Below are 57,671 nucleotides of genomic sequence, written 5' to 3'. Positions count from 1 at the left end.
GAGGAGGGGGCCGACGGCGGCGAGGCTTTCGCATCGTCCGTCCTGTCCTGGCTCACGGTCATCCTTTTAGTGGTGACGGTCCTTGCCGAAATTTTTGCGCCGCTCCTCGTCCTTGCCATGGCGCCGGGCTTTGCGGGCGATGAAGCGGGCGACCTCACGGTCGTCTTCACGCGCATCTGCTTTCCCTATCTGGCCGCCATGTCGCTGGTGGCCTTCCTGTCCGGCATTCTCAACACGCTGGACCGGTTTGCCGTTGCCGCCTTTGCGCCGGTGCTCCTCAACATCGTGTTGATTTCGGCGCTGATGGCAGCATTCTGGCTGGCGCTGCCGGCCGAAGATGCGGGGTTCGTGCTCTCCATCGGCGTGTGTGCCGCGGGCGTGGTTCAGGCCGTGCTTCTGGCCGTTGCGGTGCGCCGCGCCGGTGTGCGCCTCCGCCTGCCGCGCCCGCGCGGGTCGCCCAGGCTGAAGCGGCTCCTCCGGCTCGGCATTCCCGGCATTGCGGCAGGCGGCATCACGCAGATCAACATTGTGGTCGGCACCATCATCGCCTCGTTCTGGCCGGGCGCCGTCTCCCACCTTTATTATGCCGATCGCCTCTACCAGCTGCCGCTCGGCATGGTGGGCGTTGCCATTGGCGTTGCGCTGCTGCCGGACCTCTCGCGCCGCCTGCGCGCGGGGGACGAGGGCGGCGCGCTGTGGACCCAGAACCGCGCGCTCGAATTCTCGCTGATGCTCACGCTGCCGGCGGCCGCCGCGCTCATCGTCGTCCCGCTCGAAATCGTCACCACCCTCTTCGAGCGCGGCGCCTTCGATCGCCAAGACGCCGCCATGACCGCAGCTGCCCTGTCGGCCTACGGTTTCGGCCTCCCCGCGTTCGTCCTCATCAAGGTCTTTTCCCCGGCCTACTTTGCGCGGGAGGACACGCGCACGCCCATGTTGTTTGCGGGCGTTTCGATGGTGGTCAATGTCGCCGGATCAGCGGTGTTCGCCTGGTTTCTGGCGGCCGATGGCCTGGCCCATGTGGGGATTGCGGCGGCCACGTCGCTGGCGGGGTGGGTCAACGCCGGCCTTCTGTTTGCCGGCCTCGTCAAGCGCAAGGACTTCCGGGCCGATCCGACCCTGTGGACCCGGCTCATCGGCTTTGCCGCCGCCTCGCTGGCGCTGGCCATTGCCGCAACTTTGATTGCCCGCCAGCTCTCCGGCTGGTTCTTCGACACCGGCCTGTGGGCGTCCATCGCGGCGCTCCTTTTGATGGTGGCCGGTGCCAGCGCGGTGTTCATTGCCGTCTGTCAGCTCTCCGGCGCCTTCCGCCTTCGCGACCTGACCAGGGCCATCCGCGGCAAGTAGAGCGTCAGCCCGCGCGGCGGGCCGCGAAGTGCGCGCTGACCATCCGTGCCGTTGCCGCCCAAAGCTCCGGCGAGGCGCCTTCGATGGGCGGGCCGCAGCGCGCCATCACCTGCTCTTCGGTCACGGCGAAGTCGTCCCACGTACCGCCGTCGGTCATCAGGTTCAGGAGCACGGGCTGCAACCGGTCGAGGCCCTTGGCAAAGCGCGCCTCCGGGGTTCGGGCCGCCTCGAACTCATCCCACAGGGCCCGGAGCCGCTGGCCTTCGCCCTCCGGCAGCAGGCCGAAAAGCCGGCTTGCGGCTGTTTCTTCTGCGGCGGCAATCTTCGCAAGGTCCTTGCCTTCCTGGTGGTACGGCACGTCGCCGGCGTCGATCTCCACGATGTCGTGGACGAGCAGCATCTCGATCACCCGGCCCGTGTCCACGTTTGCCGCATGGGGGGCAAGCACCATCGCGAACATCGCAAGGTGCCAGGAATGCTCTGCCGTGTTTTCTCGCCGGCTGCCGTCCACGAGGCGGGACTGGCGCATCACGGACTTCAGCTTTTCAAGCTCGGCCAGGAAGGCGAGGCGGCGCGTAAGCGCTTCTGACGGTGCGGTCATGGGGCGGATCCGGGTCAAGGGGGCGCGCGGTACGGCGCAGAGGGTACCCGGTCTCTTAGTGCGGCGGCGCGGCGGGGGCGAGCCTGAACGGCAGCAGGAAGGCAGTGCACCACCGGCATGGCAGGGATGCGCCGCCACCGCATTTCGTTTGTGCCGCTGCCGGCCCATCGCCTATCACCACCATCGTGTCACACACGCAATCCATTCAGACTTCCGGCCTCGCGGCGGCGTTCCAGGTGCCGGCGCTGCTGGCGGCGGTGCTTCTTGTGGGCGCCAACGCCTTCGTCCTCAGCCCCATCCTGACGGAGGTGGCGCTGGGGCTTGCCACTCGGCCGTCCCGCGTTGCGCTGGCGATATCGGCCTTCGGCGCCGCAACCGCCGTATCTGCGCTCTTCTTGTCGGCGTTCATCGACCGGCGGCCGGCTGGGCACGTTCTCGGCGCTGCGGCGCTCCTGCTGGCGCTGGCACAGGCCTCCAGCATGCTGAGCCAGAACTGGCAGTGGCTGTGCCTGTCGCAGGCCGTGGCCGGGGTTGCCGTCGGCGTGCTTCTGCCCGGCACCTATGCGACCGCCGCGGCAACGGCGCCAAAGGGGCGGGCGCCGGCGCGGATCGGGATGGTCCTCACGGGGTGGGCGCTGTCGCTGGTCCTGGTGGTGCCGGTGGCGGCCTATGTGGCCGAGCACCTCGGCTGGCGCGCTGTCTATGCGCTGCTCGCAGGCCTCTCCGCCCTTGTTGCGGCCTGCCTCCTGGCGACCCTGCGGCGGGTGCGAAGCGGACAGGCGCTGCGCTCGTCGCCGATCATCGCACTGAAGCTGCCGGGGGTGGCCAGCCTTCTCATGGTCATGTTCGCGTTCATGACGGCGTTTTATGGCAGCTTCGCCTTTTTCGGCGAAGGGGTCCGCGCTGCGTTCAGCCTCACCGCCCATGGCACGGGCATGTTCGTTCTCGCCTATGGCATGGGGTTCGGGCTGGCGGGGGTCGGCCTCAGCCTCGCCGCACCGCGCATGTCGCGGGGCTACATCGTGGGCGTGCTCCTCACGGTGGCCGCGGTCTACATCGCATTCCGGCCGGCACTCGCAACCAGCCCGGCGGCGCTGACGGTGACGTTCGTGTGGGGCGTCTTCAACCAGCTCGCCCTCAACGCGTTCGTCGTGTCCCTCAACCAGCGCGCGGCCGAAGCCCGCGGCGCGGTGATGGGCCTCTCCAGTGCCGTCACCTACGCCGCAGTCTTCGCCGGCCCGGTGGTGATGAGCCCCCTTTATGCCGCCTTCGGCTTTGCCGCGGTGGCCACCCTTGCTGCGGCCTTCGTGCTGGCAGGCGCGCTCATCAGCTGGCGCGCGCCCTAGGCCGCTGAGCTTCCCACGCCCCTGATGCGGCGCTACCATCCGCCGCAATAAAGACGGCGTATGGCCGCGAGGGAGGGAACCCATGTTTCTGTATTCAGCATTGAAGGCGCGGGCAGCGGAAGGGCGGCCCGTGCGCGTCTGCCTCATCGGGGCAGGCAAGTTCGGCTCGATGTTCCTGTCGCAGGTGCCAACCACAGTGGGCCTTGAAGTGACCGTCATCGCGGACCTCCGGGTCGACGCGGCGAAGGCGGCCTGCCGCAGCGTCGGCTGGACTGCCGATCGGATTGCCGCCACCCGCTTCATGGAAGACGGCGCCAGCGCTCTCGCATCGGATGATGTGGATGTGGTGGTGGAGGCGACCGGCCACCCGCGCGCCGGTGTCGCGCACGCCAGAGCCGCGTTTGCCGCCGGCAAGCACATCGTGATGGTCAACGTCGAGGCCGACGTTCTGGCTGGCGTGGCGCTGGCCCGTGAGGCGAAGGCGGCCGGCACCGTGTACACCATGGCCTATGGCGACCAGCCGGCGCTGGTCTCCGAGATGGTGGAGTGGGCGCGCTGCTGCGGCTTTGAAGTGGCGGCCGCCGGCAAGGGCACCAAGCACATGCCCCACTACCACCAGTCGACGCCGGACAATGTGTGGGAGCAGTTCGGCATCACACCCGAAGCTGCGAAGGCCGCGGGCATGAACCCGAAGATGTTCAACTCGTTCGTGGACGGCACCAAGTCGGGCATCGAGATGGCGGCCATCGCGAATGCGTGCGATCTCGGCGTCCCGTCGGACGGGCTCCTGTTCCCGCCCGCAGGCGTTCACGACCTGGCGCACATCCTGCGGCCCCGCGCCGTTGGCGGCGTTCTGGAGCGTGAGGGGATCACCGAGTGCGTGACGTCCATGGAGCTCGATGGCCGGGTGACCGCGGATCACCTCCGCTGGGGCGTCTACGTGATCCTGAAGGCACCGAACGACTATGCCGCCGCCTGCTTCAAGCAATACGGCATGGCGCCCGATTCCACCGGACAGTACGCGGCGATGTACCGGCCGTTCCACCTCATCGGGCTGGAGCTGAACATGTCGATCCTTCTGGCGGCGCTGGACGGGCGGGCCACCGGCGCGCCGCGCGCCTTCACCGGCGATGCCGTGGCCTGCGCGAAAAAGGATCTGCCCGCCGGTCACACGCTGGACGGCGAGGGCGGCTATTCGGTCTGGGGCAAGCTCGTGCCGGCCGCGCGATCACTGGCGGACGGGGCGCTGCCGCTGGGTCTCGCGCAGGACCTCACGCTCAAGCGTCCGGTCAGCCAGGGGCAGGTGGTGAGCTGGGCCGACGTGGACCTCCCGGCAGACGACTGGCTGGTCGCCTACCGCCGCCAGATGGAGGACGCCGAGCGGCCTAGCCGCGCGGCGTGACGGGCAGGGGACACCCCGCTCTGCGCGCCGGCGTCCGCTTGGCCGATTGCGCGTCAGTGCTGGGTCGGCAGGGGCGCGTCGGTTTCCGACGCGGGCCCGGTGCGTGGCAGGGAAACGCCATCGGCGCGGAAGAGATGCCCGTCGTTCGGATCGAATGCGATGCCGACGTTCTCGCCCTCCTTCACCCGCGCGTCACCCGTGGCGCGCACCACAATCCGGTCGCCGTGGGGCACGATCACGTGGACGAGGTGGCTCTCGCCCAGCTCTTCCACCACGTCCACCGTCCCGCTGAAATCGGCGGTGTTCGCATCGGCAAGCCTCAGATGCTCCGGCCGCATGCCAAGCCGGACCGGGGTGCCGGGCGTCATGCCCTGCACGCTGGCCGCAACGCTGACGTCGCCGGTGTCCGGCAGCATCACGCGGGCGCTCTGGTCGGTGGCCTCGCCGAGTGTGGCGTCGAGGATGTTCATTGTGGGTGAGCCGAGGAAGGTCGCGACAAACTGGTTTTCAGGCCGGTGGTAGAGGTCCAGCGGGGTGCCGAACTGCTCCACATTGCCGGCGTTCAGGACCACAATCCGGTCGGCCAGCGTCATCGCCTCCACCTGGTCGTGGGTCACGTAGATCATGGTGGCGTCCATCCGGCGGTGCAGCTTGGCGATTTCCAGGCGGGTCTGGACGCGCAGCGCCGCATCGAGGTTGGACAGGGGTTCGTCGAACAGGAACACCTTGGGGTCGCGCACGATGGCGCGGCCGATGGCAACGCGCTGGCGCTGCCCGCCGGAGAGGTTCTTGGGCAGCCGGTCGAGGAGCGGCTCGAGCTCCAGGATGCGCGCGGCCTCCTTCACCTGCTTTTCGACGTCGGCGTTGCTGGCGCCGCCGCGGCGGAGGCCAAAGGCCATGTTCTCGTAGACGCTCATGTGCGGGTAGAGCGCATAGGACTGGAACACCATGGCAATGCCGCGCTTGGCGGGCGGCAACGCATTCACCCGGTTGCCGTCGATCATCAGGTCGCCCGAGGTGATGTCCTCCAGCCCCGCAACCAGGCGCAGGAGAGTGGACTTGCCGCAACCCGACGGGCCAACGAACACCACGAACTCGCGATCCTGAATGTCGAGGTTCACGCCATGGATGGTCTCCACGCTGCCGAAGGACTTGCGCACCTCATCAAGGACGACCGTTGCCATACTTTCCTCCCGCCTTTTTCATGATTTGACCGCGATCGCCGCGCCGAGCGGGTCGAACGCAAGTGTGCTGCCGTCGAGCGTGGCGCCTTCCATGCCCGGCACGTCGAGCAATCGGAGCGCAAAGGGTGCGGTCCATTGCGCCGTCGCCTGCGAAATGTTGAAGGCGCACACCAGCACCGTGCCGTCCGCATCCGTCCGGGTGAACGCGATCACCGGGTCCGCTTCGTCCAGAAAGGCGATGCTGCCCGTGGTGAGCGCCGTCTGCGCCCGGCGCCAGCCGACGAAGGCGCGTGTGCGGTTGAGATCGGAGACCGGGTCCTGCTCCTGCCGGTCCACCGCGCGGGCGGCATGCTCGCCGGCGACGGGCAGCCAGGGGTCCCCGGTGCTGAAGCCGGCATGCTCGGATCCGCCGCGCCAGGGCATCGGCGTCCGGCACCCGTCCCGGCCCTTGATCTCGGGCCAGAAGCGGCGGCCGTAGGGGTCCTGGATGAGTTCGAACGGCACGTCCGCCTCGGTCAGCCCCAGCTCGTCGCCCTGATACATGGTGGGCGTGCCGTGAAGGCACATCATCAGCTGCAAAAGCATCGGCCCGGAGCGCTCGCCCAGCGCCGCCCGGCTCACCACGCGCACGACGTCGTGGTTGGAAAACGGCCAGGACGTCCACGACGCGCCCAGCGTTTCTGCCCGCTCAGCCGCCGTGCGCACGGCCGGCGCGGTGATCGGCGCATGCAGAAGGTCAAAGCTGTAGGCCATGTGGAGACGGCCGGGCGCGGTGTACTGGCCCAGCTCCGGCCCGTCGGCCATCCGGTTGCCGATCTCGCCCACCGTGGTCGTGCCGGGGTACTCGTCCAGCAACGCCCGCAGCCGCTCCACGAAGGCAAGGTTTTCCGGCCGGTTGATGGAATATATCGGCTGCTGCATTGCGATGGGGTTGCTCTGGTCCACCGTCGCGCTCATCCCCGGCGCCATGGGCGGGTTGTCGCGCAATTCCTTGTCGTGGACGTATTTGTTCACCGTATCGAGGCGAAAACCGTCGACACCGCGGTCGAGCCAGAAACGCGCGACATCCAGGATCGCGTCCTGCACGGCCTCGTTGTGGTAGTTGAGGTCCGGCTGGCTCGTCAGGAAATTGTGCATATAATACTGGCGGCGGGTCGAGTCCCATTCCCAGGCCGGGCCGCCGAACATCGCCAGCCAGTTGGTGGGCGGCGTCCCGTCCGCCTTCGGGTCGGCCCACACGTACCAGTCGGCCCGCGGGTTATCGCGGCTCTTGCGGCTTTGCGCGAACCAGGGGTGCCGGTCGGACGTGTGCGACAGCACCAGGTCGATCAGGATCCGCAGGCCCCTTTTGTGTGCGGCTGCAAGCATCTCGTCAAAATCGCGGAGCGTGCCGAACATCGGGTCGATGTCGCGGTAGTCGGCAACGTCGTAGCCGAAATCGTCCATGGGCGAGACGAAGAAGGGCGAGAGCCAGATGGCATCCACGTTGAGGCTCGCCACATAGTCGAGCTTCTGGGTGACGCCCTTGAGGTCGCCGATCCCGTCGCCGTTGGTGTCGAGGAAGGAGCGCGGGTAGATCTGGTAGATCACCCCGCCGCGCCACCAGTCCGGGTCGCCGGCCAGCTGCCGCGGTGCAGCGGGCGCGGCATTCGCATCAAGGTTCACTCAGCTCACCCTTTCACTGCGCCAGCGGTCAGCCCGCCGATGATCTTGCGCTGGAAGATCAGCACCAGAATGATCAGCGGCACCGTGACGATCACCGATGCGGCCATGATGTTGCCCCATGGCAGCTCGTACTGGCTGCCGCCGGTGATGAGCGCAATGGCGACCGGAACGGTTCGCATCTCGTTGGAGAGGGTGAACGTGAGCGCGAACAGAAACTCGTTCCACGCGGCAATGAAGGCGAGCAGCCCCGTCGTGACCAGCGCCGGCCAGAGCACAGGCAGGAATACCTTGGTGACGATTTCCAGCGGCGTCGCACCGTCCACGTAGGCGGCTTCCTCCAGCTCCTTGGGAAGCTGACGCATGAACGTGGTCAGCACCCACACCGTGAACGGCAGCGTTAAAATGAGATTGGCGAGCATCAGCCCGCCCAGCGAGTTGTAGAGCCCCAGCCCGCGGATCAGCTCGAACATGCCCGAAAGCACGGCCACCTGCGGAAACATCGAGACCGACAGGACGGTGAGGAGCAACAGCCCCCGCCCGCGAAAATTGACCCGCGCCAGCGCGAACGAGGCCGTCACCGCCAGACACAGCGAGATGGCCACCACAACAGTTGCCACGATGATGGAGTTGAGAATGTTGCGAGCAAAGGGCTGCTCACGGAAGACTGCGAAATAGTTCTCGAAGTTCCAGGATGGGAGGAGGTCCACCGTGAAGAGCTCCGCGCCCGATTTGAAGCTCGAAACGATGGCATAATAGAACGGAAACAGCGCAAAGACGGCGATGGCCAGCAGCAGGACATAAAAGCCGATCTTGGAGGGGAGGGACCAATGGGTCATGACTTCTCTCCGGACAGGTCCACCTTGCCGGCGATGATGTAGACCACCGTGAGCAATGCGATGATGAGGAAAAGCGCCGTGGATGCCGCCGAGCCGTAGCCCACATCCTGGAAATCCACGAGCTGCTGGCGCGCATAGACGGACATCGACATAGTGTCCGCGGAATTGGACGTCAGCACATAGATGAGATCGAAGATCCGCAGCGCATCGAGCGCGCGGAAGATCACGGCCACCGCAATGGCCGGGTAGACCAGCGGCAGTGTCACGCGGAAGAAGACCTTCCATGGCGCAATGCCGTCCACGCGGGCCGATTCGTAGCAGTCCGACGGCAGCATCTGGAGGCCGGCCAGGATGAGCAGCGCCATGAACGGCGTTGTCTTCCACACGTCCACCATCACCACGGCGAGCATGGCGGTGTCGGGGTTGGCGGTCCATGCAATGGGCTGGGAGATGATGCCGATCCCCAGGAGCATAGCGTTGATGACGCCGAACTGGTCATGCAGCATCCAGCCCCACATCTGCGCCGACACGATTGTGGGAATGGCCCAGGGGATCAGCACGGCTGCCCGCACGATGCCCCGGCCCGGAAAGCGCATGTTGAGCGCCAGCGCCACGATCAGCCCCAGCACGGTTTCGAGCGTGACCGAGATGGTCGCGAACCAGATCGTGTTCCAGACCGCGTTCCACCATTGCGGGTCCTTCAGGAGCCCGCCCCACTCGGAATTGTAGAAATTGTCGAAGCCGATGAATTCGTAGTTGTTGATGTCGTTCAGCGTCGCGTTGGTGAACGCGAAATAGATTGTCCGCCCCAGCGGCCAGCCGGCCACAAGCGCCAACACGATCATCATCGGCAGGAGGAACAGGACGGCGGAGCGGATCTTGGCGCGCGTCAGCTCGCTGCCGCCGCTGCGACGTGTTGCGGCGGCCTTGGGGGGGCGGCCTGCCCCGGCCTGTCCTGCGGGAACCGGCGGGCGCTTCACGCCGGTCGATGCAACATCGCCCTGGGCCATGGTCGGACCCTCCAGCGCCTGTGCCGGGATCGGGATGCCGCCCGCAAGGGACGTGCCGCCGGGCTCGCGCTCAATGAGGTTGAACGGAGGCCGGCGGGTGGCGCCGGCCTGCTTTTCAGCTTCGGGGCGGTGTTACCAGCCGCGGCGCTTGACGCTCTTCAGCTGATTTTCCAGGTCGGCCAGCGCGTCGGTGGCCGACTGCTTGCCCGAGAGCACCGCGTGCGACGCGTTCCAGAATGCGCTGGAAACGCGGTTATACTTGTCGCCGGTGGGTCGCGACGGGCGGGCGACCGCGTTGACGAACGTGTCGTAGAGCGAGCCGAAGAACGGGTTGGCGGCGAGCACTTCCTCGTCCTCGTAAAGCGCCTTGATGGTGGGGTTGTAGGAGGCTTCGATGGCGCGCCGCTTCTGCTCCTTCTCGGAGGTGAGGTAGCGCACCAGATCCGCCGCCGCGTCTTGGTTGTCCGAATATTTGGCGACGGCCAGCTGCCAGCCGCCCAGCGTGCCGGTGGACTTGCCGTCCGCGCCGCCCTTGGGCAGCGCCACCACGCCGACCTTGTCCTTCACGGGGCTGTCCGCCGAATTGGCCAGCGCCCAGGCGTAGGGCCAGTTGCGCATGAACACCGCATTGCCGGACTGGAAGACGCCGCGCGCCTCTTCCTCGGCATAATTGAGGACGCCTTCCGGCACGATCTCGTTCATCCACGAGCCGGCCTCGTCGAGCGCCGCAATCGCCTGCGGGTTGTTGATGGTGATCTCGCCGTTCGCGTCGATGATTTCGCCGCCGCCGTAGCTGTCGACCCACTCCAGCGCGTTGCAGGTCAGCCCCTCATAGGCACGGCCCTGGAAGACGTAGCCGTACATCCGGTCGTTGCCTTCGTCCCGTTCTGCCTTCTGGATCTTTGCCCCGGCGTCGGCCATGTCCGACCATGTGGTCGGCGGCGCCATGCCGTGTTTTTCCAGGAGATCCTTGCGGTAGTACAGAACGCCGGCATCGGTGAACCAAGGCATCGCCTTCAGCTCACCGTCGATGGTGTTGTTTTCGACGATGGCGGGGAAATGCGCGTCCTGGGCACCGTCGGTGTAGGGCGCAAGATCGATGAAGTGGCTGCCGAGGATGCCGGGCCAGATCACGTCGATTTGATAGACGTCGATGTCCGAACCGCCGGCGGACAGGATCTGCTGGTAGAGCGCCAGCCGCTCAGTGGATGAGTTCGGCGTCGAGACGATCACCACCTCGTTGCCGGTGTCCTTGGCCCAGGCTTCGGCGCCGGTGCGGCAAAGCTCCAGCTCCTGCCCCACTGCACCGCAGGAAATGGACACTGTCGCAGCTTGCGACGGCGTCACGGCGAACGCAGAGAAGACGGTGAATGTGGCACCCGCGAAAACAGCGCCAAGGTAGCGGTCGATCCGCCTCATAAAACTCTCCCCCAATATGCTTTTGATCCCGCAGATTGTGCAGGTCGGCTGCTCTGTGGCAGTCTCATGGGGAGACATTAGGGGACTGCCTTACTTCGTCAATACTGAAATTCTCTAGGCGTTATTTGTATCAGGCGCAAAATAAGTGCAGGCCGCGCCGCCTGATGGCGACGCGGTGGCGTGAAATCCTTCACGGTCGGTCAGAAACGGTGCGGTTCAGCCGTTCGTGCTGTCGTCCTGCGGTGCAGGCTGCTGCGGGCCGCGCGGGCCGCCCTTGCCGAACCTGCGGCCGCGGTCGTCACGGCCGATCTTGCCATCGCCGTTGCGGTCCATCTTCTCGACCACAGTGCCGAACTGGTCATCGATCTCCACGGCGGTGATCGTCGCGTCGCCGTCCTTGTCGAGATGCTGGAAGCTGCGGACCATCGCCTGGCGGGTGAGGTCGAGCCAGATCGTCTCGAATTCGCCGAGGGTGACGCTGCCATCGCCGTTTGCGTCGCCAAGCTCGACCTTCACGTTGATGAAGGCGTCGATCTCGTCCTGGGTGAGCGAGCGGTCACCGTCGGTGTCGGCCGCTTTCATCAGCGCCGGCATGTCGACCACCGCCATCACCGGGCCGAAGGGGCCGCGTGCACCGTGGCGACCGCCCGGACCGCGCCGGCCGTGCCGCATGCCGTGGCGCTTGCCATGCCGCTCGCCGCGTTCACCGCGCTTGCCGTGGCGCTTGCCGTGATCGCGGTCGCCGCCATCCATATGCACGAGGCTGACGCCGTTTTCGGCCCCGCCTGGCATCATCGCTGCCGGTGTCAGCTGCGCTGCGCCCGCAAGGGCCGCGCCAGCCACGGTGAGCCCGGCTGTGACGATCACCACTTTGCTCGGAAAGTTCATGTCTGACATCCTTGTCTGGTTTCGGGCGGTGTTGCCCGCCGAGACCTGAGATACGAACGTCCGCGCCCGAATGTGTGTCGGCGTGAGGCGAGATTGTCGCCGTCTGTCGCAACCTGCCAATCTGCGACAGATTGCGACAAATTCCCTGCATTCACCGCCAGATTTCCCGCTATCGCTGAAACATGACCGAACCGCACATCCTCATCGTCGACGACGCGCGCGACATCCGCGAGCCGCTGGGCGCCTACCTGAAGGCGCAGGGCCACCGCGTCAGCCTTGCCGCGGACGCAGCCGCCGGCCGTGCCGCCGTGCAGGACGGTGCCATCGACCTCGTCGTGCTCGACGTGATGATGCCCGGCGAAAACGGCCTCTCGCTTTGCCGCTGGCTGACGGCGCGCGGCGGTCCGCCGGTCATCCTCCTCACCGCGATGGCCGACGAGGCCGACCGTATTGTCGGCCTTGAGCTTGGCGCCGACGACTATGTGGTAAAGCCCTTCAACCCGCGCGAGCTTCTGGCCCGGATCCGCGCGGTGCTGCGCCGGGTGCCCGGCCAGCCCGCCGCATCCGGGGACGGTCCGGTGATCTTCGCCGGCTGGCGCTACGACCCCGCGGCCCGCACCGTTTCCCGCCATGGCGCGGAACCCATCAGCCTCACCACTGCCGAGGTGCGGCTTCTCTCGGCGCTGGTGGAGCGCCCCGGCCAGATCCTCACCCGCGACCAGCTCCTCGACATCACGCAGGGGCGCGAGGCAAAGGCCTACGACCGCGCCATCGACAATCAGGTCAGCCGGCTGCGCCGCAAGCTGGAGGACGACCCCAAGCAGCCCGCCATCATCGTCACCGAATGGGGCGGCGGCTATCGCCTCGCGCCAACGGTGACACCGGACGAAACGCCGTGAGGCTTGCGCGGCCCCAAAGTCTTGCCGGCCAGCTGATCCTCATTCTGGCGCTGGCGCTGGTTGCGGCCAACGTCGTCGCGCTGGCGATCCTCAATTTCGAACAGAGCCGGTTTGCCCGCGAGGCGCGCCGCGGCTTGCAGGTGGAGCGGATCGTGTCGCTGCTGCCGATCCTCACCAACGTCCAGCCGGACATGCGCCGCGAGATTGCGCGCGCCGCATCCAGCCCGTTCAGCCGCCTCACGGTGGACCCGAGGCCGCTCCTCGCCCGAAGCGACACGAACGCGCGCACCACCGCCCTCCTTCAAACCCTGCGCGACGCTCTGGGTGACAGTGCGGCTGACGCGCGGATCGCCGTCAGTGATGGTCCGGAGCCACGGCGCGACCGCGGCCGGTCCCACCGCCATGGCCGCGAACGCGATGACGGCGATCGGCGGCCCCGGCGCGGCGGCCCGCGCGATCGGCGCGGCCCGCCGCTGCGCCTCACCCGGGTCGAGGCATCGGTGCCGCTGGGCGATGGCACATGGCTCAACGTGATCCAGCGCCGTCCGGACTGGGCGCCGCCCGTTGTCAGCGGGGCGGTGGTGTTTGCGCTCGCCCTGTCGCTGGTGGCGGTGCTGATCGTCGGCCTTGGCTTCATCCGCCGCATCACGCGCCCGCTCAACCAGTTGGCGCGTGCTGCGGCGAGGGCAGGGGCGGGGGACCGTGCCGCCCGCGTTGCCGAAGCGGGCCCGCGGGAAGTCCGCAGCGCCGCCGCGGCCTTCAACGCCATGCAAACCCGCATTGCGGCGTTCGATGCCGAACGCGCCCGCACCATCGCCGCCGTCGGCCACGACTTGCGCACACCCATCACATCACTGCGCATCCGCGCCGAAATGCTGGACGACGCCACCCGCGACGCCATGGTCCGCACGCTGGAAGAAATGCGCGTTATGGCCGACGGCCTGCTCGAATGGGGCCGCAACGAAGCCGAGAGCGAACCTGCCGCCACGGTGGACATCGCAACCATATTGCAGGGTCTGTGCGCCGACGTGCCGGACCACACCTACGAAGGGCCGCAGACCTTTACCGTCCCCGGCCGTCCGGTATCGCTGTCGCGTGCCTTCGCCAACATTCTGGGCAACGCGCAGCGCTATGCCGGCGGCGCCACCGTGCGCATTGTAGCTGCCGGAGACACCGCCGAAATCACCGTGACCGACAAGGGCTCCGGCATCCCGCCGGAGCAGCTGGACGCGGTGTTCGAGCCTTTCACCCGGCTGGAGGAAAGCCGGAGCCTTGAAAGCGGCGGCGCCGGCCTCGGCCTCTCCATCGCCCGCACGATCCTGCGCGCCCATGGCGGAACGGTCACGCTCGCCAACGGCGCGGAGGGCGGCCTTGTGGCCACCATCCGCTTGCCGCTCGCAGCGTCATCGCCAGGGCGCGAACGCTAGCCTTTGCGTGAGCGGCGCGTGCAGCCGGGACCGCGTGCCGTCAGCGCGGGGCCATCCGGATGGCCCCGTCGAGGCGGATGGTTTCCCCGTTGAGGAGGCCGTTGTCGATGATTGCCATTGCCAGCGCGGCGTACTCGTCCGGTCGGCCGAGGCGCTGCGGGAAGGGCACCTGGGTGCCGAGCGAGTTCACCACCTTCTCGCCAAGGCCGATCAGCATTGGCGTTTCGAAAATGCCGGGCGCGATGGTCATGACCCGGATGCCGAACTGCGACAGGTCGCGCGCCAGCGGCAGGGTCAGCGCTGCAACACCGCCCTTGGATGCCGCATAGGCCGCCTGCCCGATCTGCCCGTCGAACGAGGCGACGGAGGCGGTGTTGATGATGACGCCGCGGGTGCCGTCGTCGTCAACGGTCTCGGTGGTGGACATGCCGAGCGCCGACAGGGCTGCTGCCCGAAACGTGCCGACGAGGTTCACGTCGATGACCTTGGCGAACATGTCGAACGGGTGCGCCGCGCCGCGCGACACGGTCTTTGCCACCGGCGCGATGCCGGCGCAGTTGACCAGAATGCGTTCCTGCCCATGGGCGGCGCGCGCAGCCTCGAAGCCGGCCTTCAGGCTGTCTTCGCTGGTCACGTCCACCTTCACGAACACGCCGCCGATTTCCTCGGCAATGGCCTTTCCGGCGTCCTCGGTCATGTCGAAGAGGGCGACCTTTGCGCCCGTGGCGGCAATGGCCCGTGCGGTGGCCGCGCCAAGGCCCGATGCACCGCCGGTGACGACGGCCGCAACCGATTGGTCAAGCTTCATGTCTGCGCTCCTGTTGTGGGTCCGGGTGTAGCGCAGGCGTCGCCCGGCGCAAATGGCGACGGACGGCGATGGACGGGCGCGCAAACCCGGCTACCATCGGCGCCATGAACCAGTCCCGCATGCCGCATCGCCGCCCGTCCGCTCCGTCCGCCATTTTGCCGGCGGGCGCGTGCGACGCGCACTTTCACATGTTCGGCGACCCCGCCGAATTTCCGTTGTGGGAGGGGCGCAGCGAAAGCCCCGCCCCCGGCACGCTGGACGACTGGGTCGAGCGGGTGAAAACCCACCTCGAAACGCTGGGTTTTGCACGCGGCGTGCTGATCCAGTCGCTCATGTATGGCAACGACAACAGCGTCACCACCGCCGCGCTGAAGCGGCTTGGCCGCAAGAATTTCCGCGCCGTCGGGCTCGTTCCTGCCGATGCGGATGGTGCCACCCTCGATGCCCTCAAGGCGGAAGGCTACGCCGGTATCCGGCTCAACTACGACCGCTGGGGCATTTTTGCGTTCGACGCTGTGGCGGGGCTGGCGGACAGGCTTGCCGAACGGGACATGCACATCCAGATGCTGCTCCAGGCGCCGCAACACATGGCGGCGGCGGGCCAACTGATCCGCAGGCTGCCGGTGCCGGTGGTGATCGACCACATCGCCCAGCCCGACATCGCCGCAGGCATCGACGCACCGGGCTTCGCGCTGCTGCGCCAGCTGGTGGCTGAAGGGCTGGTCCACGTGAAGCTGTCAGCCCTCTTCCGCAGTGCAGAATCCCCCTACACTGACGCGGACCCGTTTGTCGCCGCACTGGTGGCGGCCAACCCCGAGCGTTGCCTCTGGGGCAGCGACTGGCCGCACATCATGCTGGGTGAGCGGCCGATGCCGGATGCCGGGCACTTGCTGGACGCCTTCCTGCGCGTGGTGCCGGACCCGCCGGCCCGCCAGCAGATCCTCGTCGCCAACCCTGCCCGGCTCTACGGCTTTGCCTGAGCCATCGCGTCTCGGGCCGAGCCCGGGGCGACCGCTTCGGCGAGAAGGCAGGCAGTATCCCCGTCGACGATGATGCCGCGCGCGACACCGCTGGCCAGAATTGCCCGCGTTGCGTCGATTTTTTCTGCGCCGGCCGCCAGCACGACCGTGGTGGCCCTGCGCAGATCCTCGAACCCGACGGCGATGGTGCGGTGGTTGAGCTCGTGCGGCACCGGCCATCCCTTCGCATCGAAGAAGATCCCGTTGGTGTCGCCCACAGCGCCCGCGTCGCGCAGTGCGGTCAGCTCCTGTTGGCTGATCATGTCCTGCCGGCGCAGCAGCGAGGTTTCGGTGAGTTCGCCGACGGAAATCATCGCAATGTCGGTGTAGCGGGCAAGCTCCAGCGCCTTTGCGACGGTTTGCTGGGCAAGCAGCGTATCGCGGTCCTGCGGCGTGTCGGCAATGAAGGGGACGGGCAGGAAGAAGCCGTCACCCCCCGTCGCCTGCGCCAGCGACTGGACCACCTCGAACGGGTTGAAGGCGGAATTGGCGGTGAGCGATCCCATCAGGCTCACGAACCGTGCCTTGGGGGCGCTGATCCCCGCCATCTGCTTGCTCATCTGCGCCAGCGTCCGGCCCCATCCGGTGCCGACCACGGCATCCGGCCTGGCGTTCAGCGTCTCGCGCAGATAACGCGCGGCGGCAGCCCCCACCGCCCGGATCGGCAAGGCGCCCAGCTGCGGGTTTGAGGCGCGCTCCACATCGCTGAGCCCGTAGGCCGGGGTCGCGATGCAGAAGTCCAGACCGAACGCCGCGCGGATCGCCTCCTCCACCGGCAGGAGGCCGATATCGTTGGCGTTGATGGTGATGGAGACCAGCCCGCTTTCCCGCGCCTGTTGCAGGAGGCGGTTCACCCGCGCGCGTGACAGGCCCATTCGCCCGGCGGCAGCCTCCTGATTGAGGCCGGCCACATAATAGAGCCAGGCGGCTCGGGTCATCAGCTGAATATCGGAAAGTTCGGACATAACAATCTCTTAGCGCACGGGTTCGGACGCGCAATGATTTTTGTCCTGAGCAGATGTAATTGAGATTGACAATTGTTCGCGCTGATGTAGCATCAATGCACGGTCAGAGAGCCGTGGCGATAACAATGAAACCGTCCGGGAGGACATTGATGAACAAGCTCACCCTCACAGCGGTGCTGGCTACGGCCGTCACCATGACGGCCACCGGTGCCTCCGCGTTCGACGTGGCCTGGGTCCATTCCAACGCAGCGGCCCAGTCCGAGCAGCGCGTGAAGGCCGGCTTCCAGGAATGGCTGGACGAGAGCGGCAAGGACTGGAACGTGTCGTTCCTCGACTCCGGCGGCTCCGGCGAAGCGACCGCCTCCAACCTGCAGGATGCAGCGTCCCGCGGCGTGGACGCCATCATCATCACCATGTCGGATCTGCGCGCCTCCCGCGCTGCGATCCAGGTCGCGCTCGACGCCGGCATCCCGATCTTCTCGGTCGACAGCGGCTTCATCGACGGTGTGATGGTCGACATCACCACCAACAACTGGGCCATGTCCGCCGACGTGTCCCCCTACCTGCTCGACGAGATGGGCGGCGAGGGCAACCTCATCTTCCTGCGCATGGCCGAGCACCACGGCACCCGCAAGCGCGGCGACGTGATGGCCGACGTGCTGAAGGAGTACCAGGGCGTCAACGTGCTGGCCGAGCACAACATCGACTACACGGCCTTCTTCGAAGACACGACCCGCACCATGCAGGACTATGTCGCCCGCTTCGGTCAGGACATCACCGCCGTATGGGCGCCGTGGGACGAGCCTGCACAGGCTGCCATCAACGTCATGAAGGCATCGGGCCTGTCGGACGTGAAGGTCATCGGCATTGACGGTCATCCCCAGGCCGTCGCCGAAGTCTGCAAGCCTGATTCCATGATGATCGCCACGGTCAGCCAGCCGTTCGAAGGCATGGGCGAGCAGGTCGGCGAATGGATCACCGCCATTGTGGAGGACGGCAAGGCGAAGGAAGACGTCATCCCGTCGAACACCGTCTACATGGACGCGCCGCTGGTCACCAAGACCAACTGCGCAGAGTTTCAGTAACACTCCCCGAGTGAACTTACGGGTCCGGCCTGGCCGGGCCCGTATTCTTCTTTCATCAATCGAACGATTGGACGGGCCATGAGCGTGCGCCTGAACGAGATCGTCATGGAATTTCCCGGCAGCCGTGCGCTCGACCGGGTGAGCGTCGACTTCAGGTCGGGCGAGGTCCATGGGCTGATCGGCGAGAACGGGGCGGGCAAGTCCACCCTGATGAGCATTCTGGCAGGAACCCGTCACCCCACCGACGGTACCGTCGAGATTGAAGGGAAACCCGTCCGCTTCGATTCTCCGCGCGCTGCGCTGGGCCTCGGTATTGCCCTTGTGAGCCAGGAGGGCAGCCTCGTCCCCTCGCTCACCGGCGCGCAGAACATCCTGCTTGGCGACGAGCCCCGTATCGCAGGCACCATCATCCGCCAGGGCGCAGTCCTGAAGCGCGCAAGAACGCTGCTCGCCGACTGGTTTCCCGGCATCGATATCGACCTTTCGGTGCCCGTCGAGACGCTGGACGTCGCCGAGCGCAAGGTGATCGAGATCGTCCGCGCGCTCCGTTCGGACGTGAAGTTTCTCATTCTGGACGAACCGACCGCGACGCTCCAGAGCCGCGAGAAGAAGATCCTCTGGGAGATCATCAGGAGCCTGCCCGGGCGCGGCATCGGCGTGATCCTCATCAGCCACTTTCTGTCCGAGGTGCTGGCGCTGTCGGACCGGATCACGGTTTTGCGCGACGGCGCGCTCGTCGGCACCCATCCGGCGTCCGAGATGACCGAGACGCGGATGGTCGATCTGATGCTGCGCCGCACCGGCGACAGCGCCGGCAAGGCGGCCAACCGCCAGTCCGCCGCCCGGACCGGCAACCCCGTTCTGACGGTGAAGGACTGGAAGGTCGGGACGGTCAACGTTGCGCATTTCGATCTGCATCCGGGCGAAATCGTCGGCCTCATCGGTCTGACTGGCGCCGGCCATTTCGGCTTTGCCCGCTCGCTCTACCAGCGGCTCGGCGTGACATCGGGCGAGATCGCCATTGGCGGCGAGGCTGTGGCGCGCCCGAGCCCCCGCGCCATGGAGCGCCGCGGCGTCGCCTTCGTGCCCGACCACCGGATGGAAAATGCTCTGGTGGCCGACGGCACCATCACCGAAAACCTCTCGATGGTGCATCCCGAAACCTGCGCCACCGCCGGCGTTCTCTTCGGCGGTCGCGAGACGCGCGAGGCGCGCCGGATCATCGACCTTCTCAACGTGCGCACCACCGGGCCGGGGCAGACCATCAAGACGCTGTCGGGCGGCAACAAGCAGAAGGTCTCGCTCGGCAAGTGGCTCTACGGCGCCGAGGACCGTTACCGCGTGATGATCTTCATCGAGCCGACCGAGGGCGTCGACGTTGGCGCCAAGCAGGAAATCTACCACCACATCCGCGCGCTGGCGGACAAGGGCGCCGCGATCCTGATCGCATCGTCCGACCTTCTCGAGATCGAGGACGTCACCGAGCGAGTCGTGCCGTTCGTTGCCGGCCGCGCCGGCGCCGACATTCTGGCCGCCGACTTTTCCGAAGCGACCTTCATCAAAGCCATGGCAGGAGACGCCGCGTGAGCGACACCATCGCACCCACCAGCGAGCAGCGCCAAAGCCGGATCAACAAGGACTGGCTGCTGCGCTATTCGACGCTGATCGTCCTCATCTTGATGTTCATCGGCTTCTCGCTGTTCGTCGACCGCTTCATGTCGGTCTTCAACCTCACCAACATCCTGCAGCAGATCTCCATCCTCACCATCGTCGGCGCCGGCCTCACCTTCGGCTTCGCCGCCAAGGAGATCGACCTTTCGGTCGGCTACACCGTCGGCCTTGCCGGCATCCTGACGCCGCTCCTGCTGGTCTCCGGCTACTCGCTCCCCGTGGCGTTCGGCGCCTCGCTGGGCGCGGGCATCCTCGTCGGCCTCGTCAACGCACTGCTGGTGACGAAGATCGGCATTCCCTCGCTGATCGCAACGCTTGCCACCGGCTCCATTCTCTTCGGCATCAATTTTCTGCTGACCGAAGGACGCGCGATCTACGGCGGTCTGCCGGATGCGTACATGGTTCTGGGGCAGGGGCGGATGTGGGGCATCCCCAACCTCACCTTCTTCATGATCGGCGCCGTCGCCATCGCCTGGTTCGCCATGGAGCGCACCACCTTCGGCCGCTACATCTATGCCGTCGGCGGCAACGCCAAGGCGGCGGAACTTTCGGGCGTGCGCGTCACCTTCTACCGGATGATGTCGCTGGTGCTGGTCGCGCTGTTTGCCGCCTGCGCCGGTGCGCTGCTGGCCGCCCGCCTCGGCTCCGGCCAGCCCAATGTCGGCGAGCGCTACCTGCTCGACGGGCTCGCCACGGTCTTCATCGGGATGACCATGTTCCGCCCTGGCACCGCCACCGTCATCGGCACCCTGTGCGGTGCGCTCTTCATCGGCGTCATCAACAACGGGCTCAACCTTGTCGGGATGGACACCTACGTCCAGAACATCATGAAGGGCCTCATCATCATCGTCGCGGTCGCGATCGTGTCGCGGTCCACCAAGCTCAGCATCCTGTGAGGCATTCATGACCATGTCCGTGGCCGGGAAGGCCCCGGAGGCCGGATCGAACTCCGATCTCATCGGCCTCTACACCCAGATGCGCCGGGTGCGCACGTTCGAGGAGCGGGTCGGCGAACTGTTCGTCCGCGGCCAGAGCGCCGGCTCCATGCTCCACCTGTCCATCGGCGAGGAGTCGGCCGCCGTCGGCGTCTCGTCCGCCATGAAGGACGGCGACACCTTCACCACCCACCACCGCGGGCACGGCATCTTTCTCGCAAGAGGCGCCGACCCCAAGCGGATGATGGCCGAGATTGGCGGCAAGGAGACCGGTTACTGCCACGGCAAGGGCGGCTCCATGCACATTGCGGACATGAGCCTTGGCCACCTCGGCGCCAACGCCATTGTCGGCGGCGGCATTCCGGCCGTGGTCGGCGCGGGGCTCGTTGCCAAGCGCCGCAACACGGGCGCCGTCTCCATCGCGTTCTTCGGCGATGGCGCGATGCAGCAGGGCATCCTTTACGAGAGCATGAACATGGCGGCCCTCTGGGATCTGCCGGTGGTGTTCGTGTGCATCAACAACCAGTGGGGCATGGGCACAAGGATCGACCAGGCGACCCGTTCCACCGAGCTTCACAAGCGCGCCGAAGCCTTCGGCCTTGCCGCCGAAACCGTCGACGGCATCGACGTTGAGGCCGTGCAGGAGGCCGGTCAGCGGATCGTCGATGGCGCCCGCGCGGGCAAGCCCGGGTTCCTGGCGATCAACGTCTACCGCCACTTCGGCCACGCGCGGAAGGACAAGAGCCCCTACCGCACGCCGGAGGAAGAAGATGCCGGCCGCGCGCTCGACCCGGTCAAGCGCGCCCGCGAGCAGCTTCTGGAGGCCGGCCGCTCCGAGGAGGAGCTTGCCGCCATCGACGACGCGGCGGCCACCGAAATGGACGCCACCATCGACTTTGCGGTCGAGTCCGACGAACCGGCGCTCGACAGCATGTTCCGCGACGTGTTCGCCCCCGGCGAGGCGGAGCCGGAACCCGTGCGCACCCGCATCGACCGCATTCTGGCAAGGGACTGACCGATGCCCGAGATGACCTACCGCGACGCGCTGCGCCAGGCGCTGATCGATTCCATGCGCGAGGACGACAACGTCTTCGTGATCGGCGAGGAAGTCGGCCGTTATGGCGGCGCCTACGGCGTCACCAAGGGGCTGATCGACGAGTTCGGCCCCGAGCGGATGATCGACACGCCGATCTCCGAGCCCGGCATTGTCGGCACCGCCGTCGGCGCGGCGATGGCCGGGATGCGCCCGGTCGCCGAGCTGATGTACGTGGACTTCATCGGCATGACGATGGATCAGCTCGCCAACCAGGCCGCCAAGATCCGGTACATGTTCGGCGGCCAGATCGGCGTGCCGATGGTTCTGCGCACGCAAGGCGGCACTGGCCGTTCCGCCGGCGCCCAGCACTCGCAGAGCCTTGAGGCCTACGTGATGCACACGCCGGGCCTGCGCCTTGCGATGCCCGCCACGGTGGCCGACGCATACCATCTCCTGCGCGGTGCGCTGACGCAGCCGGACCCTGTGGTCTTCATCGAGCACAAGGGCCTCTACACCATGAAGGAGGACGTCGACCTTTCCGCCGACGCCCTTCCGTGGGGCAAGGCTGCGATCCGGCGGCAGGGCAAGGACCTCGTCATCGTCACCTATTCGCGCCAGCTGCACTACGCGCTGGCCGCCGCCGAGGAGCTGGCGAAGGACGGGATCGACGCCACGGTGATCGACCTTCGCACCCTCAACCCGCTCGACTTCGACACCATCCGCCCGGAGGTGGAGAAGGCCGGCCGCGCGATGGTCGTCTCCGAGGGGCCGATGACGGCGGGCGTTGCGGCCGAGCTTGCCGCGCGCATCTCGGAGGAATGCTTCGACTATCTGGTCGACCCGGTGATGCGGGTTGCCGGCGAGGATATCCCCATCTCCGTTTCGGTGGAGCTTGAGAAAGGGTCCGTGCCGTCGCCGCAGCTGATCGCCGGGACGGCGCGGAAGATGTTTCCATGACGGCGACCCTCACCATGCCCCGGCTGGGCGAGACGATGGAGGAGGGGCGGATCGTCTCCTGGCTCATCGCGCCCGGCACGTCGTTTGCGCGCGGTGACGCGCTGATCGAGGTGGAGACCGACAAGACGGTGGTGGAATTCCCGGCGCTCGGCGCCGGAACGCTGACCGAAACGCTGGTTGCCGAAGGCGACATGGTGAAGGTCGGTGCGCCCATCGCAAAGGTCGAGATCGCGGATGGCCCGGACTGGACCCGCGAGGGCGACGAGCCCGCCGAGGAGGCGCCCGCCGCCCCGGCGCCTGAGGCGGATGGCGAGGTGGTCGTCGACCTCCCCATGCCGCGCCTTGGCGAGACCATGGAAGAGGGCAAGATCGTCGGCTGGATGGTCGAGACCGGCGCGTCCTATAAGCGCGGCGACCCGATCCTGGAGCTGGAGACGGACAAGACCGTCGCCGAATTCCCGGCGCTGACCGACGGCACCCTCGTCGAGACCCTCTGCGGCCCCGGCGACGTTGTGAAGGTTGGTGCTGCAATCGCCCGCGTTTCGGTCGCCAAGGCCGACGCCGGCGAGATTTCCGACGAACCAGCAGCCGCCCCCGCGCCCGAGCCGGAATCGGCCCCCGCAAAGCCTGCGGCACAGCCCGCACGCAGCGACGGTGCCGTGCGCGCGACCCCACTCGCCCGCCGCATCGCCCGCCAGAAGGGCGTCGACATTGCCGCCATCGACGGCAGCGGGCGGCGCGGCCGCGTCGAACGCGCCGACGTGGAAAGAGCCGCCGAAGCCCCCGCGCCAGTTGCAAGCACCGGCGCAGAGCCTGCCGCGCTGACGGCCGCGGACGTGACGGCGCCCGTGCCGAAATTCGGCGGCATCGCCTACGTGGCCGAGGGGCCGGAGAGCGGCGACCCCGTCCTCCTCATCCACGGCTATTCCGGCGACCACATCGGCTTCGCCGCCCTCGTCAGCGGCCTGAAGAAGGCCGGGCGCTACACCGTTGCCGTGGACCTGCCGTCCCATGGACAGACCGAGCGCGACGCCGCCTCGCTGGAAGCGCTGACGCAAGGGCTGCCGGAACTGGCGCAGCACCTCTTCGGTGATCGCCGACCGCACATCATCGCGCACTCCATGGGCGCGATCCCGGCTGCAACGCTCGCCGCCAGCCTCAAGGCGACGGCGCTCACGCTGATCGCCCCCGCCGGCCTCGGCCTGAAGGTCGATGGCGAGTTCCTCGACGGCATGGCGGACGCGCAGAGCGTTGGCGAGGTGGAGCACTTGCTTCGCCGCATCAGCGAGGCGCCGTTGCCGCTGTCGCAGGAGATTCTGGGCGTGGTGTTCGCGGAGCTGAAGAAGGGGCGGCTGCGCGCTCTGGCCGCAGCCCTTCACACCGGCGGCAAACAAAAAGCCAGCATTCGCGGGGCGTTGGCGGCGCTGGCTGAGACAATTCCCATCTCGATCCTTCTTGGCGGACGTGACAGAATTCTGGACCCCGCCGATGCGCTCGATGTTTCGCCGCGCATCGCGGTTCACCACTTCCCCCGCGCCGGTCACGTGCCCCACTGGGAAGCACCGGCCGAAACGCTCGCGATCATTCTTTCGAAAGGTGCCTGATGGCCGACATCAAGAACAACCTCATCGCCGCCAAGAACCGCCTCGGCATCCTCGCCAAGGCCGCGCCCGATGTGTTCGACGCTTTCTCGAAACTCTCCAAGGCGGCGACGACGGACGGCGCATTCAACACTGCGCAAAAAGAGCTCATGGCGGTCGCCATCGCAGTTACGCAAGGCTGCGAGGACTGCATCCTTTACCACGTCGATACAGCCAAGCGTGCCGGTGCGGACGAAGCGGCGCTGGTCGAAGCGCTCGGCGTGGCGGTGGAAATGGGCGGCGGACCTGCGGTCATGTACGCCGGAAAGGCGCTGGAGGCTTTCCACGCGCTCTGATTGACTTCGCCGCACAAAAATAAACGGAGGAGGGCACCTTGGCCTACGTACTCACCGCCGATGGCGGCACCGAAAGTCTGCGCGCGCGGGTATACGACCTCAAGGGCACCTGCCTCGCCAGCCACGCCGTCGCCTACAAGACCGACTTCAAGCCCGGCGCCAGAGCCGAGCAGAACCCGGCCGACTGGTGGGCCAACTTCGTCGAGGCGAGCCGCGCGGCCATCGCAGAGGCGGGCGTCTCCCCGTCCGACATCGAGGCGATCTGCTACGCCACGACAAGCTGCACCGTGGTCGCGCTCGATGAAAACGGCGATGCGCTGCGCCCGGCCCTCATCTGGATGGACGTGCGCGCCAACGCCGAGGCCGACGAGGTGCTGGCCACCGGCGACCCCGCGCTGGCGCTGAACGGCGACGGCACCGGGCCTGTCTCCGCCGAATGGATGATCCCCAAGGCGCTGTGGCTGAAGAAGAACGAGCCGGACACCTTCGCCCGCGCGCACCGGATCTGCGAATATCAGGACTACATCACCCACAAGCTCACCGGCGAGTGGGCCGCCAGCCTCAACAATCTCGGCCTCCGCTGGCACTATCGCAACGATCAGGGCGGCTTTGCCAAATCGCTGGTCGAGGCGCTCGGCATGGGCGAGATCCTCGACAAGTGGCCGCCGCGCGTGGTGGCCCCCGGCGAGGTGATCGGCACGCTGACCGGCGCCGCCGCCGAAGCACTCGGGCTTTCACGCGCGGTGAAGGTGGTGCAGGGCGGGGCGGATGCGCTGATCGGCATGATCGGCCTTGGCGTCGCCAAGCCCGGCCAGCTGGCGCTGATCACCGGCTCCTCGCACCTCCAGTTCGGCGTCACCGAAGCGCCCGTCCATGCACCCGGCGTATGGGGCGCGTATGCTGATATTGTGTACCCCGGCCGCTACGTGGTGGAGGGCGGGCAGACGTCCACCGGCTCCATCATCAACTGGCTCGGCCGCCTCACCGGCGGGCTCGATTTTGCCGAGATGAACGAAAAGGCCGCAGCGCTCGCTCCCGGCAGCGACGGGCTGCTTGTGCTCGACCATTTCCAGGGCAACCGCACGCCCCACACCGACCCGCTGTCGCGCGGCGCCTTCGTCGGCCTGACGCTGGCGCACGAAAAGCACCACATGTTCCGCGCCATCATGGAAAGCATCGGCTTCGGCACCCGCGCCATTCTCGATGCCTTCAAGCGCGCCGGCTACGAGAGCGCGGAGATGACGGTGGGCGGCGGCGCGGCAGCGTCGGACCTCTGGATGCAGATCCACGCCGACACTGCCGATATCCCGATCCGCGTGCCGGCCTCCGCCGATGCGCCGTCCACCGGCTCGGCCGTGCTGGCGTTCCACGGCGCCGGCCACTTCGCCAGCATCGACGAGGGGATCGACGCGATGGTCCACCCCGGCCGCACCATCGAGCCGAACGCGGCAAACGTCGCGGCATACGAAGACATCTACCAGCGCTACCTCGCGCTTTATCCGGCCCTGAAAGGCGTTCTGCGTGGTTAAAGGCATCGACCGTTTCTCGCTGGACGGCAAGCGCGCCCTCGTCACCGGCGGTGCCAGTGGCATCGGCCGCGCCATTGCCGAGGCGCTGGCCGCGTCCGGTGCGCACGTCATCATCGCCGACATCGACGAGGCCCGCGCCCGTGAGGCTGCCGACGCGCTGGGCGGCAACGCCCTCCACCTCGACGTGACGGACCAGGCCGCCATCGGCGCCGCCGCGGACCACGTTGCGGCGGACGGTGCGCTCGACATCCTCGTCAACAATGCCGGCATCGTGCAGAACGCGCCATCCACCGAGGTGGACGTGTCGGACTGGCAGCGGGTGATCGACATCAACCTCACCGGCGTTTTCCTCACCGCGCGCACATTCGGGCGGGCAATGGTGGCGGCGGGCAAGGGCTCGGTCATCTCCATCTCGTCGATCTGCGGGTCGGTGCCCGTCTGGCCGCAGCCGCAGGCGGCCTACAATGCGGCCAAGGCGGGGGTGAACCTCGTCACCAGATCGCTGGCGGTGGAGTGGGCGGCGTCCGGCGTCAGGGTCAACGCCATTGCGCCCGGCTACGTCGCAACGCCGCTGACGCTCAAGGGCCGCGAGACCCCGGAGTGGTACGAGACGTGGCTCCGGATGACGCCCATGGGCCGCCTCGGCGACCCGGACGAGATCGCCAGCGCCGCCGTGTTCCTCGCCTCCGATGCTGCCAGCTACGTCACCGGCACCGTGATGATGGTGGACGGCGGCTACACCGCGCTCTGAAATATAAAGGGAGGAGCATCGCCATGCCTACCAATCGAAGTGTTCTCGTGACCGGCGCCAGCCGCGGCATCGGCGCTGCCATCGCCATCGGCCTTGCCGAGCGCGGCTACGATGTGGCGCTGAACGACATCGCTGCGCAGGCCGAGGCGCTGACGCTCATCGCCAACGAGATCGAGGCAATGGGCCGCCGTGTCGTCATCGTCCACGCCGACGTCAGCAAAAAGGCCGAGGTGGAGGCGATGGCCGCCACCGTGCTCGATGCGTTCGGCAAGCTGGACGCGCTGGTCAACAACGCCGGCATCCTCATTGCCGGTGAGGTCGACGGCCTTCCGGAGAACCACTGGGACCGGGTGATGGACATCAACGCCAAGGGTTCCTTCATGGTGATCCAGGCGTTCCTGCCTTCGATGAAGGGGCGCAAGTATGGCCGGATCGTCAACATCGCGTCCATCGGCGGCAAGCACGGCGCGCCCGAGCAGGCGCATTATTCCGCGTCCAAGGCGGCGGTGATGGGCTTTACGCGCGTTCTGGCGCAGGAGGTTGGGCCGCTCGGCATTACCGCCAATTGCGTCTGCCCCGGCATCATCATGACCGACATGGGCCGTGTGAACCTTGAAGTGGCCGCGGTGCGCGAAGCCTGGCAGGCGAAGACCGCAATGGCGCGGATCGGCGACCCCGAGGATGTGGTGGGTCCGGTCGCCTTCTTTGCATCCGACGACAGCGCGTTTGTCACCGGACAGTCGCTCAACGTGGACGGCGGCATCGTCCTCAGCTGAGACAGCCTTGAACTGCGGCATGCGGCGCCGGCCGGCCGAGGCCTCCTTGCGTCGGACAAGACAGACCGCGCTGTTGCCGCAGAGCCGGCACATTCATTTGTGCAAGCAGGGCGAGTCCTGAACTTTGCATTCAGGAAATATAATCTTGCCGTAAATTGCTGCGTTGCTTGAGTACGAGTTTGGGCAAGAGTGCCGGGTGCGCTTATTGCCGCCTTGACTTGGCGAGAGCTGCGGGGCAACTTTCCCATTATCGAGACGTGATGACGGGCAGATTTTGCCTGTTGGCTTCGCGTCCTGTGTTTTTGATTTTGTATTCGTGCGTTTCGTTTTTTGGGCGATGGCGGGGTTCCGCCGTGTTCGATCGTTTTGTTTTTGCGGCAGCTTCGTGCCAGCTTCATTTTCTAGGTTCAGCCCATGAGTGGTTTTTGCGGGATTCCGTGCGTTTTTTGTCATGCGCAACGCTATGCTGGCTCCTCGCCATCGCGCCGAGCAGCGCGATGAGCGATTCCGTTTCCCTCCTCACCGGCAAGGATTTTGCCCCGCTCGAAACCGCCGGCAACAAGATCGTCGATCAGGATGGCGAAGCCGTCTTCATCAAGGCGATCAACTGGTACGGGATGGAGCTGGAAAGCTTCGGCGTGCCGGCCGGTGTCGACCAGCGGAGCGTTGCCGACATCATGCAGAGCGTGGCCGATCTCGGCTTCAACACGCTGCGATTGCCGGTTTCCACCCTCGCGGTGCTCGACCCCTACGAGGTCGCCCCCTGGTTCGGCATCGACTTTACCAAGAACCCGGAACTTGAGGGCGCGACCTCGCTCGAAGTGCTGGAGCATGTGATCGACGAGGCGGCCAAGGTCGGCCTCTCGGTCATCGTCGACAACCACAACATCTCGTCCGAGGGGTGGGAAGGCCGCTGGTACGATGCGGACTACACCGAGGCCGAATGGGTGGAGATGTGGGAAACGCTCGCCGCCACCCTGGGCGACAAGGCCAACGTCATCGGTGCGGACCTGCGCAACGAGCCGTTCGATGCCGCGTGGGACAACTGGTCCACCGCTGCGGAGACCGCCGGCAACGCCATCCACGCGGTGGACGGGGACTGGCTGGTCATTGTGGAGGGCGTCCACCACTCGATGGACGGGGACTGGTACCAGTGGGCCGGCAACCTCAAGGATGCGCACGTCGACCCGATCGTCCTCAACCAGGACAACAAACTGGTCTACTCGGTCCATGAGTATCCGGACCCGGTGGCAACCAAGCTCGAACTGACGCCCGGCAGCACCTACTATTCCCTGTTCGACGAATATTGGGGCAGCATTTCGCTGGAACTCGGCGCGCCGGTCTTTGTGGGCGAATTCGGCTTTCGCAACGACAGCGCCGACGACGGCTGGACCGAGGCGCTGAGCAACTATTTCCGCGGCGACACCGACGGTGACGGCGTGATCGACGAGGGCGGCAGCCCCATTGCCGGCTTCGCCTACTGGAGCCTCAACCCGCCCGAGGATCTCGGCCACAACCTGTTCGCGGAAGACTTCGTGACCGTGCGGCAGGAGGTGTGGGCGGACCTTGAGCCGCTTGTGAATTTCACGCCGGACTGGGTGGGCGCGGTTCCGGACGTGTCGGACAATGCGCCGGACCCTGATCCCGAGCCGGACCCGGTGACGACGTTGGAGAATGCGTTCGGACTGGAGCTCATCGTCAACAGCGACTGGGGCAACGGCGCCTCCATCACCGTGCAGCTGACGAACACCAGCGGCACTGCCGTGCCGATGGAGAGCATTGTTGTTTCGCTCGATGCGCCACGGGATTTTTCGGTCGTGCCCGGCCAGATCTGGCGCGCCCTGGTGGACGATGCCAACCCCGACGCGCCGACCTTCCGCCTGATTGCCCAGGGGGACGGGGTACTGGACCCAGGCGAATCCGCCGATTTCCTGTTCGTGGCGTCCTACGACGGCACCTGGAACGTGACGACGCTGGGCGCCACCGCCGACGACCTTTTCGTCGTGGATGCCGACCTGCCGGTCTCTTCCAACGCCCCGCCAGAGGCGGCCGATCTTGCGCGGGACGGCGTGGAAGACACCGCACTCACGATTGACGGTACGGACATTCTGGCCGGCGCCAGCGATGCAGACGGCGATGCGCTTTCCATCGCGGCGGTGGGCAACCCGCAAAACGGCACAGCCGCACTGGTGGCCGGCAACATCGTCTATACGCCGGACGCCGACTTTGCCGGCACCGACACCTTCACCTACACGGTGGACGACGGGGCAGGCGGCACAGCCACCGGCACAATCACCGTGACGGTCGCGGGCGTGAACGACGCGCCGATGGCAAATGACATCGCCTTCACACTGGACGAGGACGGCAGCCATCTCATCACCAACGCCGAGCTTCAGGCGCTCGGCGCCGACCCCGACGGCGATGTGCTGAATTTCAATATCGGAGACGGCCCGACCCTTGGCGCACTGACATGGACCGCGGAAGGTCTTCTCTACACACCGGACGCTGACTTGTCGGGGCCGGACGTCTTCACGCTTGCGGTGTCGGATGGCGAATTCTCCGCCACGTCGACGATCGGCATGACCGTCCGCCCGGTGAACGACGCGCCGACGCTGACCGGCTTTGCCATTGAACTGGACGAGGACACCACTCACCGCATCCCCCTTGCGGATATTCTGGACCGCGCGAGCGACGTGGACGGCGATATTCTGACTGTGACGGCGGTGGCCGCCACCAACGGCACCGCGACGCTCGGCGCCGACGGGATTGTCTACACACCGCACGCCGATTTTGCCGGCATCGACCAGATTGCGGTTACCATCTCCGACGGTGCGGGGGGCACGGCCAATGCCGAAGTCTCCGTGTCGGTCCGCCCGGTGAACGATGCGCCGGTGGCAGGGGATACCGCCTTCACCGCCGAGGCCGGCAGCGCGGTCCGGATCGACATTGCAGCACTTCTGGCCGCGGGGTCTGACGCCGATGGTGACACGCTTGCGCTGACCGGGTTCGGCACCGGCGCGAACGGCACGCTGGTGCAAGAAGGCGATGCGCTGGTCTACACCCCGGCGGACGGCTTCACCGGCACGGACACCATCGCCTACACGGTTTCCGACGGACAGGGCGGGACGGCGACCGGCGACATTGTCCTCACCGTCGGCCCCGCGCCGGAAGAGCCGGAGCCGGGCGCGCTCTCCTTCGAAATCGTACAGGAAAACGACTGGGGCAACGGCGCGTTCTACAGCGTCGCCTACACCAACACGGGCGAGACGGCGATCGACTATGCCGACCTCACCATCTCCTTCGATCCCGGTCAGGCGGTGACGATCGGCGACGGCCAGGTCTGGGATGGCATCCACAGCGGCGGAAGCGGCAACAGCGTCAATTTCACCGTCACGCCCAATGATTCCGATGGCGTGCTCTCCGCCGGCGAGACGCACACGTTCGGCTTCGTCCTGTCCTACGCGGGCACCTGGAACGAGAGCGAGCTGGGCGCGACCGGCGACAGCTTTTCGGCGGCAATCGACGGTGCGGCGGACGACGCGCCCCAACCATCCGCGCTGGATCTGGATTTTGCCCTCAGCCGCGTGGACGACTGGGGGACAGGCGCCGCGGTCACGCTCGATGTGACGAACGAGGGCGAAGCAGCAATCAGCTTTGACGATTTTGCCATCGCCTACGATGGCGACCGCGACGTTGCCGTCCGCGACGAGATCTACGAGGCCGCCATCCTGAGTGCGGATGCGGACCGGCCGGTGTTTTCGCTGGCGCCCAGCGATGGCAGCGTCGCCCTGGGGGCAGGCCAGACGCGCAGTTTCGTGTTCCTGGCCGATTATGACGGCACCTACGGCACCGAGGGTCTGGGCGTATCGCTCGACGATTTCAGCGCCATCGGCACGGACCTGCCGTTCGGCTAGCGCGGACTGCGACAACGCAACCCAGTCATTCATTGCGAACCCTGCGCGTCTTCCGGCAATTGGGATCTGGAAGAATTCAAAGGGGGAGCGGATGCAAATCCAACTCAAGGTCAACGGCGAGCCGCGATCGCTCGACGTTGATCCGCGCACCACGCTGCTTGATGCGCTGCGCAATCATCTGGATCTGACCGGCTCCAAGAAGGGTTGCGATCACGGCCAGTGCGGCGCCTGCACCATCATTCTGAATGGCAGGCGCATCAATTCCTGCCTGTCGCTCGCGGTGATGCACGAGGGTGACGAGATCACCACCGTCGAAGGCATCGGTCAGCCGGGCGCGCTGTCTCCGCTGCAGGACGCGTTCGTCCGGCACGACGGCTACCAGTGCGGCTTCTGCACGCCCGGCCAGATCTGTTCGGCCACCGCGATGCTGGACGAGGTGAAGGCCGGATGGCCGTCCAACGTTTCGGAGGATCTTGAGGGGACCCAGTCGCTCACCAACGACGAGATTTCCGAGCGGATGAGCGGAAATCTGTGCCGCTGTGCGGCCTACGCCAACATTGTGGATGCCATCGCCGAAGTCGGAGGCAAGGAATGAAGCCCTTCGAATATACGCGGGCCGGATCGCAGGCGGACGCGCTGGCGGCGGGCGCAGCCGAGGGGGCTCGCTTCATTGCCGGCGGCACCAACCTTCTGGACCTGATGAAGCTGGAAGTGATGGCGCCGGACCGTCTGGTCGACATCACCCGGCTCGACATGGGCCGGATCACGCCGAGCGATGATGGCGGCCTGCGCATCGGCGCGCTGGTCACCAACAGCGATCTGGCGGCTGATGACCGGGTGCGGCGGGACTACCCGGTGCTGTCGCGCGCCTTGCTGGCTGGGGCCAGCGGCCAATTGCGCAACAAGGCCACCACCGGCGGCAATCTCCTTCAGCGCACCCGCTGCTACTATTTTTATGACACCGACATGCCTTGCAACAAGCGTGAGCCGGGCACGGGGTGCAGCGCCATCGGCGGCTTCAACCGCATCCACGCCATTCTCGGCGCAAGCGAGCAGTGCATCGCCACGCACCCGAGCGACATGGCCGTGGCCATGCAGGCGCTGGAAGCCGTCGTGGAGGTGGACGGCCCGAACGGCACGCGCGAAATCCCGCTTATGTCGTTTCATCGCCTTGCCGGCGACACGCCCGACGTCGAAACCGAGCTTGCGCCGGGCGAGCTGATTGTCGCCGTGCGGCTGCCGGCACCCGTTCCGTCCCGTCAGATCTACCGCAAGGTGCGCGACCGTGCGTCCTACGCCTTTGCGCTGGTGTCCATCGCCGCCGTTGTGCGGATGGAAGGCGGCACCATGCGCACGGTGCGGCTGGCGTTCGGCGGTCTCGCTCACAAGCCGTGGCGCAACACCGACATTGAGGCACTGCTGGAAGGCGAAACACCCTCGGCCGACCTGTTCGACCGCGCGGCCGACGCGCTTCTCGTGGATGCCACGGGCCACGGCAGCAACGATTTCAAGATTCCCCTCGTGCGGCGAACGCTGAAAGCGGTTCTCTCCGAGGCGACGAAAGGCGAGGCATGAACGCGCATTTCAAGATGGACGCGCCGGTCACCAGGCACCGGCTGGACGAGATGGCGCAAGGCGTTATCGGCAAGCCCGTCGACCGGCCGGATGGTCCGCTCAAGGTCTCCGGCACCGCAACCTACGCCAATGATTACAAGATGGACGGCATGCTGCATGGCGTGCTGGTCCGCGCGCCGGTCACCAGGGGCACGGTGACCGCCATCGAGGCAGACGCCGTGGAGGCGATGCCGGGCGTGGTTGCAGTGGTCTATGGCGACCGTTTCATCCGCAACGCGGCGCAGGGCATGGCCACCGATGCGCCGGTGCAGAACGCATCGTCCCGCGTGGACTATCTGGGCCAGATTGTGGCGCTGGTGGTGGCGGAAAGCTTTGAACAGGCGCGGCACGGCGCCTTCACCCTTCAGGTGAAGATCGACCCCGAAGCAGCGGTTGTGAACCCCGAAGCGCCGGATGCCGAGGTGGAAACGCCGGAAGACGATCAGGCCAGCCAGGGCGACCTTGATGGCGCCATGCAAAGCGCGCCGCACACGGTGGATGTGACCTACCGCACCGCCGGGCATTCGTCCGCCGCAATGGAGCCCCATGCCTCCGTGGCGCACTGGGACGGGAAGACGCTCACGCTGCGCGGCTCGTACCAGATGCTGAAGTATAACCGCATCGAACTGGCCGACGCGGTGGGGATCGACACCGAGAACGTGCGGGTGCTGGCGCCTTACGTGGGCGGTGGTTTCGGCTCCAAGCTGGGCATTGCCTCCGAAGCGGTTGCCGCATCGCTTGCGGCAATGCAGCTGAACCGGCCCGTGTCGGTGGCGATGACGCGGCCGCAGACCATCGAGGCGGTTTATCGGCGCTCGGAGTCGCGCCAGCGCATCCGTCTTGCGGCAGGCGCGGACGGGCAGCTTACAGGCATCGGCCACGAGTCGCTGGTGTCCAACCTGCCCAACGAGGTGTTTTCCGAGCCGGTCACCCAGGCAACGCCTTACCTCTACCGCGGCGAAAATCGCGAGATCGTCCACAAGGTGGCGCGCATCCATCGTCCTGCGGCGGGCTCCGTCCGTGCGCCGGGCGAGGCCATCGGCATCCCGGTGCTGGAATGCGCCATGGACGAGCTTGCCGAAACACTGGGCATGGACCCGGTGGAGCTGCGGCTCGTCAACATTCCGGACGAGGATCCTTCGGCGCACATTCCGTTCTCGTCGCACACGCTGGGCGAGGCGCTGCGCACCGGGGCCGATGCCTTCGGCTGGGACAAGCGCAGCAAGACGCCCGGCATGTGGCGTGAGGGCGAGTGGCTGATCGGCACCGGCATGGCCTCTGCCGTGCGCGTGAACATGACGATGGAGGCCAAGGCCCGCGTGACGCTGCGCGCCGACGGCAAGGCGACCGTCGAAACCGACATGACGGACATCGGCACCGGCACCTACACGATCCTCACGCAGATTGCGGCGGAAATGCTGGGACTGCCCATGGACCGGGTGACCAGCACGCTCGGTGACACGGTTCTGCCGCCGGGCGCCGGGTCGGGCGGTTCGTGGGGCGCGGCGTCCGATGGCAGCGCGGTGTTCATCGCCTGCCAGGAGATCCGGGCGACGCTGGCCGAAAAGCTGGATACGACCGACGATGATCTGACCCTCAAGGACGGCTTCGCCATTGCGGGCAACCGGAAGGTGGCCATCGAGACGCTGCTGGACGGCGAGGACATTGCGGTCGAAGGGCACATGGAGCCCGGCAAGACAGACAGCGCGGTCCGCCAATCCACCTTCGGCGCCTACTTTGCCGAAGTTGCGGTCAACGCAGTAACCGGCGAAACGCGCGTGCGGCGGATGCACGGCACGTTTGCCGCCGGCCGCATCCTCAACCACAAGACCGCCCGGTCCCAGTGCCTTGGCGGGATGACGTGGGGCATCGGCATGGCGCTGACCGAAGACATGGTTCACGACACGCGCGATGGCCACATCGTCAACCGCGACCTTGCCGAATACCACCTGCCGGTGAACCTCGACGTGCCGCAGATCGAGGTGATCCTCCTCGAAGAGCGCGACGACTGGGCCAACCCCATGCAGGTCAAGGGGATTGGAGAACTCGGCGTCTGCGGTGCGGCGGGTGCGATCGTCAACGCGATCTACAACGCCACTGGCATCCGCGTGCGCGAATTTCCGGTGACGCTGGACAAGCTCCTCGCAGCGGGATTGCCCGACGCCGGCTGAGACTGCCGCCGCGGACGAAAGAAAGCCGGTCGCGCCCTGCGGCCGGCTTTTTTGCGGCCCCTGCATGATCGCGGGCGATCGGAAAAATGTTTCGAGGCCGAGGTGGGCCGTGGGCTGCTTCGAAACAGCACTCACGCCCGCCCATGTGTGCGGATGGATTCTGGTAGACTTGGCGGCCGATTGGAAAGCAGTATCCGTGGTGCCCGCCGGCAACGCGAATTGCGTTCGATTGCGAAGACTGGAGTTGCCATGCCCCGCCCCCGCCCCGAAGCGCGCCAGCCGGCCACACTCCGCTTTCCCAATATGGTGGGCACGGCCGCGTGAGCACGCGAAACCCGTCCGCCCCCGTCTACCGCGACTGGGACCAGCAGACCCTCGACGCCGCCTACGACAACAGCAAGGCCGTGCCAAACGTCCAGAATTATCTGGCTGACTGGACCGCGCGCAGCGAAATCATGCGCGCGCGCCCCGGCGCCGTGCTGGACCGGCCCTACGCCGATGGCGCGCGGACCTGCACCGACTTTCTGCCCGCGCCGGGCGAAGGCGGGCCGCTGTTCGTGTTCATCCACGGCGGCTACTGGCAGCGCAACGCAAAGGAGATGTTCGCGTTTGTGGCAGAGGGTCTCCATCCGCTTGGAATCAACGTCGCGCTCGTCGGATACACGCTGGCGCCGGAGGCGACGCTGACGCAGATCGTCTCCGAAATAGACCTCGCGCTTGAGGCGCTGATGCGCGATGCCGGTGCCCCTGCCTTCAGCCGGGATGCCGTTGTGGTCGGCGGCTGGTCAGCGGGCGGGCATCTGGCCGCGATGGCGGCGCGTTCGGCAGCCATTCGCGGCGTCATGCCCATCAGCGGCATATTCGATCTGGAGCCCATCGCGGCCAGCTATCTCGATGCTGCGCTGCATCTCACCCCGGCGGAGGTGGAAGCGCTGAGCCCGCTGCGGATTGCAGCGGACCTTGCGGCACCAACCTGCCTTTATGTGGGGGGCGACGAGCTGCCGGAACTGCGCCGCCAGACCGACGAATACCACGCCGCCCGCGAGGCTGCAGGCCTTTCCGGTACGTGCACCCTTTTGCCGGGCTGCAACCATTTCGAGGTTCTGGAGCATTTTGCGAACCCGGACAGCGTGTTGTGCCGCGATCTTCTGGCGATGTTGCGCACGCCGTAGAGGGCCGTCCGGTAAGGGCGATCAGACCGCCGGTTCGCGGACAGGCGCGGACTTGAGGTTGGCGAAGATCTTTTCGATCTCGCCCGGGTCCACGCCGGAAGTGATCGCGACAATGCGGGTGCGGTGGTCATCGCCCGGCCACGCCTCGAGGAGGGCGAGCGGGTGGACCACGTGTTGCACCACCTGCAGCACGTGCGGTGTCTCCGGCGCGTCGGCAAAGGCGATGATGCCCTTCAGCCGCAACAGGCGCGGGCCGAGAAACACGCCGATGAGGTCCATCGTGCGGGCAAGGGCGTCCTGCGTGATCGGCTGATCCAGCGTGAGGCTCACCGTGCGAATGCCGGAACCCGCCGCCATGTCGTGGCCGTGATGATGGTGGTCATGGTTGTCACCATCAGCCTCGCCCAGCCACGCCTCCACATCGTCGCCAAGGTCGGCAGGCGCGTAGGGGCGCGGCCGAAATGCGTCGCTGAGCGTGAAGGATGGCCCCTGCACATCCTCGATGGTCGCCGTCCGGTTGATGCGTTCAATGAGGGTGCGGAGCGTGTCGTGCCGTTCTGCGCGCGCCACTTCCGGCAGAAGGTCGGTCTTGGTGATGAGGATGCGGTCGGCGAAGGCGAGCTGTTTCACCGCTTCGGGGTGGTGCTTCAGCGTGTCCGGTCCCTCCACCGCGTCGAACACCGCGACAACGCCCGCAAGACGGTAGTGCCTGGCGACCGTATGGTCCCGCAGGCCAAGGGCCGGCACGGCGCCCGCCACAAGCTGGTTCACCACCGGGGCGGGGTCGGCGAGGCCGGTGGTTTCCACAACCACGCAGTTGAGGGGCAGCCGGCCGGTTGCCCGCGCAGCTTCGTGCACCTCGGCCACCGAGGCGCGAATATCGCTGCCCGCGGTGCAGCAGATGCAGCCTGTGCTGGTGACCGCAACGTCCCGCAGGCCAGCGGCAACCAGCTCGTGGTCCACCGCAACATCGCCGAACTCGTTGATGATCAGGCCGGTGCCCTCCGCCCCCGGCCCCTCAAGGAGCTGGCGCAGCAGCGTGGATTTGCCCGCGCCCAGAAAGCCGGTGAGGATGATGACAGGGGTCTGCCTGGTCCGGTCGATCATCAGAACTCCTTCAATTGCCCTGCAAGCAGACTGGTCGGGCCGGGTGTCATCCGGGTCCGTTCAGCCGCCGAAAGGGATGTTATATTGTAACATTCGTGATGGTGCCAGAGCGCCTTGGCGGCGCCGGCGGTCAGAAATAACCATCCCGCTTCTGGCGCTCCAGAGACCCGCTGTCGCTGACCCGGCCGCGCCGCTCCGACATGCCGGACGTCAGCGTTTCGTACATCACCGCGTCGATATGGTCGGCGTCGGACGGGTCTGCCCCGGTGACGGGCCAGCAGCCGAGCGTGCGGAAGCGCACCTTCTCCATCGTCGGGGTTTCGCCGTCACGCCACTGCATCCGGGCGTCATCGTCCACCACAAGGCGCAAACCGTCGCGCACGACAACCGGACGGTCGGCCGCAAAATAAAGCGGCGCCAGTTCAATCTCGCGCATGCGGATATAGGTCCACAAATCGTGTTCGGTCCAGTTGGAGATGGGGTAGGCGCGGATCGACTGACCCTTGCCGAGCCGCCAGTTGTAGCTGCGCCAAAGCTCAGGCCGCTGGTTGCGGGGCTCCCAGCCGTGGTTTGCATTGCGAACGGATGCAATGCGCTCCTTGGCGCGGCTTGCCTCCTCGTCCCGCCGGGCACCGCCGAAGATGACGTCGTAGCCGCCATCGGTCAGCGCCGCCTTCAAGGGATCGGTGCGCATCATGGTGGTGTAGGTGTCACCGTGCTCGAACGGGTTGATGTTCTGGCGCCGGCCCTCCTCGTTGGCTTTCACCACGAGGTCGAAGCCGTGGTTGCGGGCGAACCGGTCGCGAAATTCCACCACCTCGCGAAACTCCCAGGTGGAGTCCACATGCAGCAGCGGGATCGGCGGGGGCGCCGGGTAGAATGCGCGGAGGACGAGATGGGCAAGGACGGTGGAATCCTTGCCGCCCGAGAACAGAACCACAGGCCGCTTCGCCTCGGCAAAGCCATCCCGGATGATGTGAATGGCCTCGCTCTCGAGGTAGGCCAGGTTGGGGGATAGCGCCATCATGCGACCCGCAGTGTTTCGGGTTGGTCCGTCTGCGCAAGCGTGTTCGGTGTCCAGTCGAGATCGCCGGCATACCGCCAGGCCATCCGGCCTCTATCGTCCAGCGCAAAGAGGTGGAGCCAGCCATTGTCGAACAGCGCGCGCACGCCGTCGTGGCGGGACAGGATCTCGTTGATCGCCTCGCGCGGGGCCTCGATCGCCACGGAAAGCCGCAGCGGTGCGTGGACGAATGCTTCGCCGTTGTGGACGGACTGGAAGGGGAGACCGGCGCGCAGGGTGCCGCCATTGCCCTCCACAACGCCGATTCCGCCGGTGACGTTGTGGATCAGCTTGTTGCCGCTGCCGAACACGTCCGGCGCAACGGTCGACCCGTAATATTGCAGGTTGATCCAGCTTGCGACCACCACCGGTGCCGTCAGGATGAGTTCCAGCACGGAAAAGCCCTTGTCGCGCTGCCAGTCGTAGTCGTGCAGAAACGCCTTGCCCTGCAGGCTCTTGCCGCTGGTGCGATCGCGCGGCGCTGCAATGAACGCGGTGCAGCCGGCCAGCGCCCATTCGGGCCGCGTCTGCGCCCAGTCGCTCCCGCGCCGGAGAACGGCGCCGCCGTCCTCAGCGCCCGGCAGGCGCAGCGCGCGCTCGGCCCGCGCGAGGGCACCGGCCGCTTCGAGCCAGCGCTTGGTTTCAGCCAGCGCCGCGGTGTGGCGGCTGGTGTCGGTGTCGCCGGCGTAGAGTGTGACTGCGTCGGTGGTGGTGTCGTGGAGGGCGCCCAGAAACAGCGTGTCGGCGGGAATGGTGATGCCGTCTTTCGCCAGACCGGCCCGCACTTCCGGATTGTTCAGGAGTGACGCGAGAAGCCGCGCATTCACTTCGCCCGAGTAGCCGCCGCATGCGCCGCACTGGAGCGCGCTGGCGTGCGGGTTGTTCACCACCCGCGCGCCATGGCCGGCGAGAAGCACCACGGGCGCAAAATTCTCGGTGAGCGACATGGCGCGCAGAACGCTGGCCGCCGCGGTCACCATCTCCGCGGTGCCGAGCCGGGTCGAGAGGACGGGGGCAGGGTCGGCCGGCGTAGGGCGCCCGCCAAGCCCGAGCGCATCGCGGACGAGCCGTGTCACGTAGACAGGTCCCATCGCCTCGACGAAGGCGAACGACGACACCGCCGCCAGCTTGAAGCGCCCCCACGCCCGCTTTGCCCGCGCCACGAAGCGGGCAGACGGGTCCGCCGCCCGCTGGTCCGATGGCCCCGCGCGCGACTGGAGTGCGGGGTTGAGGAGGACGGGAAGCCGCCGCTCCGCCACGTCCGATGCGAAGGCGTGATAGCTGGTCGAGATGCCGAAAAAGCCGGCGAACCCCAGCGTCTGGATTGTGGGGGCGACCGTTTCCAGAGATCTGCGGAACACTTCGGACCGCACGTCGATGCAAAAGGCGGCCTGCAGCGCGGGCCGGCGCGCCGGTGCAGCCTCGGCCGGGGCGGCCAGCACACCGGCCAACGACCGCTGTTCGGCGTGTTCTGCCGCGGCCTGAAGGATCGCGTCGATTTCGTCGTCCGCGCCGGGCGCGACGGGGACAGCGTGGGCGGCAACGGTGTCCCGCCAGGTGTCGCCAATCGCGTCTTCGCAATGGCAGAACAGCGCCTCTTCCCAGAGGAGCCGGATCGCCAGAAAATCCAGCGCGGTGGTATCGTCCTCGCCGGCAAGCTCGGCTTGCCAGAGCCGGTAGCGCGCAAATTGCGACCAGCCGCCAAGCGTCATCAGCAGTGCATGAAAGTAGGTGTCCAGCGCAGCCTCGCTGAGGCACAGCGTGTCGGCGGCGCGCTCGATGGCGCCGCTGGCGGTCGCCGGCGCGCTGGCGGCAAACCGCGCAAAGCCGGTGAGCCCCGCAATTTCGGGCGTGAGGTCGTGGACCGCGCCGGCCTTCCAGGTGCGATAAAGACCCTCGCTGCGGGGCGCTGCCCAGAGCGCCTGTCCGTCGTCCAGTTGGCTGGATGCGAAGGCGCCGACACGCTCGGCAACGATGTCCGGCCAGTCGGTGCCGGTGGCCGTTGCCGCAAGGTCTGCCACCGTGGGGAGGCGCAACGCCGCCGGCTTTGCCCGGCCTGCAGCCTCTTTCAACGTTCCGGCTGTGTGGCCGGGCGTGCCTGAAGCGTCGATTGCGGCTGCAAGGTCGGCATCGGAGATCTGGCCACTGGCAATTTCACCGGCGTACCAGTCGCGCGGCATGGTTGTCCTGGCGCCGGCAACGCGCGCCAGCCGGGCAGAGGTCGTGGCAAGGGGCTCGCCGGTCTGGCCGAGATAGGGGTTGACCGCAACGCTGGTGGCGAGCGGCCACAGCGGGGGAACGGCCCGGACCGCAGCGTCGGCCGCGGCGAGAACGATGCTGGACTGAAGGGGGGCGTGGGTCATCCGGCCGTCCGTTTTTCAAGGGTGCTGTGGGACCATGAGCCGAGCATCCGGTCGGTGATGGCGTTGGCGTAAAGGCCGTTGGCAAGGTGAATGCGCAGGGGTGCGGCGGCCGGATGGTTCGACCACAAGGGCAGAAGTGCCTGCGCCAGGGCGACCATGCCGAACGAGAACAGGGCGAGGATCAGAAGCGCCCATTCCAGCGGTCCCGGCGCGGGAGTGGCGGGCAGGGCGTCCCCTGTCAGCCATTCGGCGGCGCGCTGGAGGGTGAAGTAGGCCACCGTTGCGCCCACCGAGTAGAGCGAGGTGCGCCACGTCAGCGCCCATGGCGCGGCATCCGCGAGGCCCTGCGCCAGGAGGTAGGCGACGCCGAAGATGAGGATGGCACCGAGCGCGATGGCCTGCGGCGACTTCTCGACGACGTTGAACCCTGCGGCGACCAGCGCGTAGATGATGAGCGCGAAGGCGAATGCGACCAGCACGGAGCGGCCGCCGGGGATGGCGATGGGGCCGGGCCGCCGGATCCGCGCGATGTTCTGCACCGCGCTGCCAGCCGTGAGGAGCGCGTGCGCCTTGTAGAGCGAGTGCGCCACGATGTGCAGCAGCGCGAGAGGGAACAGCGCCAGCCCGCACTGAAGGATCATGAACCCCATCTGCGCCACGGTGGACCATGCAAGCGAGGTCTTGGCCGCGGGCTGCGTCAGCATCACCAGCCCGCCGAACAGGGCCGTGAAGCCCCCCAGCATCACCAGAAGCGCCAGTGCGATCGGCGCAGCCAGCATGATTTCGGCCATGCGGATGAGGAGAAAGCCGCCAGCGTTGATGACCCCGGCGTGGAGGAGCGCCGACACCGGCGTCGGTGTTTCCATCACTTCGCTGAGCCAGCCGTGGAACGGGAATTGCGCGGATTTCAGGAGGGCGGCCGCAGCAAGGAGCCCGGCGGCAGCAAGAACCCCGGACGAGGCGGGCTCTGCGCTGACGGCGGACAGAATGCTCTCGATATCGTCGGTACCGAACCGAAAGATGAGGATGACGGAGGCCCCGATCAGCGCAATGTCGCTGAGCCGCGAGACGATGAACTCCTTGCGCGCCGCACGCCGGGCCCCCTGCCGTTGCCGATAAAACAGCAGCAGCTGGCGCAGGCACAGGCTCGCGGCCACCCACGCCAACGCCAGCTGGGTGAGCGTGCCCGCCTGCACGAACAGGAGGATCGCGCTGAGGGTGAGGCACAGCCAGCCGGTAAAGCGGCCCTGCCCGTGCTCCCCGTCGAGGTAGGTTGACGAAAAACGAACGACCACCCAGCCGATGGCCGAGACCAGCAGCAGCATGATGACGCTGATGGCATCCAGCCGGCTTGCCAGCGATAGGGTGGCGCCACCAAGACGAGGTGACGTGCCGGGGCCGGCGACCACCAGCAGCACGGCAGATGCTGCCGCAACGGCAATGCTCGCAATTGCGGCATATTCGGCGGTGATGAGCGTGCGCCGCGGGCGCATGGCCGGGCCAGCGAAGGCCACGAACGAAGCAAGAAGCAGAACCAGCGGACCGGCCAGAGGAAGGATGTTGAGCATCGGGACTTCTCGCAAATGAACGCTGGCGGGCGGCGCTTCACGGAGAACTAGATTGATCGACGGATGAAGGAAAATATATTGATTGCGCGGCGTCGTTCTATAAAAGCGAACGGATGCCGGATCTGAACTATCATCATCTGCGCTATTTCCGGGCCGTGGCGCGCGAGGGAAACCTGACGCGCACGGCAAAGCTGCTGAATGTGTCCCAGTCGGCCCTGTCGGTGCAGATCCGCCAGCTGGAACAGCGGCTTGGCCACCCGCTCTTCGAGCGCAGCGGCCGGCAGCTCTCGCTCACCGAAGCAGGCCGCCTTGCGCTCGACCATGCCGACGCCATCTTCGCCACCGGCGAGCAGCTGGTCGCAGCGCTGCGCCATGCGGACTATGTGCGGCCCACGGTGCGGATCGGCGCGCTGGCAACGCTGTCGCGCAACTTCGTGCTTGGCGCCGTGCGGCCCTTGCTGGGAACGGGCGTCGATGTTGTCCTGCGTTCAGGCACCGCCGAAGAGTTGCTGGGCAGGCTGGAAGGGCTCAGCCTCGACCTCATCATGCTGAATCAGCCGCCCGGGGACGAAGCCGGCAAAGACCTGATCTCGCACCGGCTTGCCGAGCAGGAGGCCAGCCTGATCGGTGCGCTGGCGTTTGTATCGGAGGCGGGATCGCTGGCGGACCGCCTGTCGTCGCAGCCGCTCATCGTGCCGACGATGCAAAGCGGCATCCGCGTCGGGTTCGATGCACTCGTGGCGCGGCTCGGGATCACGCCGCGCATTGCCGTGGAGGCCGATGACATGGCGATGGTGCGCCTGCTGGCCCGCGAGGGCGCCGGGCTTGCCGTGATTCCGCCCATTGTGGTGAAGGATGAAATTGCAGCGGGCTCGCTGGTGGAAGTCTGCCGGTTGCCCGGCATCGTCGAGACATTCTACGCCGTCACCAAGCCGCGCCGGTTCCAGCACCCCGCCATCGAAACGTTGCTGGAGAACGCCGGGGGCGACGTAGCGCCAGGCGCCCCGGCCGCGGCCGGAAGGGACACGGAGGTTGCTTCACCGGGTCCGTGACCCTCAACCGCTCCGCCTGATAGCGGCTCGCCCGCGAGGGGGTGGCGTTCATTTACTCGTGTCCGCCGCCGTTCACGGCTGAAAGGCACGGCGCCGGCAATCGCGATCCGCTGACCTGTTCGAGGCTTTACAACGTTGTTAATGCGCGACTTTGTTAATATGACGGTAATTTTTTCCAGACGTGCAGAAAATTAGAGACCGAAAACATTATCCTGACAAAAAATAGAATAATACGCCTATTAGTGTGTGCAATATTTCTATTATAATTGTGCCACAATTCGGTGCGAATTTTGCCTTGAGGCCTGTCATGACCAATTATGACGGCTCGAATCCGCAATCTCGGGAAATGTGTTTGCATGAACCTTGCAGTGGAAGGGTTTCTCAAAGGACCAGACAGGCTGATTGTCACGGTTTCGGAGACCGTCGCATCGGCGCAGTCCATTGAGCAGCTGACGCGGCCACTCCTCGAGTTGTTGCAGCACGTCACGGGCCTGGAGAGCACCTACCTCACACAGGTCGATCTCCCGACCCGCACCCAGCGCGTGCTGTTCTCCCGCAACACAAGGTCGATGGAAATTCCGGAGGGAATTTCCGTGCCGTGGGGCAATGCGCTTTGCAAGCGGGCCATGGACGAAGAATGCATTCTGGTCGCCGATGCGGGTGAACGCTGGCGCGATTCGGAATACGTGCAGTCGCTCGGTCTGGAAACCTACGCCAGCACGCCGATCCTGCTGGGTGACGGCTCGCTGTTCGGCACCCTGTGCGCCGCCAGTTCGGAAAAACGAGAGTTTACTGATGACACCGTGGCGGTCCTCAGCCTCTTCTCCACGCTGATCTCGCAGCACATCCAGCGCGAACGATTGCTGGAGCGCCTGCAGAAGGCCAACGCGGCCCTGGAGGCCTATTCGTTCTACGACGCCCTCACCGGCCTGCCGAACCGCCGTTTCGTCATCAACGAGATGCGCCGGCTTTCGGCGCTGGCCGTCCACACCGGCAAGAAGCTCCTCGTCGCGTTCATCGACCTCGACGATTTCAAGTCGATCAACGACCGTTACGGCCATCAGGCAGGCGATGCACTCCTTACCGAAATCGGCCAGAGGCTGAGCGACGCTCCGGGCACGCCGGACCTCGTCGGGCGCCTCGGCGGTGACGAGTTTGTGGTTGTCGTTCTGGCAGATGCTGACGCTGAAGACGGCGGTTCGAAAACCGATGAAGTCTACGATCAGCTGGCGTCGCTCTTGTGCGGTCACTACGACGTGCCGGATGGCGCCAGCGAATTTTGCGGTGCGAGCGTCGGTGTGTTCGAGGCGGAGCCGGGGTCGATGTCACCCGAAAGCATGCTGCGGCGCGCCGATGAACTGATGTATGCCGACAAGAAATCCCGGCGCAGCAAACGCTCCGAGGCAGAGAGAGCCGACCACTCGGCCAGCTGATACGAACACCGCCAACTTTGCCAACGGCATTGTTGCTTGCCGAAAGCTGCGGCGGCTGGAGGGCAACCTTGGCTTTCGCTTCGCGATCTCAATGTCCGTCGACTGAGCCGAAAGGGTGGGCGGCGCGCGTGCGCGCTATTTCGCGGGGGCAGGTGCCGGTTCGGCCAGCGCGGTGTAAAGGTCCGGCTGCCGGTGCTGGGCAAAGTCGAAGATGTTGGTGCGGATCTCGCGGCAGCGGTCGAAGTCGATGTCGGCAACCACAACCTCGTCGGCGCGCGTTGCGGCAAGGGCGACAATCTCGCCCGTGGGCGCGATGATGCATGACCCGCCGATCAGCTCGGCACCCTCCTCAAGCCCCGCCTTTGCGGCGGCGACCACATAGGTGCCGTTCTGGTAGGCGCCGGCCTGCATCGACAGGTGGTTGTGGAAATCCTGCAGGCGGTCGTGCTGGGGGGCGTTGGGGTAATGCTGCGGCGTGTTGTAGCCAAGGCAGACAAGCTCGGCGCTCTGCAGCCCCATGAGGCGCCATGTTTCCGGCCAGCGCCGGTCGTTGCAGATGCACATGCCAACGTGTCCGCCGAGCGCATCCACCACCGGAAAGCCCAGATCACCGCGCGCAAAATAGCGCTTTTCGAGGTGCTGGAACGGGCGCCAGGGTTCGTCCTCGCGGTGCCCCGGCAGGTGGACCTTGCGGTATTTGGAAAGGATCTCGCCGGTGGGGCCGACAAGGATTGCGGTGTTGAAGCGGTTCGCGCCGTCAATCTCCGCATAGCCGAGGTGGAAGGCGACGCCGAGCCGGGCCGCGGCTTCGAACAGTGGTGCGGTGTCCGCGGAGGGCATCTCGCGCTCGAACCATGTGTCGATCTCGCTCTGGTCGGGCATGAACCAGCGCGGGAAGAAGCTGGTGAGGGCCAGCTCCGGAAACACCACCAGCTCTGCCCCGCGGCCGTGCGCGTGCTCCATCAGAGCAACCATGCGCGCGACGGCGGATGATCGCGGCTCGTCCCTCGCGATGGGGCCAAGCTGCGCGGCGGCGACGGTGAGCGTTCTTGGCATCGTGGCGTCCTCGGATCAGCGGATTTCCGCGCTCGCGCGCAGGCACGGGGCAGTGGAGGAGGGGAGCCGGTGCGGGACCGGCTCCCCCGCCGGCCTTACTCGCCGGACATGAACTGCGAGGCGTTGGCCTTGGCGACTTCTTCCTTGAACATGGCAACCAGCGCCTGCCCGTCTTCGCCGAGCGCGGACTGGATGTGCTCGTCGAATGCCGGGAGCGCCGCGGCGCGCATCGCTTCGCGCTGGTCGGGCGTCAGCGCCGTGATCTCCATCTTTTCCGACAGGCCGGACAGACCGCGGTCCGACGCCTCGATGATGCGCGACAGCCCGCGCGACGCGGAGACGCACGCCTGCGCGGCGTACTGGAGGACGTTCTTCTGATCGTCGGTCAGCCCGTCATAGGCGGCCTTGTTCATCAGCAGCGTGTAGGGCGAGAAGAGGTGGTTGGTCAGCGTCAGGTAGCCCTGCACTTCGCTGAAGTTGGAGAAGGAGATGATCGGGATCGGGTTCATCTGCCCGTCGATCACACCCGTCTGCAGCGCGGAATAGACCTCGCCCCAGGCCAGCGGATAGGCTTCGGCGCCAAGCGCGTTCATGATCGCCTGGTGCGACGGCACGGTCATCGTGCGCAGGCGGATGTCGCCGAAATCCTTCAGGTCGGCGATCGAGTGCTTGGAGTTGGTCACCGCAAAGAAGCCGCCGGTGTCGGGGAAGCCGAGCACCTTCACGTCGCCGAGCTTCTCTTCCATGTCGGCAGCCAGCGCCGCGCCGAACTTGCCGTCGAACACCTCGTAGGTGGCGCCGTTGTCGGCGAACGCGAACGGGAGGTTCAGAACGTCGATGTTCTCGTAATAGGGCGCCATCGCGCCGGTGGACGACAGGCTGATCTCGGTGATCCCGTCGCGCACCATCTGGACCTGCTCGGTGGCGGTGCCGATGGAGGCGTTGGGATAAACCTCGACGTCGATCTCGCCGTTGGTGTCGGCCTCGATGATGGTTTCGAGAACGGCTGCGCAGGCGTGGGCGGGGTTGTCGTAAGGGTCCGGGTTGTTGTCGTGGGAGATGCGGATCTGCGTGGTCTGCGCGAAGGCGGCGGGCGCGGAGGCGAGGACCAGGGCGAGCGCAGTGGCGCTGGCGAGAATTCTGGGAAGGGTCGAGGTCATTGGTTGCGTTTCCTTCTTGTGAGGCAGGGGATCAGGCGAAGCCGAGGAGGCGGGGCACCAGAAGGGCAAGGCCCTCCCAGTAGGCGAACACCAGAAGCACGCCGACTTCGGCGAGCAGGAACGGCCAGAGCCTGGCGGCGATCGCCTCCATCTTCTCGCCGGTGACCGACGAGAGAACGAAGAGGCAGGCCCCGACCGGGGGCGTCATCAGCGAGATGTTGAGGGCGAGGACGAAGATGATCCCCGAGTGGATCGGCTCCAGGCCGATCTGGCTGGCGAGCGGGACCAGCACTGGCGCCAGGATGATGAGGATCGCGGTGATGTCCATCACCATCCCGACGAGGAGCAGCACCGCGACGATCAGCAAGATGACGACGTAGCGGTTCTCGGAGATCGCGAACACCGCCGTTGCGATGGCCTGCGGCACCCGCTCGAAGCTCATCCACCAGCCGAGCATGGAGGCAAACGCGATGATGACGAAGATGATGCCGGTGATGCGTGCGGTGGACAGGAGCATCACGTAGAGGTCGCCAAAGCCCATGTTGCGATAGACCGCGACGCCCAGGAACAGCGCGTAGGCGACGGCAACCGAGGCCGCCTCCGTCGGCGTGACGATGCCGCCCAGAATGCCGCCAAGAATGATGACCGGCATGAAGAGCGCGGCGATCGAGGTGCCGAAGGTCTTTGCCATGGTGCGCAGCGAGGCGCGCTTTTCGGGTTTCGGCAGGCCGTTGCGCTTGGCGCCGAGCGCGATGATGGCCATGCAGACCGCGCAGATCGCGAGGCCGGGCAGGATGCCTGCCGCGAAGAGCCCGCCGATGGAAACACCCAGCAGCGATCCGTAGACCACCATCAGGCCGGAGGGCGGAATGGTGGGGCCGATGATGGAGCCCGCGGCGGTCACGGCACAGGCATAGTCGCGCTTGTAACCCTGCTCGACCATGGCGGGCACCAGCGTCTTGCCGAACGCCGCAGCGTCGGCTGTTGCGGCGCCGGTGAGGCCGGCGAAGAACACCGAGGCGATCATGTTGGCGTGGGCAAGGCCGCCGCGGAAATGGCCGACCAGCACATGGGCGAACCGCATCAGCTGCTGCGTGATGCCGATGTGGTTCATGATTTCGCCCGCCAGAATGAAGAATGGCATGGCGAGGAAGGGGAAATTGTCGAGCCCGAAGAAGAGCTTGGAGACACCGAGGGCGAGGAAGCGCTCGCCGCCCATGGAGACGAGGCCAGCCAGCCCCGCAAGGCCGATGGTGAAGCCGATCGGCATCCCGATCAGAAGGAGGACGAGGAAGATTGCACCGACGATCATCGGATCAGACCTCCGAGCCCTGGGCGACCATGGCCTGCCGGCCACCGTCGCGCACCATGCACAGCGCCAGTTGCAGCACCGAGAGCGCCGCAGCCGCCGGCACCGCGGCAAAGGCGGGCGCCATCGACATGCCGAAGATCATCGACCGCCGGTTGAGACCGCTTGAGGCAAAGCCGATGCCGTACCACAGCACATAGAGAAAGAGCCCGATGGCGAGGATGTCGCACAGGATCAGAGCGCCGCGCCGGAGCGGAACCGGCAGCCGGTCGATCAGGATCGAAAGGCCGATGTGCTCGCGCCGGGCGATGCCGCACGAAATTGCGAGGAACGCCATCCAGATCATCAGGTAGCGGGCCAGAATTTCGGGCCAGTTGAGCTGCCAGTGGAAGATGTAGCGGTCCATGACGCCAACCCAGACGTCGAGGACCAGAAGCGCCATCAAAATGACCACCACCGCTTCCACGACACGGTTGAGGACAAGACTTGCGTTGCCTGCGAGCTGTCTCATCGGGCTTTTGTCCATCCGCAAGGCGTCCGGCGCAGGGCGCGGGCGCGGTTTTGAGGGAGGCGGGTCATGGTGGTGCGCGTGTCTCCGGTGGCTAGTCGCCGATGGGGCGGTCAGAGTTGGACATGCCAAGCGCTGCGAGGCTCTTGCGGATGCGCCGCAGTCCCTCCAGCGCCGACGGGCCGACCGCTTCGGCAACGGAGGTTGCAAGAACGTCGACCACGGTGAGCAGCGCGTAGCGCGACGCGCTCGGTTTGATGACGACACCGTCGCCCGGCACCTTGAAGCCGAGCACGATTTCGGCCCGGCCGGCGAGCGCCGAGCCCGGCTCGGTGATGGCGATGGTGGTGGCGCCGTAGTCGCGCGCAATTTGCGTCGCCTCGACCACGGACGGCGCCGAGCCGGATGAGGACAAGGAGACGGCGACGGTGCCGGGGCCGGCCACCGCGGCCACCATGCGCTGCATCTGCCCGTCAGTATGGGCGGTGACGGGGATGGCGAAGCGGAACAGGCGGTTCTCCAGCTCCACCGCGCCCATGGAAGAGACCCCGCCGGAGCCGAAGGCCACGACCTGTCGCGCCCCTGCGATCGCTTCGGCAGCCTTGGCAATCAGCGTCATGTCGAGTGTGGCCGCGGTGCGCTGGATGGCGCCGATCGCACCATCGCGCACACTGGTGATGATGCTTTCGTCGTAGGGGCTGCGGTGGATCGGTCCCGGAAACATGGAAAAGCCGCCGATGGCGACGATCTGGGCCAGCCGCAGCTTGAAGTCGCGCAGGCCCTCGCAGTCGAGCGCGCGGCAGAACCGCGTGACCGTGGGTTCGGACACATCGGCCCATTGCGCAAGCGCCCGGATGGGCGCGGCCGAGGCGGTCTCCGCACTGTCGAGCACAATGGCGGCGAGGCGCTTTTCCGCGGGGCTTCCCCCGGCGGCCAGGCTGCGCAGCCTGGCGACCATGTCGATCGTGCGCGTTCCGTCCACCTGTCCGGCATTCCCTCTGTCTTGCGTCGATCACCCGGTGTTCGCAGGTGTCGTCTTCATGGGCGCTCAGCCCGCCCTGCACCCGGTTTCAGAGGAAAAGCGTGACGGGCTTAATGTTATTTTGCAACATGATTTACTCAGCAGAATACGTAAAATACTTGATCATAATGCCAAAAAAAGCGTCACATGAAGGAAAATTACATCTTCCTGCTTGCGGGCCGTGGCGCGTTCTCTTTAGTCTTGCCTCCACCAGTCAGGCGGCCGCGGCCGGCCCTGCGGGCGGTGCATTGCGCCGGCCGGGCGGGGGCGGCGGGTGCGCCCGATCCACAGCCAACCCGAGGAGCCTTCACTCGTGGCGAAAGAATGTTTCGGCAGCGCCGCCGTCCCCCTGTCTCCTGCCGTGCGCGCCGGTGATTTCATCTACATTTCCGGCCAGGTCCCCGTCGGGTCCGATGGCGAGATCGTTGCCGGCGGCGTCGGCGCACAGACCCGCCAGTGCCTCAAGAACATCGAGGCCGCGCTCAAGCTTGCCGGCGCGGAAATGGCCGACGTCGTCAAGACAACCGTGCTCCTCGAGGATGCGCGCGACTTCGGCGGGTTCAACAAGGCCTACGCCGAGTTCTTCCCGTCCGAGCCGCCGGCGCGCACCACGTCCGAGGCGCGCCTGATGATCGACATCAAGGTCGAGATCGACGCCATCGCCTACCGGCCGCGCTGACCCGCGAGGCTTCCCCTCCCCACCGCCAGAGCCCGTCTGAGTGCGGCCCTGGCGGCACTGCCGAAGACAGCGCCCGACCACCGGCGCAACAGGACAATACCCATGGGCCTCGACCTCATCCTCAAAGGCGGGCGGGTGATCGACCCGTCGCAAGGCATCGACAGGACTGCTGATGTCGCGTTCTCCGGCGGCGCGGTCGTCGACATCGGCGATGCACTTGACCCCGGCGATGCCGAGGTGCGCGACGTGTCGGGCAAGATCGTCACCCCCGGCATCATCGACCTGCACACCCACGTCTACTGGGGCGGCACCTCGCTCGGCGTCGACCCGGAAATGTTTGCCCGCGACAGCGCTGTGACGACGATGATCGACACCGGCAGCGCCGGGCCCGGCAACTTCGCCGGCTTCCGCAAGCACGTGATCGAACCGTCCGAGCCGCGGATTCTCGCCTACCTCCACGTCTCGTTCGCGGGCATCTACGGCTTCGATACGGGCATCATGGTCGGTGAAAGCCACGACTTCCGCCTGATGGCCGCGAAGGAATGCGCCAAGGTGATCGAGGCGAACCGCGACCTCATCGTCGGCGTGAAGGTGCGCATCGGGCGCCACGCCTCCGGTCCCACCGGCATTGATCCGCTGGTGGTCGCGCTCGACGTTGCGGGCGAAATGGGCGTGCCGGTGATGTGCCATATCGACGAGCCGCCGCCCTCCTACGAGGCGGTCGTTGCGATGCTGCGCGAGGGCGACGTTCTCACCCACTGCTTCCGCCCGTTCCCCAACTCCCCGGTTGGCGGCGATGGCAACGTCAAGCCGGAGATCCTCAAGGCGCGCGACCGCGGCGTCTACTTCGACATCGGCCACGGCATGGGCTCGTTCTCGTGGAAGACTGCGCGGGCGATGATGGCGGCCGGCTTCCCGCCCGACACCATCTCGTCCGACGTTCATGCCTTCTGCATCAATGGGCCGGCCTACGACCAGCTCGTCACCATGTCCAAATTCCTCGCCCTCGGCATGCCGCTCGGCGAGGTGATCGACCGGTCGACCGCAGTGCCTGCCAAGGCGTTGCAGCGGCCGGAGCTGGGCACCTTCGGGCCGGGCAATGTGGGCGATGCGTCCATCCTGTCGCTGGAAGACGGCGAATTCCCGATGGAGGACGTGCGCGGCCTCGTCGAGACCGGCACCCAGCGGCTGACTGCAAAGGGCGTCGTCCTTGCCGGGCGCTGGTGGCACGGTGATTGAGGTGCACCGGTGATCTGGGAGCGCCTGACCCGCGACGAGCTGGGCGCGGTGGACCGGCGCGTGCCGCTGGTTGTTTCCATCGCCGCCGTCGAACAGCACGGCCCGCACCTTGCGACCGGAACGGACGCCGTCATCGGCGCGCACTTTCTGGCAGCGCTGGAAGCGGCGCGGCCGGACGGCGTGATCCTGCTGCCGCAGGTGAAGGTCGGCTGCTCGGAGCATCACATGGACCTTGGCGGGACGCTCACCGTCTCGCACGCCACCTTTACCGCCTATGTGACGGATCTTGTGTCGTCCGCGCTGCGTCACGGATTTCGGAACGTGGTGATCCTCAACAGCCACGGCGGCAACCGGGCGGTTGGTGCGATGATTGCCGAAATGCTGGGGCTCGCGCACCCGAAATGCCGGATCGTGTTTGCCACCTGGTGGCAGCTTGCGAACGCGGCGCTGACGCCGCTGGCGGAGGGCGGCCCCGGTGCCACCGGGCACGCGTGCGAGTTCGAGACCTCGCTCGTTCTGGCGGCCGCGCCGGACGATGTTCGGGCAGACCTGATCCCACCGCGGGGCGGCGCGCCCGTGTTCGGCTGGGCCAGCGGTGACCTGTTGAGCGGTCAGGCTGCAACTTTGGTGCGCACCATGGCCGAGCAGACCGGCGGGACCGGCGTTCTGGGGGCCCCGGAGCTCGCCAGCGCGCAGAAGGGCGCGGAAATCACCGCTGCCGTCACGAGTCGACTTGTTGAAGTGGTTGACGATCTTCGCGTTTCGGGGTGAGTTGGCAATAATCAAGCCGTTTGATTTGTCGGAGGGCGTGTAAAATATTGGCGCAACTGCACGCAGGATGCGCATTGGCCGGTTTGATTTTCGCCGCAATTGTCGATAATATTGCGAAATTGCAATTTATTTCTGCCGCTGAGCTTCGATTCTGGATCAGGGGCGGCGGATGATCGTAAGGAGAACACGATGTATTGGAGCGGGTACACGACACGTCTACGCGGCGCAACGGCTGCAGCTGCGCTTGCCGCCGGCCTTGCGGTCCCGGCCGCAGCCACCGCGCAAGAGTTCACGATGGCGATTGCGCACCTCGTCCCCGAGGATATGAACAACGAGATCCAGCCCGCGCTCGTCCACTTCAAGAGCCTCGTGGAATCGAAGACTAAGGGTGAGGTCGAGGTCGAGATCTTCGGTGCCGGGCAGCTGGGGTCCGAGGTGGAGACAGGCAAGCAGGCGCAGGACGGCGTGCTGTTGCAGTCGACGATCATCTCGTCCGGCGCAATGAGCTCGTTTTTCCCGGAATATCAGGTCATCACCGCGCCCTTCCTGTTCCCCAACTACGAAGTTGCCCACGCCTTCTTTGACGGCGCATGGTTCGCGAACTTCATGAAGGGCAGCATCGAGGAATCCGGCCTGCGCTTTCTCGGCACGTTCGATGATGGCGGCGGCTTCGTCGCCTTCACCAACAACGGCAAGCTCATCAAGGAAACCGCAGATCTTGCCGGCATGAAGATCCGCGTCGAGGAAAACCCCGCCCACGTCGCGACCATGAAGGCGCTCGGCGCATCCGCGACGCCGCTTCCCTGGGGCGAGGTCATCACCGCGCTGTCGACCGGGCTTGCCGACGGCCAGTTCAACGCGCCCGGCGTTTCGAAGAACTTCAGCCTGTGGGAAGTGAACGACTACACGACGCTGTCGGGCCACGTGTACAACTCACAGTCTTGGCTGGTGTCCGACAAGTGGTTCCAGTCGCTCCCCGAGGAGTACAAGGAAGCCGTCGTGACCTCCGCGCGCGAGGCGATCGCCCTGGCGCATGGCATCTCCGCGCTGGCGGCAATCAAGGGCTGGCAGATCTCCTGCGAGGAATTCAAGGAATGCTACGTCCTGCCGGACGCCGAGCGTGCCAAGATGGCAGAGGTCGCCCGACCCGCATGGCGCGAATGGATCGTCAACGATTTCGGCCTCGACGAAGCGCTGGTGGATGAAATGCTCGCCACCGTCGAACAGCTGAAGACCGACGTGACCGCCACCGACATGGAACGCTACGGCGGCTGAGCCGCACTTTGGGTCGGCGCGCGCGCCGGCCCTTTTCCTGCCGCAGCCTGAATGGTCAGGAAGGCCCCTCGATGACATTTTCGCGCAGCCGGCTGTCAGCCGGGCTCAACCAGACCGTCACCGCGCTTTGCGTCCTGTTCGTTCTGGCGATGCTGGGAATTTCGTTCTCCGGCTTCTTTTACATGGTCCTCACCGGGGACGCGCTGTCGTGGACCTACTCGTTGGCGCGCCTGTTCATTCCCTGGCTCGGCCTCATGTCCATCACGGTCGCCTTCTGGCACGGCGAGCACATCGCGATGACGGCCATCATCGGCCTCCTGCCGCGTGCGGGTGTCACTTTGCTGCACTGGGTCAACACCGCTCTCGTCGCCCTCTTTTCCGCGCTGCTGGTCTGGTACGGCATCAAGTTCTTTCTTAGCTCCACGGATATCTACATGGTGTCCGACGAGATCCAGATCCCGGCCAGGTGGGTGACGGCGGCGGTGCCGGCCACCGGCCTCGTGCTCTTCGCCCACGTCCTGTGCGGTGCAAAACTCCTCGATGAGGACAGTCCGATGGAAGAAGCCCGCGAGCTTGCCGCCGGCGAGAAGGACAACCGGCCATGACCTCCGCACTCATCGTCTTCGTCGTCCTCCTTCTCATCGGCACGCCCATTGCGATGCTGATGGCGTTCTCCGGCCTCGCCGGCAGTTGGGAGCTGGGCGGAATCCGCTTCATCCAGGTCATTGCCGAGCGGATGTTCTCGGGCGTCTCCGGCTATCTGCTCATGGCGGTGCCCTATTTCATCTTCACCTCGGAGCTGATGAACAAGGCGGGGCTGACGGAGCGGCTGATCGCGTTCAACAACGCGCTTCTGGGCCGCGTTCGCGGCGCTCTCAGCCACGTCAACATTGTCGTCAGCCTGTTCTTTTCCGGCCTGACAGGCGCCGCCATCACCGACACGGTCGCCATCGGCAAGATCCTCATCCCCGCGATGAAGAGAGAGGGCTACACCCCCGCTTATGCCGCCGCGGTGACCGCGTGTTCGTCGATCATCGGGCCAATCATTCCGCCTTCCGTCGTCATGGTTGTCTACGCCGCAATCCTGCAAAATGTTTCGGTGCTGGACCTGTTCGCGGCCGGCATCCTGCCCGGCGTCCTGATGACGGTGTGCCTTCTCGCAGCGTCCATCGTGATGGCGTGGCTCTACAAATTTCCGCGCCACAGCGATTCCAGCCTGCGCGCCGCCGCCCGGGCATTCCTGCCGACGGTGCCCGCGCTGCTGGTCCCGGTCATCATCCTCGGCGGCATTCTCGGCGGGCTGACCACCATCACCGAAGCCTCGGCATTCGCGGCCATGTACACGCTGGTTCTGGGCTTTGTGTTCTATCGCACGCTCACCCTGCGCAAGGTGTGGGACTGCCTCGTCTCAACCGTGCGCTTCTCCGGCGTGGTGTTCTTCCTGCTGGCAACATCAACCGTGCTGGGCTGGTTCGTCACCCGCTCGGGGCTGGCGCGGGACGCGGCCGGCATCATCACCTCGATCACCGACAACTGGGTCCTCCAGATCGGCCTCGTGAATCTCCTCCTGATCGCGCTCGGCACCGTTCTCGACGTGTTGCCCGCACTCGTCGTCGTTGCGCCGGTGCTGGTGCCGGCCATGGTGCAGCTCGGCTTTGATCCGCTGCACTTTGCCATCATCATGATCATCACGCTGAATGTCGCAAACATCACCCCGCCCGTCGGCATGACTCTGATGACCGCATCGCAGATCGCCGGCGTTCCCTACGAGAAGGCGATTGTCGCGGCGCTGCCGTTCTACATCAGCCACATTGCGGTGATTGCAATCGTGTCGCTGTGCCCCGCCTTCGTTCTGTTCATCCCGAGCCTGTTCAACTGACCCGCCGCCAAGACTCCCGGAGACCCCCGCCATGGCGCTCGACGCCCAGACCAATTCCACCATCGTTGCCGAGTTTCGCGATCGCACCCGCCGCTCCGCTGCGCAGGCCGAAGCCGCGCGCGAAGTGTTCCCGTCCGGCATAACCCACGATGCCCGGCACATGCTGCCCTATCCGCTGACTGTCGATCAGGGCCGCGGCAGCCGCAAATGGGACATCGATGGCAACGAGTATGTCGATTATTTCGGCGGTCATGGCGCGCTGCTTTTGGGGCACGGCAATCCGCGCGTGACGGCGGCCATCAAGGAGGCGCTCGACGACGGCACCCAATTTGCCGCCTCCACCACGCGCGAATACCGGTGGGGCAAGGCGGTGATCGACATGGTGCCGTCGGTGGAGCGGGTGCGCTTCACCGCCTCCGGCACGGAGGCGACGCTTCTGGCGCTGCGTCTTGCCCGCGCCTTCACCGGCCGGACCAAGCTTCTGCGCTTTGCGTCATATTTTCATGGCTGGCACGACCACATGACGCACGGCTACACCAGCCACTTCGACGGCACGCCCACTGCCGGCGTCCTCCAGTCCATTGCCGATGACGTGGTGCTCGTCGCGCCGAACGACACCGAGGCGGTTCGCGCGGCGCTGGCCGGCGGCGACGTGGCTGCAATTATCGTGGAGCCGACGGGGGCCTCCTTCGGCCGCGTGCCGATTGCGGACGGCGTGCTCGCCGCGCTGCGCGAGGCGGCGACCGAGACCGGCACCGTCCTCATCTTCGACGAAGTGATTTCCGGCTTCCGCGTTGCCCGCGGCGGAGCGCAGGAAGCCTCCGGCGTAACGCCTGACCTCACCACCATGGCAAAGATCGTCGCAGGAGGCCTGCCCGGCGGCGCGGTCGGTGGGCGCGCCGACATCATGGAGCGGCTCGACTTCGAGGCTGCGGCCGACAAGAGCTTCGAGAAGATCGGCCACCCCGGCACCTTCAACGCCAACCCGGTTTCAGCTGCCGCCGGCATTGCCGCACTCGACATCATCGCCAACGGCGACGCCTGCGATCGCGCCAACGCCTACGCTGCCGAGCTGCGCGAGAAGCTGAACCGTCTGTTTGCCGCCAAAGGGGCGCCGTTTGCCGCCTACGGCACCTATTCGGGCTTCCACATCTTCCTCAACGTGGAAAAGCGCACCATCGACCCGCTGGCATTCGACCCGTTCGCCCTCCCGTGGAAGGAGCTGAAGGCTGCGCCCTCCGCGCTGGTCGACCGGCTGCGCATGGCGATGATCATCAACGGCGTCGACCTGTCCGGCTGGCCCGGCGGCCTTGCCAGCGCCACCCATGATGCTGACGACATGGCGGTGACGATGAAGGCGTTCGAGGCCGCCATCGCGCGCATGAAGGAAGAGCCGGACCTGTGACGCTGGACGAGATCGACACCCCGGCCATCCTGATCGACACGACGATTGCCGAGGCGAACCTTGCCCGCGCGCAGGACTACGCCGATGCAAACGGGATGACGCTGCGCCCCCACATCAAGACCCACAAGCTGCCGATGTGGGCCAAGCGCCAGCTTGCGCTGGGGGCCGTCGGCATCACCTGCCAGAAGGTCGGCGAGGCGGAGGTGATGGCGGACGCCGGCATCGCCGACATCTTCATCCCCTACAACATCCTCGGCGCGCCCAAGCTCAAACGCCTCGCCGCGCTGCACCGGCGGATCGAACTGTCGGTCGCCGCCGACAGCGAAATCACGGTCGAGGGATATGCGGCGCATTTCGCCGATCCGGCGCACCCGCTGAAAATTCTGGTGGAGATCGATACCGGGGCCGGGCGCTGCGGTG

Annotated in this window: 49 protein-coding genes (2 of these 49 only partly in view); 31 read left to right on the top strand and 18 right to left on the bottom strand. The window is 66.4% G+C overall.

Features of this window, described 5'->3' with window-relative positions; genetic code table 11:
* Window positions 1-1,347, top strand: partial view of a murein biosynthesis integral membrane protein MurJ gene (gene murJ, locus RDV64_RS06205; RefSeq protein WP_309198403.1) — the 3' portion only. Its footprint begins 219 nt before the window's first position; the window shows 1,347 of its 1,566 coding nt (coding positions 220-1,566); its start codon lies beyond the left edge, outside the window; its stop codon occupies window positions 1,345-1,347.
* A 4-nt stretch (window positions 1,348-1,351) separates the two neighbouring features.
* Here the strand turns inward: murJ and RDV64_RS06200 are convergent, their stop codons facing one another.
* Complete coding sequence (locus RDV64_RS06200) at window positions 1,352-1,948, bottom strand: HD domain-containing protein (protein ID WP_309198402.1); 597 nt, start codon at window positions 1,946-1,948, stop codon at window positions 1,352-1,354.
* Window positions 1,949-2,133: 185 nt separating this feature from the next.
* On the opposite strand from RDV64_RS06200, the gene RDV64_RS06195 reads away from it, so the two are divergent.
* Together RDV64_RS06195 and RDV64_RS06190 are read left to right on the top strand one after the other, a co-directional pair.
* Window positions 2,134-3,294, top strand: coding sequence for an MFS transporter (locus tag RDV64_RS06195; RefSeq protein ID WP_309198401.1), 1,161 nt, complete (start codon window positions 2,134-2,136; stop codon window positions 3,292-3,294).
* Between the two features lie 82 nt (window positions 3,295-3,376).
* Window positions 3,377-4,696 carry a Gfo/Idh/MocA family oxidoreductase gene (locus RDV64_RS06190; protein ID WP_309198400.1) on the top strand — a complete coding sequence of 440 codons (1,320 nt, stop codon included), beginning with the start codon at window positions 3,377-3,379 and terminating at the stop codon, window positions 4,694-4,696.
* 53 nt (window positions 4,697-4,749) lie between these two features.
* Here RDV64_RS06190 and RDV64_RS06185 read toward each other — a convergent pair whose 3' ends face one another.
* From RDV64_RS06185 to RDV64_RS06160, 6 genes are all read right to left on the bottom strand, one after another.
* Window positions 4,750-5,880 (bottom strand): sn-glycerol-3-phosphate ABC transporter ATP-binding protein UgpC, encoded by a 1,131-nt coding sequence (locus tag RDV64_RS06185; protein ID WP_309198399.1) that lies wholly within the window; start codon window positions 5,878-5,880, stop codon window positions 4,750-4,752.
* Window positions 5,881-5,898: 18 nt separating this feature from the next.
* The gene (locus tag RDV64_RS06180) at window positions 5,899-7,545 is read right to left on the bottom strand and encodes an alpha glucosidase (protein WP_309198398.1); all 1,647 of its coding nucleotides are present in this window, start codon (window positions 7,543-7,545) and stop codon (window positions 5,899-5,901) included.
* 5 nt (window positions 7,546-7,550) lie between these two features.
* Window positions 7,551-8,381, bottom strand: a complete 831-nt coding sequence (locus tag RDV64_RS06175) for a carbohydrate ABC transporter permease (protein ID WP_309198397.1) — start codon at window positions 8,379-8,381, stop codon at window positions 7,551-7,553.
* Complete coding sequence (locus RDV64_RS06170) at window positions 8,378-9,391, bottom strand: carbohydrate ABC transporter permease (RefSeq protein ID WP_375143792.1); 1,014 nt, start codon at window positions 9,389-9,391, stop codon at window positions 8,378-8,380. The genes RDV64_RS06175 and RDV64_RS06170 overlap by 4 nt, the downstream gene beginning before the upstream one ends.
* Window positions 9,392-9,523: 132 nt before the next feature.
* Entirely contained in the window at window positions 9,524-10,810 is a 1,287-nt protein-coding gene (locus RDV64_RS06165; RefSeq protein ID WP_309198396.1) for an ABC transporter substrate-binding protein, read from the bottom strand.
* Window positions 10,811-11,026: 216 nt separating this feature from the next.
* Entirely contained in the window at window positions 11,027-11,698 is a 672-nt protein-coding gene (locus RDV64_RS06160) for a hypothetical protein (RefSeq protein ID WP_309198395.1), read from the bottom strand.
* Window positions 11,699-11,880: 182 nt separating this feature from the next.
* Between RDV64_RS06160 and RDV64_RS06155 the strand changes: the two genes are divergently transcribed.
* Together RDV64_RS06155 and RDV64_RS06150 are read left to right on the top strand one after the other, a co-directional pair.
* Entirely contained in the window at window positions 11,881-12,597 is a 717-nt protein-coding gene (locus tag RDV64_RS06155; protein WP_309198394.1) for a response regulator transcription factor, read from the top strand.
* On the top strand, window positions 12,594-14,024 hold the full coding sequence (locus RDV64_RS06150; RefSeq protein ID WP_309198393.1) for an ATP-binding protein: 1,431 nt from the start codon (window positions 12,594-12,596) through the stop codon (window positions 14,022-14,024). The genes RDV64_RS06155 and RDV64_RS06150 overlap by 4 nt, the downstream gene beginning before the upstream one ends.
* 40 nt (window positions 14,025-14,064) lie before the next feature.
* Here the strand turns inward: RDV64_RS06150 and RDV64_RS06145 are convergent, their stop codons facing one another.
* Complete coding sequence (locus RDV64_RS06145; protein ID WP_309198392.1) at window positions 14,065-14,832, bottom strand: SDR family NAD(P)-dependent oxidoreductase; 768 nt, start codon at window positions 14,830-14,832, stop codon at window positions 14,065-14,067.
* Window positions 14,833-14,900: 68 nt separating this feature from the next.
* On the opposite strand from RDV64_RS06145, the gene RDV64_RS06140 reads away from it, so the two are divergent.
* Complete coding sequence (locus RDV64_RS06140) at window positions 14,901-15,812, top strand: amidohydrolase family protein (RefSeq protein ID WP_309198391.1); 912 nt, start codon at window positions 14,901-14,903, stop codon at window positions 15,810-15,812.
* Here RDV64_RS06140 and RDV64_RS06135 read toward each other — a convergent pair.
* Entirely contained in the window at window positions 15,797-16,816 is a 1,020-nt protein-coding gene (locus tag RDV64_RS06135) for a sugar-binding transcriptional regulator (protein ID WP_309198390.1), read from the bottom strand. The two genes, RDV64_RS06140 and RDV64_RS06135, sit on opposite strands and share 16 nt — an antisense overlap.
* A 149-nt stretch (window positions 16,817-16,965) precedes the next feature.
* Between RDV64_RS06135 and RDV64_RS06130 the strand changes: the two genes are divergently transcribed.
* The 15 genes from RDV64_RS06130 to RDV64_RS06060 all read left to right on the top strand — a co-directional run bounded on the left by RDV64_RS06130 (window position 16,966) and on the right by RDV64_RS06060 (window position 36,363).
* Window positions 16,966-17,901: a substrate-binding domain-containing protein gene (locus RDV64_RS06130; RefSeq protein WP_309198389.1), complete on the top strand. Its 936-nt coding sequence runs from the start codon at window positions 16,966-16,968 to the stop codon at window positions 17,899-17,901.
* Window positions 17,902-17,979: 78 nt separating this feature from the next.
* A complete protein-coding gene (locus RDV64_RS06125) occupies window positions 17,980-19,488 on the top strand; it encodes a sugar ABC transporter ATP-binding protein (RefSeq protein WP_309198388.1) in 1,509 nt (502 codons plus the stop codon).
* The gene (locus RDV64_RS06120) at window positions 19,485-20,468 is read left to right on the top strand and encodes an ABC transporter permease (protein ID WP_309198387.1); all 984 of its coding nucleotides are present in this window, start codon (window positions 19,485-19,487) and stop codon (window positions 20,466-20,468) included. The genes RDV64_RS06125 and RDV64_RS06120 overlap by 4 nt, the downstream gene beginning before the upstream one ends.
* Before the next feature lie 7 nt (window positions 20,469-20,475).
* Window positions 20,476-21,522 (top strand): thiamine pyrophosphate-dependent enzyme, encoded by a 1,047-nt coding sequence (locus tag RDV64_RS06115; protein WP_309198386.1) that lies wholly within the window; start codon window positions 20,476-20,478, stop codon window positions 21,520-21,522.
* Window positions 21,523-21,525: 3 nt separating this feature from the next.
* Window positions 21,526-22,500: an alpha-ketoacid dehydrogenase subunit beta gene (locus RDV64_RS06110; RefSeq protein ID WP_309198385.1), complete on the top strand. Its 975-nt coding sequence runs from the start codon at window positions 21,526-21,528 to the stop codon at window positions 22,498-22,500.
* Complete coding sequence (locus RDV64_RS06105; protein ID WP_309198384.1) at window positions 22,497-24,104, top strand: alpha/beta fold hydrolase; 1,608 nt, start codon at window positions 22,497-22,499, stop codon at window positions 24,102-24,104. The genes RDV64_RS06110 and RDV64_RS06105 overlap by 4 nt, the downstream gene beginning before the upstream one ends.
* Window positions 24,104-24,436 carry a carboxymuconolactone decarboxylase family protein gene (locus RDV64_RS06100; protein WP_309198383.1) on the top strand — a complete coding sequence of 111 codons (333 nt, stop codon included), beginning with the start codon at window positions 24,104-24,106 and terminating at the stop codon, window positions 24,434-24,436. Before RDV64_RS06105 ends, RDV64_RS06100 begins: the two co-directional genes overlap by 1 nt.
* A 38-nt stretch (window positions 24,437-24,474) precedes the next feature.
* A complete protein-coding gene (locus RDV64_RS06095; RefSeq protein ID WP_309198382.1) occupies window positions 24,475-25,965 on the top strand; it encodes an FGGY family carbohydrate kinase in 1,491 nt (496 codons plus the stop codon).
* The gene (locus tag RDV64_RS06090) at window positions 25,958-26,716 is read left to right on the top strand and encodes an SDR family oxidoreductase (protein WP_309198381.1); all 759 of its coding nucleotides are present in this window, start codon (window positions 25,958-25,960) and stop codon (window positions 26,714-26,716) included. Before RDV64_RS06095 ends, RDV64_RS06090 begins: the two co-directional genes overlap by 8 nt.
* Before the next feature lie 23 nt (window positions 26,717-26,739).
* Window positions 26,740-27,492 carry an SDR family NAD(P)-dependent oxidoreductase gene (locus RDV64_RS06085; RefSeq protein WP_309198380.1) on the top strand — a complete coding sequence of 251 codons (753 nt, stop codon included), beginning with the start codon at window positions 26,740-26,742 and terminating at the stop codon, window positions 27,490-27,492.
* 497 nt (window positions 27,493-27,989) lie between these two features.
* Window positions 27,990-31,406 (top strand): tandem-95 repeat protein, encoded by a 3,417-nt coding sequence (locus RDV64_RS06080; RefSeq protein WP_309198379.1) that lies wholly within the window; start codon window positions 27,990-27,992, stop codon window positions 31,404-31,406.
* Window positions 31,407-31,497: 91 nt separating this feature from the next.
* The gene (locus RDV64_RS06075; protein ID WP_309198378.1) at window positions 31,498-32,001 is read left to right on the top strand and encodes a 2Fe-2S iron-sulfur cluster-binding protein; all 504 of its coding nucleotides are present in this window, start codon (window positions 31,498-31,500) and stop codon (window positions 31,999-32,001) included.
* Window positions 31,998-32,981: a xanthine dehydrogenase family protein subunit M gene (locus RDV64_RS06070; protein ID WP_309198377.1), complete on the top strand. Its 984-nt coding sequence runs from the start codon at window positions 31,998-32,000 to the stop codon at window positions 32,979-32,981. The genes RDV64_RS06075 and RDV64_RS06070 overlap by 4 nt, the downstream gene beginning before the upstream one ends.
* Window positions 32,978-35,191 (top strand): xanthine dehydrogenase family protein molybdopterin-binding subunit, encoded by a 2,214-nt coding sequence (locus RDV64_RS06065; protein ID WP_309198376.1) that lies wholly within the window; start codon window positions 32,978-32,980, stop codon window positions 35,189-35,191. Before RDV64_RS06070 ends, RDV64_RS06065 begins: the two co-directional genes overlap by 4 nt.
* A 320-nt stretch (window positions 35,192-35,511) precedes the next feature.
* A complete protein-coding gene (locus tag RDV64_RS06060) occupies window positions 35,512-36,363 on the top strand; it encodes an alpha/beta hydrolase (RefSeq protein WP_309198375.1) in 852 nt (283 codons plus the stop codon).
* Window positions 36,364-36,384: 21 nt separating this feature from the next.
* Here the strand turns inward: RDV64_RS06060 and RDV64_RS06055 are convergent, their stop codons facing one another.
* The 4 genes from RDV64_RS06055 to RDV64_RS06040 form a co-directional block, all read right to left on the bottom strand.
* Entirely contained in the window at window positions 36,385-37,470 is a 1,086-nt protein-coding gene (locus RDV64_RS06055; protein ID WP_309198374.1) for a GTP-binding protein, read from the bottom strand.
* 130 nt (window positions 37,471-37,600) lie between these two features.
* A complete protein-coding gene (gene cysD, locus RDV64_RS06050; protein ID WP_309198373.1) occupies window positions 37,601-38,497 on the bottom strand; it encodes a sulfate adenylyltransferase subunit CysD in 897 nt (298 codons plus the stop codon).
* Window positions 38,494-40,896: a DUF2309 domain-containing protein gene (locus tag RDV64_RS06045; RefSeq protein ID WP_309198372.1), complete on the bottom strand. Its 2,403-nt coding sequence runs from the start codon at window positions 40,894-40,896 to the stop codon at window positions 38,494-38,496. Before RDV64_RS06045 ends, cysD begins: the two co-directional genes overlap by 4 nt.
* Window positions 40,893-42,464 (bottom strand): proton-conducting transporter membrane subunit, encoded by a 1,572-nt coding sequence (locus tag RDV64_RS06040; RefSeq protein WP_309198371.1) that lies wholly within the window; start codon window positions 42,462-42,464, stop codon window positions 40,893-40,895. The genes RDV64_RS06045 and RDV64_RS06040 overlap by 4 nt, the downstream gene beginning before the upstream one ends.
* Window positions 42,465-42,577: 113 nt before the next feature.
* Between RDV64_RS06040 and RDV64_RS06035 the strand changes: the two genes are divergently transcribed.
* A complete protein-coding gene (locus tag RDV64_RS06035) occupies window positions 42,578-43,516 on the top strand; it encodes a LysR family transcriptional regulator (RefSeq protein WP_309198370.1) in 939 nt (312 codons plus the stop codon).
* Between the two features lie 356 nt (window positions 43,517-43,872).
* Window positions 43,873-44,949, top strand: a complete 1,077-nt coding sequence (locus RDV64_RS06030) for a sensor domain-containing diguanylate cyclase (RefSeq protein WP_309198369.1) — start codon at window positions 43,873-43,875, stop codon at window positions 44,947-44,949.
* A gap of 135 nt (window positions 44,950-45,084) precedes the next feature.
* On the opposite strand, the gene RDV64_RS06025 is transcribed toward RDV64_RS06030, so the two are convergent.
* The 5 genes from RDV64_RS06025 to RDV64_RS06005 all read right to left on the bottom strand — a co-directional run bounded on the left by RDV64_RS06025 (window position 45,085) and on the right by RDV64_RS06005 (window position 49,964).
* Entirely contained in the window at window positions 45,085-46,005 is a 921-nt protein-coding gene (locus RDV64_RS06025) for an N-carbamoyl-D-amino-acid hydrolase (protein WP_309198368.1), read from the bottom strand.
* Between the two features lie 95 nt (window positions 46,006-46,100).
* Complete coding sequence (locus RDV64_RS06020) at window positions 46,101-47,165, bottom strand: DctP family TRAP transporter solute-binding subunit (RefSeq protein ID WP_309198367.1); 1,065 nt, start codon at window positions 47,163-47,165, stop codon at window positions 46,101-46,103.
* A gap of 31 nt (window positions 47,166-47,196) precedes the next feature.
* Window positions 47,197-48,477, bottom strand: a complete 1,281-nt coding sequence (locus tag RDV64_RS06015; RefSeq protein WP_309198366.1) for a TRAP transporter large permease — start codon at window positions 48,475-48,477, stop codon at window positions 47,197-47,199.
* A gap of 4 nt (window positions 48,478-48,481) precedes the next feature.
* Window positions 48,482-48,985, bottom strand: coding sequence for a TRAP transporter small permease (locus RDV64_RS06010; RefSeq protein WP_309198365.1), 504 nt, complete (start codon window positions 48,983-48,985; stop codon window positions 48,482-48,484).
* A 91-nt stretch (window positions 48,986-49,076) separates the two neighbouring features.
* Window positions 49,077-49,964 (bottom strand): MurR/RpiR family transcriptional regulator, encoded by an 888-nt coding sequence (locus RDV64_RS06005; RefSeq protein ID WP_309198364.1) that lies wholly within the window; start codon window positions 49,962-49,964, stop codon window positions 49,077-49,079.
* A gap of 352 nt (window positions 49,965-50,316) precedes the next feature.
* Between RDV64_RS06005 and RDV64_RS06000 the strand changes: the two genes are divergently transcribed.
* The 8 genes from RDV64_RS06000 to RDV64_RS05965 all read left to right on the top strand — a co-directional run.
* On the top strand, window positions 50,317-50,682 hold the full coding sequence (locus RDV64_RS06000) for a RidA family protein (protein ID WP_309198363.1): 366 nt from the start codon (window positions 50,317-50,319) through the stop codon (window positions 50,680-50,682).
* Window positions 50,683-50,784: 102 nt separating this feature from the next.
* The gene (locus tag RDV64_RS05995; RefSeq protein ID WP_309198362.1) at window positions 50,785-51,921 is read left to right on the top strand and encodes an amidohydrolase/deacetylase family metallohydrolase; all 1,137 of its coding nucleotides are present in this window, start codon (window positions 50,785-50,787) and stop codon (window positions 51,919-51,921) included.
* A 9-nt stretch (window positions 51,922-51,930) separates the two neighbouring features.
* On the top strand, window positions 51,931-52,692 hold the full coding sequence (locus tag RDV64_RS05990) for a creatininase family protein (RefSeq protein ID WP_309198361.1): 762 nt from the start codon (window positions 51,931-51,933) through the stop codon (window positions 52,690-52,692).
* A 189-nt stretch (window positions 52,693-52,881) separates the two neighbouring features.
* Entirely contained in the window at window positions 52,882-53,967 is a 1,086-nt protein-coding gene (dctP, locus tag RDV64_RS05985) for a TRAP transporter substrate-binding protein DctP (RefSeq protein ID WP_309198360.1), read from the top strand.
* A gap of 71 nt (window positions 53,968-54,038) precedes the next feature.
* Window positions 54,039-54,572, top strand: coding sequence for a TRAP transporter small permease subunit (locus RDV64_RS05980; RefSeq protein ID WP_309198359.1), 534 nt, complete (start codon window positions 54,039-54,041; stop codon window positions 54,570-54,572).
* On the top strand, window positions 54,569-55,846 hold the full coding sequence (locus tag RDV64_RS05975) for a TRAP transporter large permease (protein ID WP_309198358.1): 1,278 nt from the start codon (window positions 54,569-54,571) through the stop codon (window positions 55,844-55,846). The genes RDV64_RS05980 and RDV64_RS05975 overlap by 4 nt, the downstream gene beginning before the upstream one ends.
* 31 nt (window positions 55,847-55,877) lie before the next feature.
* Window positions 55,878-57,251: an aminotransferase class III-fold pyridoxal phosphate-dependent enzyme gene (locus RDV64_RS05970; protein WP_309198357.1), complete on the top strand. Its 1,374-nt coding sequence runs from the start codon at window positions 55,878-55,880 to the stop codon at window positions 57,249-57,251.
* Window positions 57,248-57,671 carry the 5' end (the start) of a D-TA family PLP-dependent enzyme gene (locus RDV64_RS05965; RefSeq protein WP_309198356.1) on the top strand. It continues 632 nt past the right edge of the window, so the window shows 424 of its 1,056 coding nt (coding positions 1-424); its start codon is at window positions 57,248-57,250; its stop codon lies off the right edge, out of view. Before RDV64_RS05970 ends, RDV64_RS05965 begins: the two co-directional genes overlap by 4 nt.

The sequence above is a fragment of the Acuticoccus sp. MNP-M23 genome, from assembly GCF_031195445.1.
GTDB lineage: Bacteria > Pseudomonadota > Alphaproteobacteria > Rhizobiales > Amorphaceae > Acuticoccus.
This window is presented reverse-complemented; position numbering and strand designations above follow the sequence as displayed.

Excerpts from the sequence above, each read along its gene's own strand:
- RDV64_RS06010 (WP_309198365.1), bottom strand. The coding sequence starts at position 48,985 with ATGAGACAGCTCGCAGGCAACGCAAGTCTTGTCCTCAACCGTGTCGTG.
- cysD (WP_309198373.1), bottom strand. The coding sequence starts at position 38,497 with ATGATGGCGCTATCCCCCAACCTGGCCTACCTCGAGAGCGAGGCCATT.
- RDV64_RS06075 (WP_309198378.1), top strand. The coding sequence starts at position 31,498 with ATGCAAATCCAACTCAAGGTCAACGGCGAGCCGCGATCGCTCGACGTT.
- RDV64_RS06065 (WP_309198376.1), top strand. The coding sequence starts at position 32,978 with ATGAACGCGCATTTCAAGATGGACGCGCCGGTCACCAGGCACCGGCTG.
- RDV64_RS06185 (WP_309198399.1), bottom strand. The coding sequence starts at position 5,880 with ATGGCAACGGTCGTCCTTGATGAGGTGCGCAAGTCCTTCGGCAGCGTG.
- RDV64_RS06100 (WP_309198383.1), top strand. The coding sequence starts at position 24,104 with ATGGCCGACATCAAGAACAACCTCATCGCCGCCAAGAACCGCCTCGGC.
- RDV64_RS06045 (WP_309198372.1), bottom strand. The coding sequence starts at position 40,896 with ATGACCCACGCCCCCCTTCAGTCCAGCATCGTTCTCGCCGCGGCCGAC.
- RDV64_RS06015 (WP_309198366.1), bottom strand. The coding sequence starts at position 48,477 with ATGATCGTCGGTGCAATCTTCCTCGTCCTCCTTCTGATCGGGATGCCG.
- RDV64_RS06085 (WP_309198380.1), top strand. The coding sequence starts at position 26,740 with ATGCCTACCAATCGAAGTGTTCTCGTGACCGGCGCCAGCCGCGGCATC.
- RDV64_RS06175 (WP_309198397.1), bottom strand. The coding sequence starts at position 8,381 with ATGACCCATTGGTCCCTCCCCTCCAAGATCGGCTTTTATGTCCTGCTG.
- dctP (WP_309198360.1), top strand. The coding sequence starts at position 52,882 with ATGTATTGGAGCGGGTACACGACACGTCTACGCGGCGCAACGGCTGCA.
- RDV64_RS06145 (WP_309198392.1), bottom strand. The coding sequence starts at position 14,832 with ATGAAGCTTGACCAATCGGTTGCGGCCGTCGTCACCGGCGGTGCATCG.
- RDV64_RS06080 (WP_309198379.1), top strand. The coding sequence starts at position 27,990 with ATGAGCGATTCCGTTTCCCTCCTCACCGGCAAGGATTTTGCCCCGCTC.
- RDV64_RS06105 (WP_309198384.1), top strand. The coding sequence starts at position 22,497 with ATGACGGCGACCCTCACCATGCCCCGGCTGGGCGAGACGATGGAGGAG.
- RDV64_RS05970 (WP_309198357.1), top strand. The coding sequence starts at position 55,878 with ATGGCGCTCGACGCCCAGACCAATTCCACCATCGTTGCCGAGTTTCGC.
- RDV64_RS06160 (WP_309198395.1), bottom strand. The coding sequence starts at position 11,698 with ATGAACTTTCCGAGCAAAGTGGTGATCGTCACAGCCGGGCTCACCGTG.
- RDV64_RS05995 (WP_309198362.1), top strand. The coding sequence starts at position 50,785 with ATGGGCCTCGACCTCATCCTCAAAGGCGGGCGGGTGATCGACCCGTCG.
- RDV64_RS06040 (WP_309198371.1), bottom strand. The coding sequence starts at position 42,464 with ATGCTCAACATCCTTCCTCTGGCCGGTCCGCTGGTTCTGCTTCTTGCT.
- RDV64_RS06110 (WP_309198385.1), top strand. The coding sequence starts at position 21,526 with ATGCCCGAGATGACCTACCGCGACGCGCTGCGCCAGGCGCTGATCGAT.
- RDV64_RS06165 (WP_309198396.1), bottom strand. The coding sequence starts at position 10,810 with ATGAGGCGGATCGACCGCTACCTTGGCGCTGTTTTCGCGGGTGCCACA.
- RDV64_RS06200 (WP_309198402.1), bottom strand. The coding sequence starts at position 1,948 with ATGACCGCACCGTCAGAAGCGCTTACGCGCCGCCTCGCCTTCCTGGCC.
- RDV64_RS06025 (WP_309198368.1), bottom strand. The coding sequence starts at position 46,005 with ATGCCAAGAACGCTCACCGTCGCCGCCGCGCAGCTTGGCCCCATCGCG.
- RDV64_RS06055 (WP_309198374.1), bottom strand. The coding sequence starts at position 37,470 with ATGATCGACCGGACCAGGCAGACCCCTGTCATCATCCTCACCGGCTTT.
- RDV64_RS06070 (WP_309198377.1), top strand. The coding sequence starts at position 31,998 with ATGAAGCCCTTCGAATATACGCGGGCCGGATCGCAGGCGGACGCGCTG.
- RDV64_RS06190 (WP_309198400.1), top strand. The coding sequence starts at position 3,377 with ATGTTTCTGTATTCAGCATTGAAGGCGCGGGCAGCGGAAGGGCGGCCC.
- RDV64_RS06155 (WP_309198394.1), top strand. The coding sequence starts at position 11,881 with ATGACCGAACCGCACATCCTCATCGTCGACGACGCGCGCGACATCCGC.
- RDV64_RS06170 (WP_375143792.1), bottom strand. The coding sequence starts at position 9,391 with ATGGCCCAGGGCGATGTTGCATCGACCGGCGTGAAGCGCCCGCCGGTT.
- RDV64_RS05980 (WP_309198359.1), top strand. The coding sequence starts at position 54,039 with ATGACATTTTCGCGCAGCCGGCTGTCAGCCGGGCTCAACCAGACCGTC.
- RDV64_RS06140 (WP_309198391.1), top strand. The coding sequence starts at position 14,901 with ATGGACGGGCGCGCAAACCCGGCTACCATCGGCGCCATGAACCAGTCC.
- RDV64_RS06125 (WP_309198388.1), top strand. The coding sequence starts at position 17,980 with ATGAGCGTGCGCCTGAACGAGATCGTCATGGAATTTCCCGGCAGCCGT.
- RDV64_RS06130 (WP_309198389.1), top strand. The coding sequence starts at position 16,966 with ATGAACAAGCTCACCCTCACAGCGGTGCTGGCTACGGCCGTCACCATG.
- RDV64_RS06115 (WP_309198386.1), top strand. The coding sequence starts at position 20,476 with ATGACCATGTCCGTGGCCGGGAAGGCCCCGGAGGCCGGATCGAACTCC.
- RDV64_RS06135 (WP_309198390.1), bottom strand. The coding sequence starts at position 16,816 with ATGTCCGAACTTTCCGATATTCAGCTGATGACCCGAGCCGCCTGGCTC.
- RDV64_RS06020 (WP_309198367.1), bottom strand. The coding sequence starts at position 47,165 with ATGACCTCGACCCTTCCCAGAATTCTCGCCAGCGCCACTGCGCTCGCC.
- RDV64_RS06035 (WP_309198370.1), top strand. The coding sequence starts at position 42,578 with ATGCCGGATCTGAACTATCATCATCTGCGCTATTTCCGGGCCGTGGCG.
- RDV64_RS06030 (WP_309198369.1), top strand. The coding sequence starts at position 43,873 with ATGAACCTTGCAGTGGAAGGGTTTCTCAAAGGACCAGACAGGCTGATT.
- RDV64_RS05975 (WP_309198358.1), top strand. The coding sequence starts at position 54,569 with ATGACCTCCGCACTCATCGTCTTCGTCGTCCTCCTTCTCATCGGCACG.